Genomic DNA, 54,646 nt, shown 5'->3' with positions numbered 1-54,646 from the left:
TAGAGCAGCAGCAGGCCGGGCACGGTCACCCAGATGCCCATGCCGAGCGAGCCTGCGGCGAAGCCGGCAAGGGGGCCGCGTGGCAGCGTCGCGTCGGTGGCGGCCGCGGGCCGCCGGTCCAGCCCGGTCATCGCCGCATCCTCTCCGCAATCCAACGGTTGCTGGATTCTAGGGGCAGAATGGCGACCATGACCATGCCCCGCCGCCGCCCGGGTCGGCCCCGCCGCGACGAGACCCGGCCGACCCGCGAGGTGGTGCTCACCGCGGCGACCGCGCTCTTCGCCGAGCGGGGGTTCGACGCCGTCGGGCTGCGGGAGGTCGCCGCCGCCGCCGGGGTCGACGTCGCCACTGTCGCGCACCACACGGGTACGAAGGCGGCCCTCTACGACGCGTGCTTCGCCCGGGTGTTCGCCGCCGAGCGGGATGTGCTGACCGAGGCCGCCGAACAGGCCCGCGCCGCGCTCGACGCGGGTCCGGACGCGGCGCGGCGGGCCCTGCACGAGCTGGTCGACGCCTTCGTGGACTTCCTGGAGGACCGCCCGGAGACCACGGCGCTGTGGTTGCGCCGCTGGCTGGAACCGCAGCGGCACGCCGAGCTCGACCAGCGCTACGCCGACCCGTTGTACCGGCTGGTCGCGGAGCTGCTCACCGCCGCGGCGGCGGCCGGCGCGCTGGCCGAGCCGACCCCGCACATCACCGTACGGAGTCTGGTGTGGGCGACGCACGGGCACGTGGTGGCGCTGGCCGCGGGCGCGCCCGGCGCTCGGGAGCGGCGCGAGTTCCGGGCGTTCGTGCATCGCCTGCTCGACGGACTGTACGGATCGTCCACCCCTTGACGGGCCACCGCCGCGCGACGATTATCCATCCGACGTTGGATTAATGGGGGCGGCAATGGGCGTACCACCTCGGGTGGCGGTGATCGGCGCCGGCGCCGCCGGGCTCGCCGCGGTCAAGGCACTACGCGACGCCGACGTGCCGACGGTGGGCTTCGAGGCCGCCGATCAGGTCGGCGGCCTCTGGGTGTACGGCGCCCCCGACTCGCCCGCGTACCGCACGCTGCACCTGAACACCAGCCGTGGCCGCACGCAGTTCGCCGACCACCCGATGCCCACCGACTGGCCCGACTACCCCGACCACCGTCGCGTCGCCGGTTACCTCGCCGACTACGCCACGCGCTTCGGGCTGGACGACACCATCCGGCTGCGCCACACCGTCGAGCGGGTCACCCGGAATCCCACAGGCACGTGGACGGTGGCCGCCAGCGGCCCCACCGGCCCGATCGAGGTCACCGTCGACGGCGTGGTCGTCGCCAACGGGCACAACCGGGTGCCCCGGCTGCCCGACCCCGGGTACCCCGGGGCCGACACCTGCACCGCCGAGCAGATCCACAGTCACGACTACCGAGGCCCGGAGCAGTTGGCCGGCAGACGGGTCCTGGTCGTCGGCGGCGGCAACTCCGCGATGGACATCGCCGTGGACGCGTCGTACGCCGCCACCCGCACCCTGCTGTCGCTACGCCGGGGCGTCTGGGTGGTGCCGAAGTACCTGCTGGGCCGCCCCTCGGACACCCTCAACGGGGCGTTGGCCCGCCGACTGCCGTGGCGCCTGCGCCAACGCGTCAGCCAGACGATGCTCAGCGCCACCGTCGGCAACCCCGCCCGTTACGGGCTACCCGCGCCGAGGCACGGCTTCCTCCAGGACCATCCGACGCTCTCCGATGGGTTGCTGTCGCGGCTGACCCACGGCGACGTCGAGGCCCGACCCGGCGTCGCCGCCCTCGACGGCGACCGGGTGGAGTTCACCGACGGCCGCAGCGACAGCGTCGACCTGATCATCTGGTGCACCGGTTACCGGGTGGACGTCCCGTTCCTCGACCCGGCGCTGCTGGCCGGGGGCGCCGACACCCTGCCGTTGTACCGGCACGTGTTCCACCCCGACGCCCCCGGTCTGAGCTTCGTCGGGTTGATGCAGTCCACCGGCTCCGCGTTCCCCCTGGTCGAGGCGCAAGCCAGGCTGATCGCGGCGCACCTGGCCGGCCGGTACGCGCTGCCGGACCCGGAGCGACAGCGCGCCGTCTGCCGGGCCGAACTGCGGGCCGCGACGGCCCGCTGGGGTCAGCGCCGCCCGGCGATGCGCGTGGACTTCGACGTCTACCTGGCCGAGTTGGCCCGGGAGTTGACCGCCGGGACCCGCCGCGCCCGCTCCGGTGCGGCCCCGTCGGTGGGGGCGCCCCGGTGAGCGGTCGATCCCTGGCCGGTCGACGGGTGCTGGTCACCGGGGCGAGCGGGACGTTCGGCCGCCACCTCGGCGCCGCGCTGAGCGCGGGCGGCGCCCGGGTGGTGGGGCTCGACCTGCACGCCAACCCCGACGACGACGTGCCGGTGCTCGGCTGCGACCTGACCGACCCGGACGCCGTACCGGCGGCGGTGTCGGCTGCCGTCGACCGGCTCGGCGGGCTCGACCTGCTGATCAACAACGCCGGGGTCGGAGGCCCCGCGCCGGCCGAGTTGCCGCCCGACGAGGTGGTCCGCCGGCAACTGGAGGTCAACCTGCTCGCCGCCTGGCGCACCACCGCCGCCGCGCTGCCCCCGCTGCTCACCGCACGCGGACGGGTGATCTTCGTGGCCAGCCGGATGGCGGTGCTGCCCCTCCCGCTCGCCGCCGCGTACGGGGTGAGCAAACGGGCCCTGGTCGCCTACGCCGACGCGCTGCGCCACGAGGTGGGCACCCACGTCGGGGTGAGCGTCGTCTACCCGAGCATGGTCGCCTCCCCGATCCACGACAGCACCGCCGAGGCCGGGCTGTCCCTGCGGGGGGTGTCGCGTCCCGAGCCCGTCGAAGGGGTGGTCGCGGCGATCCTGCGGACCGCCACCGCCCGGCGGGCGCCCCGCGACGTGGCGACCACCGCACGCGGCCGGCTGGAGATGGCCGTCGGCCGACACGCGCCCGCGCTGGCCGACCGGCTGGTACGCCGTACCCTCGCCGCCCGGCTCGCCGCCGGTGACCTGGACGCCGCGCCGCTGGCCGCCGGGATGCTCGGCCGGCACCGGGGGCGGTGACCGCCGGGTCAGGGGGTGGCGACGGCCGCGCGGGATCAGGGGGTGGCGACGGCCGCGCGGGAGCGGTCGGCGGCGATGCGCACGGCCAGCGCCGCGAGCGCGGTGCCGGTGACCCACCGCTGTACCCGTAGCCACAGCGGCCGGCGGGCGAAGAACCCCGCGAGGGCGCCGGCGCTGAGCACGATCAGCGCGTTCACGCTCAGCGCGACGGCGATCTGGGTCAGACCGAGCAGCAGGCTCTGCGTCGCCAGGTGCCCCCGCGTCGGGTCGATGAACTGCGGTAGCAACGACACGTAGAGGATCGCGATCTTCGGGTTCAGCAGGTTGGTGACCAGGCCCATGGTGAACAGCCGCCGGGGCGGGTCCGGTGGCAGCGGCGCGGGCGTGAACGGCGAGTGCCCGCCCGGACGCAGCGTCCGCCAGGCCAGCCAGAGCAGGTAGCCGGCGCCGGCCAGCTTCACCACCGCGTACAGCGTGGGCACCAGGACGAAGACGGTGGCCAGGCCGGCGACCGCCGCCGTCAGGTAGACGCCGAAGCCGGCGGCCACCCCGAGCAGCGAGACCAGCCCGGCCCGGCGGCCCTGCGCCACCGAGCGGGACACCAGGTAGACCATGTTCGGGCCGGGCGTGAGCACCAGCCCCAACGCCACCAGCGCGATACCCAGCAGCGCACCCGCACTCACCATGACGCTTCCCCCGTTCGGTAGACCCCACACCGACCGTAATCGGGACGAACGTCCTGGCCCGAGGGCCACCTGACCGGCCGTGGCCTGCGATCCGGGATGATCCACTCACGTTCGGGACCCGGCGGGAATGCTCACCGTCGGGGGCGCGCTGACCCCTGGCAAGTGCGTGTCGCCGGCCGGAGGCGGCGCGTTACGGTGGCCAGGGAGGTGCCGCACGGTGACCGAGGCGTGGGAAGCGTCAGTGGAGGCGAAGATCCAGGATGCCGTTCAGCGCGGCGAGTTCGACGACCTGCCCGGCATGGGCAAGCCGATCCCCGGTCGGGGGGCGCCGTACGACGAGGCGTGGTGGATCAAGAGCTTCCTGGAGCGCGAGGCGCTCCCCGGTGATCTGCTCCTGCCCACGTCGCTGCAACTGCGCCGACGCATCGAGCAGGTCCCCGACGAGGTCCGTGACCTGCCCACCGAGCAGTCCGTCCGCGACTTCGTCGGGCAGCTGAACGCGCAGATCGTGGCGTGGCTGCGCTTCCCCGACGACGGCCCCCGGGTCGCGGTGCGCCCGGTGAACACCGAGGACGTCGTTCGCCGTTGGCGCGTCGAACGTGCCCGCCCCACGCTGACGACGACCGTCACCGAAGCGGCGTTCGTTCCGCCGCCGGCGCGCCGGCCCCACCGTAGCTGGTGGCGGCGATGGCGCCGTCGGGGCTGACCCCCGGGCCACAGCCACGGCAGACTGTGCCGATGCTGATCGAATCGCGGTCACCCGACACGCCCTCGATGCCGGTTGTCGCCCTGCGTCCCTGGTGCGTCGACGATCTGGATGACCTGGTGCACGCGTACCGGGATCCGGTCCTACGCCGCTGGACCAGAGTTCCGGTGACCAACTCCGCCGAGGCCCGGCGGTGGCTGGACGGCGCACTGCGGGACTGGGCCGACGGCCGGCGGTACTCCTTCGCCGTCCTCGAAGAGCAGGCCGACGGCGCTCGGCTGGCGGGCAACGTGGTGCTCAAGGGAGTGACGCCGGAACGTCCGGCGCCGGAGGTGGGCTACTGGACGGCGTCGTGGGCACGCGGTCGCGGCGTCGCCCCGCGCGCGGTCACCGCGCTGAGCCGCTGGGCGTTCGACCGGTTCCCCGAGGTGACGCGGCTCGACCTGCTGCACCAGGTGGACAACGTGGCGTCCTGCCGGGTGGCGCAGAAGTCCGGCTTCGTGTTCCAGGAGGTGTTGCCGGCCCGGCCGCCCTTCCCGCTCGACGGCCACCGCCACACGCTCGCAGCCGGCTAGCCCTCGACACCTCCCCGCGGCCGTCCGAACCTGTCGCGAACGGATCCGAACAGGTCCGAACGCCTGCTCCCGGCCTCGACGGCGCCAACGCGGATACGGTCTGGGCCGAGCGCCCAGACGACCGCCGGCGCGGGAGGGGACGGGGCGAGGTGACCGAGCGCGCCGCGACGTACGCCGAGGTGTTCGCGGTGCGCGAGTACCGCCACCTGTTCGGTGCGTAGAGGTCAGCTGGCGGGCACGGGGACCGCCATCGAGGGGGAGGAGAAGGACCTGCCCAGCGTTCGCAACCGTGGCATCAGCTGGACCTGACCGCGACGCTCCAACCGGGTGGTCGCCTGCCAGGCGACCACCCCACCCCTCGACGCTGGCGCGAGTCAGTCGACTGCGGCCCGCCAGCTCCAGGAGGTGCGCCGGGCCCGGCCGGGCAGCTCAGCGCGGCCGGTCATCCACAGCAGCACCTCGGGTGCCGACCCGGCCGGGGCGTCCGGGAAGAGCCGCCGCAGCACCAGCGCGCTCAGCCGCTGCGGCGGCTGCCACGGCACACCGAGGCCGAGGGTGATGTCGTGGGTGTGCAGCAGGGTCTCGGCCACCCCCATCGCGGCGAAGCCGGGCGGATCGCAGGGGCCCCAGTGCCAGGCCCGGGTGTCCGGCGGGGCGGTGTCTACGGAGGCGGCGAGCAGGCCGGCGCAGGCCCGTACCACGGTGAGCACCTGTGCCGGGCTCGCATCGGGGGAGACCCGCAGGTCGTACGGCAGGTAGCCGTCGTCGGGGCGGCCGGTGACCTGGCCCGCGTACGCGAGGAGGTCGTGCGCGACGTGCGCCGCGGTGGTCCAGCAGCTCCATGTCAGCGAGCCGGCTGGCACCGACCAGTCGCGTTCTCGGTGTGGCAGCAGCACCCGGGTCATCTCGTCGGTTGCCTCCCGCAGGTCGGCGCCGGTCAACACCGACATTCGCCAACCCGCCGGTCAACACCGGGCATGGGAATCTCGTCATGGGTAAAGAGGATCGAGGCATGCAAGAATCCATCCTCGCATAGGGGGAGGCGAGCAGGGTGTTGCCCAACCTGGTGGTGGACACGACGGCGATGCCTCCGGCGGACAGGTTCGCGTTCTGGTACGCCCTGGTCGCGCAGGAGACGGCCCCAGCGCACATCAGCAGCGGCCATCTGGACAACTTCGTCGCGTACGCCCAAGCCATCGATCTGGGGCGCATTCGGATGACGTCGCTGCGCTACCCGTCGCTGGACTCGATCCGGCCCACGCAACTGGTCCGTCGGGCCGAGGGGGACGTGTACCAACTCGCGCTACCCCTGACGGGTCGCAGCAGCTTGATCCAGGACCGCACCGAGTCCACGTTGGAAGCCGGCAAACACTTCACGCTCCTGGACACCGCACGGCCGCACGTCGCCCGGCACCGCGCGGACGGCCCGGGTCTCGCCACCACGATCACCGTGCAGATACCGCACGCGGCGCTGCCCCTGGCGCCGGACCGGCTCCGCGGCCTGCTGGCCACGCCGATGCCGTCGCACCTCGGCGTCGGCGGGCTGTTGGCCCACCACCTGCGCAGCATCGCGGCGCACCCGGAGCAGTTCGAGCCGGCCCAGGCCGAGATCCTGGGCGGTGTGGCGGTGGACCTGCTCACCGCCGCGCTCGCTCAGTACCTCGACATCGAGGACACCCTGTCACCGGAGGCGCGGCAAACCGCGCTGCGGGCCCGCGTCGTCGACTTCATCGACCGCCACCTCGACACTGACGAGCTCGGCCCTCGCAGCGTCGCCGCCGCCCACCACATCTCGCTGCGGTCGCTGCACCGCCTGTTCGAAGCGGAGGCGACGACGGTTGCCGAACTCATCCGCGTCAGGCGCCTGGAGCAGTGCCGGCGTGATCTCGCCAACCCGCTGCTGCGGCAGCCGATCCGCGCGATAGCCGCCCGTTGGGGTTTCCCGGACAAGGCCCACTTCAGCCGACTCTTCCGTGCCCACTACGGACGTTCGCCGCAGGAATACCGGACAGCCGTCGCTCGCCAGGATCGATGACCCGCCCGACCGACCGCTACCGCCGGCGGTCGGTCGGATCGTCCTCGACGAAGTCACGGACAGCGGCCCGGATGCTCTCGCCGTACGGGTCGTCCGGCAGCCGCACCAGGTGTTCGCGGGCCCGGGCGAGGTGCTCCCGGGCCGGACCGACGTTGCCCAGGCGCCGGTGGCAGTCGGCCAGGTTCAGATACAGCGACGGCAGGAACGCCTGCACCTGGAGACCGGGCAGGTATCGCTTGGCGCGTTCGTCGGTCAGCTCGGACGCGGCGGCCAGGGCACGCTCGTCCCAGCTCAGCTCCGCCTCGGCGGTGTCCTGCAGGTCGGCGAGGTAGTGCGCCAGGGTACAGCGGTGCAGGGCGTCCCCGGTGGGGCCGAGCTCGTCCCACAACGCGGTGAGCAGCGCACGGGCCTGGGCAGCCGCGCCGCCCTGGCCGAGCTGCACGGCCTCGATGATGCGGGTCATGGTCGGGTCGGCGATCGGTTGGTCGGTCATGTCGCCGATGGTCGGACCTCGACCCGATCGAGGGTCAAATCCCGGAGACGTGGGCTGGCGGTCACGACGTGCCCTGCGCGACTGCCGCTCTAGCGCAGCATGGCCTCGAGCACCGAGCGGACGGATGTCGGGCGGTGACCGATGACTGTCTCCAGCGTCGGATCGGTGACGGCGAACTCGCCTTCTCGCGCAGCCCGGTACATGCCGAGGGTGAAGTCGGCCGCCGCCGAGGGCATGCCCCGCTGGATGGCGGACGCACGCCACTGGTCGTCATCGGCGACGACACGTTCGACGGTGCGGCCCGTGATGTCGCTGAGGATGGCGGCCACCGCTTCGAGGTCGAGCATCTCCGCGGCGGTCAGCGGTGCCGTGACCCCATCGAGCAGGCCCTCCTCGGCCAGGGCGATGGCCGCGGCTTCGGCCAGGTCGGCGTGCGCGGTCCAGGACACCGGGCCGTCCGCCGGCGCCACGAGTTGACAGGTCTCCAGCGCAGCCCCGATGGAGAAGCTGAGCGTGCTCGCGTAGAACCCGTTGCGCAGGGCGGTGAAGTCAACCCCCAGCCCGGCCAGGTGCTCCTCGGTGGCGGCGTGCGTGGGCTGGGCGGCGAAGAGCGAGTCCCGGGAGGCGGCCTGGTGGCTGGTGTACAGGATTCGTTTGGCTCCCGCGGCGCGGGCGGCGTCGATGGCGGCCCGGTTGGCGACGAGCGCGCCGGGGCCGCGGATGGCGGCGGAGACGATGAGAACCTTGTCGGCGCCCTCGAAGGCGTGCTCCAGCGTGGCCGGGTCGGTGAAGTCTCCGGCGCGCACCCGCACACCGCGTTCGGCGAGGCCCGCGGCCTTGTCGATGTCGCGCACGCTCACGCCCAGGGCGTCGGGTGGCAGCCGGTCGAGCAGCCGGTCGACGATCTGGGACCCGAGCTGACCAGTGGCACCGGTGACGACGATCATGATGAGCCCTCCTTGTTATCGGCGTTACCCGACCGACGTTAGCACTGATATTTCGCGGTTAACAAGCCGCTGTTAGCATTGGTTCATGGTGACGACGCAGGACACCCGCGACGACGTCCGGGCGGGCATCGTCGCGGCAGCGACCCAACTGCTGCGCGAGAAGGGCGCGAACGCGGTGACCACCCGCGCCGTCGCCCAGGCCGCAGGCGTGCAGGCGCCGACCATCTATCGCCTGTTCGGCGACAAGGACGGCCTCATCGACGCCGTCGCCGAACACGTCATGGCCACCTACGTCAGCGGCAAATCGGCCACAGCGGACCTCGAGACGGGCGACCCGGTCGCGGACCTGCGCTCCGGATGGCGCACGCACGTGGAGTTCGGCCTGACAAACCCCGAGCTGTACGCGCTGATCGCCACGCGGGGGAGTGGCGCACCCTCGCCGGCGACGGTCGCGGGCCTGGACGTACTCCGTCGCCGCGTCCGGCGACTCGCCGCGGCCGGCCTCCTCCGGGTCGACGAGCAGCGCGCACTGCTGATGATCCACTCAGCGGGCAACGGAACCATCCTCACCCTGCTGGGAACGCCCGCCGACCAGCGCGACCTTGGCCTGGGCGAAGCCATGCTCGATGCCGTTCTCTCAAGCATCCTGGCGACAGCTCCGGCGACAGCCGACACGACCACGAACGCGGTCGCGGTGACCTTCGCGACGGTGCTGCCCGACCTCCCCGGGCTCACCGACGCCGAACGCGCGCTGATGGCCGAGTGGCTGCACCGATCACTGACCCACCCGACGCCGTGATCACGTGCCGAGGAAAGAACTCGACGGGATCACGCCGGGGAGGTAGCTTGCAGGTGACCGCGACACCGCACGAGGAGGTGAGACCCATGAACGTTGCAGCGATGTGGGTGCTCCCCCTTGCCGTCACGGTCGGGCGATCGACGTAGGTGTCGCCGGGAGCGCCTTGCCACCACGGCACTCCCGAGAGGCAACACCCATGCACCCTCCGCAATTCACCGCCGAGCCGCCGTCGACCGAGCCGGCCTCCACCGTGGGCGACGTTCGCGGCCTCCCATCATCGTCGGCCGCCAGCACCGACCACGCGCCCCACACGTACGACGTGATCATCGCCGGCTGCGGGCCGACCGGGGCGATGCTCGCCGCCGAACTACGACTACACGACGTACGCGTACTCGTCCTGGAGAAGGAAACCGAGCCGGCGTCGGCCGTCCGCATCGTCGGGCTGCACATCCGCAGTCTCGAACTGATGGCGATGCGCGGACTGTTGGAACGCATCCTCCCGCACGGGCGGAAGCGTCCGGCCAGCGCCTATTTCGCCGCCATCCCCAAGCCCGCGCCCCCGGGCCTGGATTCGCGGTACGCCTATCTGCTGGGTATCCGGCAGCCGGTCATCGAACGTCTGCTGGAAGAACACGCCGTCGAACTCGGTGCGCGGGTGCGGCGCGGGTGCGCGGTCGCCGGTTTCGAGCAGGACGACGAGGGCGTGATCGTCGAGTTGGCCGACGGGGAACGGCTGCGCTCCCGCTATCTCGTCGGCTGTGACGGCGCACGCAGCACCGTGCGTAAGCTGCTCGGCGTCGGCTTTCCCGGCGAGCCCGCGCGGACCGAGAGCCTGATGGGCGAGATGGAAGTGGGCGCACCACCGGAGGAGATCGCCGCCGCGGTGGCCGAGATCCGCGAGACCCACCAGCGGTTCTGGCTCCGGCCGGCGGGCGTGGGGGTCTACAGCGTCCTGGTGCCCGCCGCGGGGGTCAGTGACCGCGCCGAACCGCCCACCCTCGAGGATTTCAAACAACAGTTGCACGCCATCGCCGGGACCGATTTCGGCGTGCACTCCCCGCGCTGGCTGTCCCGCTTCGGGGACGCCACCCGGCTCGCCGACCGCTACCGGGTCGGGCGGGTGCTGCTGGCCGGCGACGCGGCACACATCCATCCACCGATCGGCGGACAGGGCCTCAACCTGGGCGTTCAGGACGCCGTCAACCTCGGCTGGAAACTGGCCGCGCAGATAGACGGCTGGGCGCCGGGCGCGCTGCTGGACACCTACCAGGCCGAACGGCGACCGGTCGCCGAGGAGGTGCTGGACAACACCCGCGCCCAGACCGAGCTGCTGGCCACCGAACCGGGCCCCCAGGCCGTACGGAGGATGCTCACCGAGCTGATGGACTTCGACGAGGTGAATCTCCATCTGCTCAAGAAGATCACCGCCATCGGCATCCGCTACGACTTCGGCGCGGGCCCCGACCTGCTCGGCCGCCGCCTGCGCGACGTCGACGTGAAACAGGGCCACCTCTACGGTCTGCTGCACCGCGGCCGCGGCCTGCTGCTGGACCGCACCGAACGCCTGACCGTCGCCGGTTGGTCCGACCGTGTCGATCACCTCGCGGACTCCACCGCGGCACTGGACGCACCATGCGTCCTGCTGCGCCCCGACGGCCACGTGGCCTGGGTCGGCGACGACCAGCAGGATCTGGACGATCGCCTCCACCGCTGGTTCGGCAAGCCGACCCCCTGACCAGGCGCTCACCGCCGTGATCGGCGCAACCTCGCTGTTCATGCTGCCTCCTCGCGATGCGAGACAGCACCATCCGCGAGGTTGCGCCGATCACGGGCCGCGCGTGGCCGGCCCGGGGCACTCGATCGGGTGTTGCCCTGTTGCTGCTGGCAGACTGATCGCATGACAGGTCTGACCGCCGACCTCGTGGTCGACGGTCGTGAGCCGCGGACCCCGGCGCTCGCCCCGAACGGACGTCGGCTCTGCTACGTCCTCGCTCCCACCAGCCGGACCGGCGACCACCTCGACACCGAACTCTGGCTCGTCGACACCGATGGCGCCGTCGCGGCGCGCCGGGCGACCGCCGACACCGCAACCGAGTCCCAGCCACGCTGGTCGGCCGACTCGGAGACGCTGTTCTTCCTGTCCGACCGCGCCGACCGCGGCGCCCCGCAGCTGCACGGGCTCACCCTCGCCGACGGCACGATGACCACGTTGACCAGCTGGAGCGCCGGCGTCGTCGACCATCTGCCGCTCACCGACCCCAACCTGGTCGCGCTGCTCACCGAGGACGAACCCACCGAGAAGGACGAGCGCCGCGCCCGGGACCGCGACGACGCCATTGTCGTCTGCGAGCGCGAACCGCACGCCCGGTTGCGCCTGCTCGACCTGCGTACCGGCCGGGTCACCACCCCGAATGTGTTCGGTGGCCGGCACGTCGTGGAACTGCGGCAACGTCCCGACGGCGGCCCACTGGCCGTGCTGACCTGGGCCAGCGCCGACAACGACTACGGCCCTCGCACCGGCCAACTGCACCTGTTCGACCCCACCACCGGGGCGGCGACGAACCTCGGACCAGTCGGGGCCGACGCACGATCTCTGGCCTGGTGGCCGGGGGAGGACGGTTGGCACCTCGGTTACCTCGCGCTCACCCCACCGGTTCTCCAGGCCGGCACCGCCGTGTTCGACCTGGGTGTGAGCAGCCGCGTCCTCCGCAACCGAACCGCCGGCCTCTCGATGTGCCCGACTGCACTCTGCCAGACCGATTCCGCCCCGCTTGTGGTGTTCGCCGCCGGCCTGAACACGACCCTGGCCCGGCTCGACCCCACCAACCTCACCACCCTGTCGCAGCACCCCGGACGCCTCGACGACCTCACCACCACCCCTACCGGCGGCACAGTCGCCGTACTCACCGGCACCCGCTACCAAACCTCGAACGTGCACATCGGACCGCCAACCGGGCCGCTGCGAAGAATCACCAACACCCGCCCGGAACTGGACGGCATCTCCCTCGGCACGCAACAACCGCTGGCCTACCGCGCCGCCGACGGCCTCGACCTGGATGGCTTGCTCGTGCTGCCGCCCGGAAGAACCGCATCGGACGGCCCGTTCCCGCTGGTCACGATCGTGCACGGCGGCCCGTACGACCGCTACGCCGACCGTTGCCAGTTGTTCTGGTTCCCCAGCGCGCAGTGGCTGGCCACTGCCGGCTACGCGGTGTTGCTGCCCAACCCGCGCGGCGGCCAGGGCCGTGGCCACCAGTTCGCCGCCAGCGTCGCCGGGCGGGTCGGCCAGCAGGAGTGGACCGACATCCTGACCGGCATCGACCTGCTCATCGCCGAGGGCATCGCCGACCCCGACCGGCTGGGCATCGCCGGCTGGAGCCACGGCGGCTTCATGGCCGCCTGGGCGATCGGCCAGACCGACCGCTTCCGCGCCGCGCTGGTCGGCGCCGGCGTCGTCGACTGGGGCATGCTCGCCGCGACCGGAGAGAACGGCCAGTTCGAAGCCGCTCTCGGTGGCAGCGCCGGCTGGTCCGGCGTCGGCCCACACCGACATGACGCGGTCAGCCCGATCTCCTTCGCCAGCCACATCCGGACTCCCGTGCTCATCCTGCACGGCGCCCAGGACACCAACGTTCCCCTCGGCCAGGCCGTGTACCTCCACCGGGCGCTGCGCCACTTCGACGTCGAACACGAGTTCGTGATCTACCCGAGAGAGGGTCACTCGATCCGGGAACGCAACCACCAACTCGATGTGCTGCGTCGTACCCGTGCCTGGTTTGATCGCTGGCTCTGGCCCTGACCGGAGTGTCTGGACCAGAAGCCGTTGCTGACCGGCAGGGCACTACCGACCTGCGCGTGATCTCATCGATCGTCGGTGCCAGGCTTGCCTGCGGCGAACATGCGTGCGGAAGCGTGCAACGCGCCGACGACGGCTGCCACCGCAGGCATCTCGCCGGCGCCGCGGCGGTACCCGATCCGGGTACGTCGTCGGGTCGGTGCGGCGATCAGCCGTACTCCCGTCGCCGGCGCGACCACTGCCAGCTCGGGCACCAGCGCGACCCCCTGGCCGGCCCTGACCAGGGCAAGCACCGCAGCGAAGTCATCGATGTGGTGCCGCGTACGCGGCGCGAAGCCGGCACCCCGGCACACCCGCACGGCCACCTCATGGCACAGCGTGCCCGGGCTGGCCAGGATCCACGCGGTGTCGTGGGCATCGGCCAAAGTGGTGACCGGCGCGTCCGCCGCGACGGCGAGGTACACGGCCTCGTGCAGCAGCGGGACCGATCCCAGCGACGGGTCCGTGACGGCCGGCACGACGTCGTAGTCATGCAACAGGCCCACGTCGAGCCGTCGGTCGCGCAGGGCGTCGGGCACCGTGACCGGGTCGAGTTCGCTGACCGAGAGGTCCAGCCCGGGATGGTCGCGGCCGAGCGAGACCAACGCCGCCGGCAGCACCGTGCGTACGGCGGTGGGATGGGCGCCGATGCGGATCGGCCCGGAAGGTTCGCAGCGTACGGCGGCGACAGCGGCGGTGGCCTCCTCCAGCGCGACGAGCACCGCCGCGGCATGACGCACGAGCACCCGGCCAGCCGCGGTGAACTCCACCCGGCGGCCGCTGCGCCTCAGCAGCGCGACGCCCGCTTCGCGTTCCAGGGTGGCCAACTGCTGGGAGACCGCCGACGGCGTGTACGCGTGCACGGCGGCGACGGCGGCGATCGTGCCCAGCCGGTCCAGGTCACTGAGCAGCCGCAACCGGCGTCCGTCGAGCATCAGCTCACCTTACGCACCAGCGAAGGAATCGGAACTGGATCTTACGGACACCGTCAGCCAGGCTGCGTTCATGACGTTGAGCGGCGTGCACGTTCCCCTGATCACTCCCTTCGACGAGGCTGGGGCGGTGGCCCTGGGCGTACTGGAAGGACTCGCGCACGAGGTGCTGGCCGCCGGCGCTGCCGGTCTGGTGGCACTGGGTACCACCGCCGAAGCCACCACGTTGACCGCCGCCGAGCGTCACCAGGTGCTGGAGGTGCTGACCGGGGTCTGCGTCAGGCGAGGTGCCCCCCTCCTGGTCGGCGCCAACACCGCCGAGGAGTTGCGCGCGTTGGCCGTACACCGATCGGTGGTCGCCGCGTTGTGTCTGGTACCACCGTTCCTGCGCCCCGGCGAGGACGGCGTGGTGGCGCACTTCGACGCCCTCGCGGCGGCCAGCCCGGTGCCGCTCGTGGTCTACCACGTGCCGCACCGCACCGGACAAGACTTGTCGACAGGTGCCATACGGCGGCTGGCGGCGATCGGCACGGTGATCGGGATCAAGTACGCGCCAAGCGCCATCGACGGCGACGCCGTCGACCTGCTCACCGACCCACCCCGGGGGTTCGCCGTCCTGGCCGGCACGGACGAGTTGCTGGCGCCGATGCTGGCACTCGGCGCGCACGGCGCCATCCTCGCCTCGGCACACCTGGCCACCGCACAATTCCTTGCCCTGGCCGCAGCCTTCCAGGCAGGGCAGCCGGATCAGGCGCGGCCACTAGGACACCAGCTCAGGCGGCTGTCCGCCGCCTTGTTCGCCGAGCCCAACCCCGCCGTGATCAAGGGAGTGCTCCACGCGCAAGGCCACATCCCGACCCCGAGAGTACGGCTGCCGCTGCTGCCAGCGGCCGTGCCCAGCATCGACGCGGCGATCCGACACCTCGCGACGTTTGATCTTCAGCCCTTGCGCCAAGGTGCCACTGTGACGATTCCTGCTTCCGGGAGGTCTGGACCTTGACCGAGCTGTACCCGCCGATCGAGCCGTACGAGACGGGCATGCTCGATGTCGGCGACGGCAACCTCGTGTACTGGGAGGTGTGTGGCAGCCCGGCCGGCAAGCCGGCGCTGGTCGTCCACGGCGGACCGGGGTCAGGGTGTGGGACCGGCTGGCGTCGGCACTTCAATCCGGACCGGTACCGAATCGTCCTGTTCGACCAGCGTGGCTGTGGCCGCAGCACGCCGCACGCGAGCGACCCGACGATCGACATGCGGCACAACACCACCTGGCATCTGATCGCCGACATGGAGCGGCTGCGCGAGCACCTGGGCATCGACAGGTGGTTGCTGTACGGCGGTTCCTGGGGTTCCACGCTCACCCTGGCCTACGCGCAACGGCACCCCCGACGGGTGTCCGAGATCGTCATCGCGGCCGTCACGATGACCCGGCGGTCCGAGATCGACTGGCTCTATCGGGGCGTCGGCCGGTTCTTCCCGGAGCAGTGGGAGCGATTCCTCGATGGAGCCCCCGGCACACCACGCGACGGCGACGTCGTCGCTGCCTACGCCGGCCTCATGGAACATCCCGACCCCGCCGTGCGGGAGAAGGCCACTGCGGATTGGTGCGCCTGGGAGGACGCGGTGCTGTCTGGAGAGACCGGCGGCGCAGCAAATCCGTACGGCGACCGCCCTTCCGCGGCGCGGCTGGCGTTCGTGAGGATCTGCGCGCACTACTTCTCGCACGGGGCGTGGCTGGAGGAAGGCGTACTGCTGCGGGATGCCGGTCGGCTGGCCGGCATCCCGGGTGTCCTTGTCCATGGTCGCCTCGACCTGGGTGGGCCGCTGCAGACGGCGTGGGAACTGCACCGCGCCTGGCCCGGCGCGGAGTTGATCGTTGTCGAGAACGCGGGGCATCTCGGCAGCGCCGAGACGCGTGAGCATGTCCTTCGAGCCCTCGACGGGTTCGCAGTCAACGACTGACGTCCACGGGTGCCAGCCGGGTCGAAGGTGTCCGAGCACTGACCTAGCCTGGTGAGATGCTGTCGCAGGTGAAGGGCTTGTCCCGGCATTTCACGGAGGAGACTCTGCGGGCGTACCTCATCGATCGTTCGGTTCGTCGAGACGACGGCTGCCTGATCGTCCGCGGCTACGGTAGCCAGCGGGGCGTGTACCAGAAGGTCGCCGGAAGGGCTTGGGCCCACATCACGGCCTACGTTGTCTTCGTGGGTGGCTACGACCCGAGTTTGGACGTGCACCACCTCTGTGGCGTGCCTGACTGCATCGAACCCACTCATCTGCAGCAGGTGACCCACGCCGACAACTGCCGCAAACGCACCCAACAGCCGCGCTGCCGCCAGGGGCACGAGCGTGAGATCGATCCCGTGAGTGGCCGCTACCGCAAGGTGTGTCGGGTGTGCAACAGCGAGGCCCAGAGAAGGTGGCGCGTCCGCCAGGCCGCCGAGGTTGCCGCCGCACGGGCGGCCTACGGGCGGCAGGTGGACTGAGCGCGTACAGCGCCGTCGCCGGTCCGTCTCGGGCACCGAGTTCGCTGAGCAGTACGCCTTGCTGGCGAGGGCGACGTCAACGATGGCCGAGACGGCACAGGAGATCCGGACATGGACAGGCCGGCGGCCGCGGGCAGGTCGCCCAGCGTGTAGGGGCGGGGTTGGCGAACTCGCGCCCGTAGGCGATCAGCTTCCTCCCTTCGCGGCGGGCACCGGCCAGCGCGCCGATCCGCGGGTCCTGATCGCCGCCGTCCCACGCGGCCCGCAGGTTCTCGGGAGCACGTTCTTGCTCTTCGGCGGCTTCGTGGCCGATCGAGCGCGAGGTCGCGCATCGCAACCGGATCGGCGGGAACTCGTGAGCGTGCCGAATCGACTACGGTTTGCTGTCATGCCGCCGGAGTCGCGCGGGTTCGCGCAACGCGTCGCCCGGATTTCCCTCGCCGGGCTGTTCGGCGGGCCGGTCGCCGCCCTGCAAGAAGCCGGCGGGATCGCCCTCGACCTGGCGTTCGGTGGGGCGACGCCGGACGCCAGGAAGCGGTTCGCGAAAGTCTCCGACCGGATCGAGGCCGGCCTGGTCGCATTCGCGCGTGGTGAGGGGATCGACGCCGCGGCCACCGCCCGGGCGCTGGAGAACGTGCGGCAGATCCTGACCGAGCATCCACTGACCGTCGCCGACCTCACCGGCGCCGACCTCGACCCGGACCGGGCGGCCGCAGTCATGCGTCGCCGCGCCGAGCCCGCGTTGACCAGGCTCGACGACACCGATCGGCGGCTGACCGGAATGGCCCTTGACGCGGCCGTCGGTGCCCTCGCCGCCGAGGCGGCCGAGCTGCCGGATCTCACCCGCGAGTTCCAGGGTGCGGTGCTGTCTCGGCTCTCCGCGCAGGCCGCCGCCACCGACGAGCTGCGCGAGACCCAGGTGGTTCTCGAGGCGTCGGCGGTCCTGCACGACGCTGCGTGGCCCTGGTGGCGCGAGCAGTACCCGCCGAGCGCGCTGCTGCGGGCGCAGTACCGCATCGTGCCTTTCTTCGGCCGCGAGCGGGCCCTGGACGACCTCGTCGGCGGGCTCTCGGACGGACCGATGACGTCGCTGCGGATCTACACAGGGCCGGGCGGCATGGGCAAGACCCGTCTCCTGCTCGAAGCGTGTGCCCGCGCCCGCGACAACTCCTGGCGGGCCGGGTTCTTGCACCCAACGGTCGAACGTGTCACCGCCAGGCAGCTCGACCTGCTCGCCGCCGGGGCGGCCGGTGTGCTGGTCGCGGTCGACTACGCCGAGATCCGCCGGGGCGCGACCGCCGCCCTCATCGAGGCTGCGCTCGGCTGCCGCAGCCGGGTCCGGATCGTGCTGCTGGCCCGGTCGGCCGGCGACTGGTGGCTGGAGCTGCGGCACGCCCCGGGCCCGGTCGGCGACTTCGTCAACGGGCCCGCCGTGACCCGGCACGAGCTGGCGCCGCTGGCGAGCGATCCGGGCTCCCGTGCCGACATCCACCGTCAGGCGGTCGTCGCGTTCAGTGCCGCCCTCGACGTGCCGGGCACGGTGCTCGGGGAACCGCTCGACTCGCCGCTGTACGACCGCGTGCTGTTCATCCACCTGCACGCGCTCGCCGCCGTCCTCGGCGACCCGACCCACACCCAGGACGGGCTGCTCAGCTTCGCGCTGCGCCGTGAGCAGGGCTTCCTCGACCGCGCGATGCGTGACGCCGGTCTGCCGCAGCTGGCCGGCCGCGCGGTGCGGCAGGCGGCTGCGCTGGTCACGATGGCCGGCGGGGCGGCCGGCCCAGCCGAGACAGTCGAGCTGCTGCGGCAGGCTCCGCTGCTCGGCGGCCAACCCGATGCCGCGCTGGCCGTCGTCGGGGAGGTGCTGCACTGCCTCTACCCCGCGGCGGCCTGGCTCGCGGGCGTCCAACCGGACCTGCTCGGCGAGCACCTGGTCGCCGCGACGCTCGACGACGATCCGCTTCTGCTCGGGGCGTTCAATGCCGTTCACTGAGCAGCAGGCCGTCCACGCCCTGACCGTGCTGACCCGGCTCGCGCAGCGTGAGCAGGACGTGGGGAGGTGGATCGTTGACGCGCTGCTGCGCGACCCAGCCCGGCTCGTCGGCCCGGCGATCAGGGTCGCGGTGGAGACCGGCCAGCCGATGGGGGTCCACCTCGACCGGGTCTTGCGCGAGACCGACCTGCCGACCGAGGTTCTCGTCGCGGCGCGGGCGAGCATCCCGCCACACACGACGGTGCTTGGCTCGACCGATGCCGTCATCACCAGGATCCTGCTCGATCGTGGGGTCGGCGCCGGCACGCCCGAGCATGTCGGACTCGCCGTCCAGCACGCCGAACGGCTCCTGGAGACCGGTGACCTCGCACGTGCGAGCGAGGTAGCGGCCACGGCGGTGGAGGCCGCACGGCTACACCCCGGATTACACCTGCTGGAAGCTCTCCGCGTGCGCTCCGCGTGCCACACCGCGTCGGGCGAGCACCTGGCCGCGATCCGCACCGCCCAGACGGCCGTCCACGCCCTGGCCGAGCTGGGCATCCGCTCCCCGGGCGTGGTCGCGACGACCTGGCACACCCTCGGCATGCGGCTGCTCAACGCCGGCCGCGCGGGGCCGGCCGCCGCCGCGTCCGACCGCGCCGAGATCCACGCCCGGCTCGCCATCGACTCCGCCGCGGCCGAGCGGGGCGACATCGGCGGGGCCTACCACCTTCTCGGCCTGGTCTCTCTCGGCCGCGCCCAGGCCCTGATCGACGCGGACCGGCCGGAGGAGGCGCTGGACCCGGCGATGCGCGCGGTCACCATAATCCGGGAGCACGCGGTGCAGTCCCCGGACGGCCACGGTGTCGAGCACGCCCAGGCCATCCTCACCGCCGCCCGCGCACTGGAGGCCGCCGACGAGCGCGATCCGCTGGTGGCTGCTGCGCGCGGCGCCGTTGGCGAGGCGCTGCCTGCCGCCGTGCTTGAGTTGTGCCGGGACAGGGGGCGCCGGGGGGACCTGAACGGCCTGCGGGTGTACGCGACGTTCGCCGTCAACATCTTTACCAAGATCGGCGGGAAGGCCGCCGCCGTCCTCGTCGACACCTTCGTCGACCTCGGGCTCGCCTGGCTGGACAATGTTGGCGGGGAGCCGGTCGAGCGGGTTGACGCGGCCACCGTCGTCATCGAGGCCGCCGTCGCGGCCGGGCGGACCCTCGACGACAACGAGCGCCTTGTGTTCCAGCGGGCGCTGATGGCCCGCGGGCGCCTCCACGAGCGCCTCGCCGACGGTCCGGACACCGAGGCAGAGGCAGAGGCGGCGGCCCGGGAGGCGGTGCGGGTGGCGCAGGACGGGCCGTTGCTGGCCCGGGCTGTGGCGGCGAACAGCCTGTCGAACCGGCTGGCCAATGCGGGGCGGATCGGGGCGGCCGCCCGGGCCGAGGCCGATGCGGTGCGCGACCTTGCGGCCGTCTACCGGCCGGACCGCGCGGACCAGGTCTTCGTGGCCGCCGCGTGGACTCGGCGGCTGTTCGCCCTCGCCGAGCCCGGCGGTGGCCCGGACGCCGACCTCCTCGGCTTCGCCGTCTCGCTGCTCACGTCCTACCGCCCGCACCGGGCCGCCGACACCGTCCTGGGAAACCTCACGGCGATCGGGTTCGAGGCCGTCATGGTGTACGTCCGGCGCGGTGACGCGGAGGGAGCGGCCCGGGCGCACCGAGCGCTCAGCGCGCTCGCCGACGCGACCGGGGACGAGGGCGTGCGGCGGGCGCGGGTGCTCGTCGCGTTCAGTGCGTTGTGCGGCCACCTGCGAGCCGGACGGGTCGATCTGGCCGTCGAGGCCCACGACGACGTCGCCTGTGTCCGGAGCGGCGACGAACAGGTCGTCCAGTGGGCCAAGTGCGCCAACGCGCTCATCAACGTCTACGTCGACACCAACTTCGCCTGCGCGCAGGAGCTGGCCATGCGGGCCGGGCCGGCGCTGCGCTCGCCGCAGTACCTTGCCGCGCTCCCGTCACTCGGTGAGAACGACCCTTCCGGTTACCTCGCGTGGCTCGACGAGATCGTCGCCGGACACGGCGTGATCCCCGGCGCAGACCGCGCCACGCTGGAGGCGCTCGAGGCCGATTATCGCGCGACCGTCGCCCGGCGCCGCCGCGACTTCGGCGAGGATCACGAGGCCACCCTCGCAACCCGCGTGAAACATGCCCAGATCCTGCACTGGCTCGGCCGTACCGCCGAGGCCCGCATCGAACTCGGTGTCGCACTCGAGGCGTCCCGCAACCAGCGCGGCCCCGACCACGAGCAGACCCGCGCGCTGCAGGAACGCCTTGACGCCCTTCCTGCGGAGAGTGGCGCCGAGAACTTGCGACAGTCGAATAGACGCTCTCACCAGTAGCGCAGGCCGGGGGTGTCAACACAACATCCTGATTCCTTACGCACATTAACTGTCATTATGATGCACGCCCGTTTCGCGCCTTTTGTGGCAGGTAATTAACGGATTATCATTACTGGAAATTCAGTAAAGGCGGCAGAGGGCTCCATACTGTCGCGCGGTCGGTGCTGCGACATCATTCGTTGTCATGTTCTCCGCAGAGGAACGCGACCTGATCCGGCAGCGGCTGCTGCACCTGGCAGAACAAGACCCCGCTGTGGTCGCCGCCGCCATCACCGGCTCGCACGCGACCGACGATGAGGACCGCTGGTCAGACATCGATCTGGCCTTCGCGGTCAGCGGTCCGCTCGACGCCGTGATGCATCGGTGGACGCGACAGATGTATCAGGACTTCGCCGCGGTCCACCACTGGGACCTGAGGGCCGGGTCGGCGATCTACCGGGTATTCCTGCTTCCGCACTGCCTGGAAGTCGACCTCGCGTTCAGCCCGGAAGCCGAGTTCGGGCCGCGCGGCCCGAGTTGGCGACTCATATTCGGGCAATCCATGCCACCCCAGACGGCCCCGCCGAGCGGGCCGGACGAGATGGCCGGGCTGGCATGGCACCATGCCCTGCACGCGCGGATCAGCATCGAGCGAGGCAGATACTGGCAAGCGGAGCACTGGATCGGCGCCATGCGCAGCCAGACGATTGCGCTCGCCTGTCAGCGCCTGGGCCACCCCACCAGCTACGCCAAGGGCGCCCACCTACTACCCGCCGACATCAGCGGACCACTCGAAACGACACTGGTCCGCTCCACCGATGAAACCGAGTTACGTCGCGCGCTCCTGGCCGCCGCAACGGTCCTGGCCGCAGAACTCACTCGCACGGACCCGCACCTGGCCGGTCGACTACGTCCAATTCTCACCGAACTCGCCGCGACCACATGACGTCCTGAAGCAGAAACCTGCACGCCCGGGGTCGCGGCGTCGCGGAGGGTTGAGGCTGCGACGCGCGGGCCGGCGGCCCTGGAGGCGACCCCCGCCTGAATTGATCCCTGGCGATAGAGTGGCTCACGGGAACGGGGGTTCTTATGTCCGAAGTAGGTCCTGTCTCGCCACCACCACCTGCGCTGCTGCCGGGGCCGGTCTGGTGGCAGCGGCCCGCAGCGCTCGTCGCCGGCATCGTCGCGTTGCTGGTGCTCGCCGGAGCCGGTGGGCTCGTCGTCTGGCAGGTGATGAAGGACGACAAGCCGCAGACCACGCGTGAGCAGTTCCGTGCGGCCGCGGCCGCGATGGGTGCCGCCGAGGCCGTCCGCCTGCTGGGCGCACCGATCGGCGGCGCGAGCACCGACCTGACCGTTCTCAAAGGAGGACAGGCGACGGGTACGGTCAGCCTGGGCGGACTGAAGATCGACGTGTTGCGCATCGACGAGCGCACGTACGTCAAGATGCCCGCGATGATGCTGCCCGGCGGCGACGATCAGGGTGATCTGGCCAACCGGTGGATCACCGGCGGCGCCGGTACGACGGCGCTGGTCGCCGGGTCCCTGACCACTCCCGCCGCGCTCGGCAAGCAACTGTCGGACGCGGTCGAGCAGACCAGTTCCTTCCCGGCGGTGACCGACACGGTCGACGACGACGGGACCCGCGCCTGGCGCGCGACCACGCCGGCGGGTGTGCTGACCGTCAGCGCCGACAGCCCGCATCGGGTGCTGCGCCTCGTACCCGCCGTCTCGGCGCCGAACCTCCCGGCGCTCCCCAGCATCCCGCCCCTGCCGAGCCTTCCGTCACGGCCCAGCCTCCGGCCGCCACCCAGCTTCCCGCCGCTGCCAGACCTGCCCGGCAATGTCCTGCACGGCAATGTCCTGCACGGCAAGCTGACACCGCCACGCCGTGCGCCGGCCACCCTCGGCGCGCTGACCTTCCCTACGCCCGATGTGGAGAAGACGTACGGGACGCTGATCGACCGGGCTCGGCAGCTCACCGACGCGATCGACACCAGCTACCAGTTCGACCTCAAGGGCAAGGCGTCGTTCCGCGGCTGCGGGCCCGGCTCCTGCACCGTCGCCCAGACGGTGACCAACACGTTCAGCAGTAAGAGTGTCCAGACACCCAACTCGATCGCCGTCGACGTCACGGTCACGATGACGGGCGACGGCCGTCCGGTCGGCGGGTGCAAGACCGCGCGTACCGTGAAGGTCAACGCGACCGCCGCGCTCAGCTGCACCAACGTCTCTCCCGCCTGGAGCGCGTTCTACGTGCGTGCCCGCGCGACGCGCGGCACCCACGTCTACGCCGCGCAGGTCCGGGTGATGGCGAAAGCCACCACCAAGGCCAAGGTCGAGAAGAGCATCGACCAGCTGCGGAAGCTGCTGGAGCTCTACCGGTCACAGCAGGAGAACCAGCCGAAGTCGTCCGCGCAACCCTCCACCAGCAGCAACACCAACAAGTGCGACCAGGTCAACCGCAACGCCGAGCTTGCCCGGGCGCGCACCAAGGGCGACAACGTCGCGAAGGCCTACAGCAAACCCGAATATCAGGGCCTCGAACAGACCATCGCCATTCTCGTGGTCTGCGTCGTCAAGGACGGCACCGTGTACGACTACGCGGCCTCGGGCGGAGTGGCGATGGAGCGCCCGCAGCAAACGGCGGCCCAGCCGGCGCGCGTCGTGCCCAAGGTGGGCACCGAGCACGCCGAACCCGCGGCCATCGCCCGCGCCAAGGCCGACGCCGCGGCGAACCCGCTGAGCCCGATCGCCATCTACTCGACCAACCCCTTCTGCCGGACGGGAAAAGCCGACTGCCTGGACCTGGTCCAGCAAGAGCCCGGCTCGCAGACCGTCGGGCCGCAGGGGCGCGAAAGACTGTCGCGCTCGGCGACGTTCAACCCGGGTATCGTGTGGCCGTGACCAGCCTGCAGCCCATCCAGGATGAGCTGAACGAGCGGGCGGGGCGGCTGTCGCCGGCGGCGCAACGGGTGCTGTCGGTCGCGGCCGTGCAGCGCTCCCTGCCACTGCTGCGCCAGTCGGCGGAGCGCGACGAGGTGCGGTGGCCAGTGGCTGACCTTGCCCCGGAAGGGCTGGCGGTTGCGTGGGCGGTGTGCGCCGGAGCTCCGGCCGGCAGTGACGTGGCCGACCGGCTGCGGGCCTACAGGCCTTCCGATCCGGGCGATCCGATTCTGTTCGACGACCGATCCGTGCTGGCGTTCGTGCGGGACCTGCCCGATCTGATCGACGAGCCCAGCCTCTATCTGGTCGGCCTCGCGGAGCTTCTGTTCACCCGAAATCAGAGTGACTTTCCCGACCGGCCGTACAGCTCGGACGAGTTGCTCGAGCTTGCGGCTCAGGCGTACGAGATCGAGTTGCTGGAACGGGAGGCGGCGACGCCGGAGCTGATCGAGCGCATCCGCGAACACGCCACCGCCGTCGGCGAGGCCCTGGCCTCCTCGGGGCACTGATCACCTCAGCGGGGGTGTGAGGATCAGCCCGGCGACGGCGTCTGGGCGGTCGAGCGGGACGAGGTGGCCACTTCGTGCGACGAGTGTTCCCGTCAGCTCGTCGCTGACCGGGGCCAACTGGTGGTGCAGGAGGTCGCCGACCGTGTTGCCGCCGACGGCGAGGGTGGGCACGGTCAGTGTCAGCCGTCCCGCCGCGAGGATCGCCGCCGCGTTCTGCTCCGCCGCCCGGTAGTAGCCGAAACCGCGGCGCAGCGCCTCGCGGCCGGTGTACGCCTGGACGAACGCGTCCCGGATCTCCGGCGGCACGCCCCGGCGCTCGTAGGTTCCCGCCGTGAGGAACCAGTCCAGGTAGGCGCCCTCATGACCCTCCAGCACCGTCTCGGCCAGCCCGGGGGCGGAGTGGAAGCCGAACCACCACGGCGGCGCGGCGAATCCGCCGGGCAGGCCGGGCAGCACAGCCTCCATGAGGACCAGTCGGCGGACGCGGGTCGGGTGCCGCACGCCGAGCAGGAAGGCGGCGGGTACGCCGGCGTCGAGGGCCACCACGTCGGCCTGGTCCACTCCGAGTGCGTCGAGCAGCCCGAGCATGTCGTCGGCGCCGGTCGCGGCGTCGAAGCCATCTGCCGCGGGGGCGCTGTCGCCGAGCCCGCGCAGGTCGGGGGCGATGACCCGGCGCTTGCTGGTCAGCAGCGGCAGGACGGGGCCCCACACCTGCCAGGTGTGTGGCCAACCGTGCATCAGCAGCACCGGCGGTCCGGAACCGTCCAGCGCCACGTTCAGCTCGGTGTTGTTCGTCACGATCCGTCGTAGTTCCATCTCATCCTCACCGGTTACCATCAGTTACCTACTGAATCATGGAGAGCCCCGAATGATGGGACAAGACGGCACTTCACCGACACCTGGTGAGGTGGGGGTAACCGGGAATCTCTTCAGCCCGGCCTGCCCGACCCGGGAGCTGCTCGACCGGATCGGCGACAAGTGGACGTCGATGCTGGTCAAGGTGCTCGTCGAGGTCCATCCGGGCGAGCTCGGGTTCGCCGAGTTGCGGCGCCGTACGCCGGGGGTGTCGCACAAGATGCTCTCGCAGACCTTGCAGAGCCTGCGCCGTGACGGCCTGGTCACCCGTCGCGTCGAGCCGACCGTGCCCCCGCGCGTCTACTACGCGCTCACCGATCTGGGCGTCTCGTTGGACGCCCCACTGGCAGCGGTACGCGCCTGGGCTGAGCACCACATGGCGGCCGTTGGTCGGGCCCGCCGCCGTCACGACGATCAGGTGTCCGCCGACCTGGCTAGCTGAGGTGCGCCCATGCCGGTAGCCAGACCTCGGTGCCGGGTGCCCGCACCCGGCGGGAGCCGAGGTGGTCGCGAAGTGCGGCCAGGGCGGGGTGCGGGTTGTCGTCGCGCCAGATGAGGGACATGGGATAGATCGGCGCCGGGTCGCGCACCGGTATGCGCCGCAGGTCGTAGCTGTCCGGCCACAGGTATCGGGTGCGCTCGCCGGCGAGGGTCGCCAGCTCCGCGGAGTCGGCGATCTCGGCCAGCAACGCCTCGTTGCCGAAGACCGGGCCGACCAGGTCGATGGTGAGGCCGAACGCGGCGGCGAGTTCGTCGTAGTAGTCGGCCCATTCGGTGCCGGGGGCCATGCCGGGCATCCAGATGCGGTGGTCGGCGAGTTGTGCGGGCGTGACCGTGCGGGCGTTGGCGAGCGCGTGGCGTGGGCCGACGAGCAGTTCGTGGTGCTCGTCGATCACGCGCGTGGCCCTGATCGCGGCGGGCAGGTGGCGTGCGGCGACGGTGACGGCGTGGAAGGTGGCGTCGACCGTTCCCGCCTCGACGGCGGCCATCGCGGCGTGGACGTCGGCGTCGAGGGTGACGACGTCCAGCTCGACGCGGGGATGCGCGCGGTGGAAGTCCTGCAACAGCACCGCCGGTGCGATCCGTCGGCTGTGGACGTCGACGCGCAGTGCCCGGCGGCCGGGGCGTACGGAGGCGTCGGCGCGCGCCTCGGCCCGAAGCAGCTCACGGGCGTGCGGCAGGAAGGTCTGACCGTCGACGGTGAGGTGGGTGCCGCGCGCCGTGCGGGTGAACAGCCGCACCCCGAGATCCTTCTCCAGGGCGGCGACGCGCTTGGAGACGGCCTGCTGGGTGATCGACAGCGCTGCGGCGGCGTCCTGGAACTGGCCGGCGTCGACGGCGGCGACGAAGGTGCGTACGGCGTCGAGATTCACCCGGCAACCCTACTGACACAACATCTGGTTGTGGCTCGCCCCGGAGTCGGTTGTTTGATCCTTGCTCAGCGGCATTGCTTTGATTCCCACGGTCAACGTCGGGTTGTTGAAGCGGGAGGTATGGGCTTGTCGGCGAGGCGGTCCCTGGGTCGGCGGTTCGGTTGGTTGTGGGCGTCGTACGCGGTCAGCGCCTACGGCTCGGGGCTGGGGTTCGGGGCGTTGCCGTTGATCGCCGTGCTGGTGTTGCGGGCCAGCCCCGCCCAGGTGTCGGTGTTGGCCGCGCTGGGGCCGGCGGTGGGCGCGTTGCTCGCCCTGCCACTCGGGCCATGGGTGGAGTTCCACCGAAAGCGGCAGGTGATGATCGCGATGGACCTGGCCCGGTTCGCGGTCCTGCTGACGGTCCCCGTCGCGTACGCCCTCGGCCGACTGAGCTTCGGTCAGTTGCTGGTCGTCTCGGCCGTGGTCGCCACCGCCAAGATCGCCTTCAACGCGGCGAGCGGCGCCTTTCTCAAGGCCCTCGTCCGGCCGGACGACCTGCTGGTGGCGAACGCGCGGTTCGAGTCGACGACCTGGAGCTCGATCGCGCTCGGGCCGCCGCTGGGCGGCGCGGCGGTCGGTCTGTTCGGCCCGGTCGTCACCATCGTGGCCGACGCGCTCAGCTACCTGCTCTCGGCGCTGGGCATCACGGCCATTCGCGGCCACGAGGACCAGCCCCGCCGCACCGGCGGTAGCCGGATTCGGGCCGGTGAGCTGCTCGACGGCTGGCGGCACCTGCTGACCCACAGCGGTCTGCGGGCGCTCTACCTCAACCAGCTGCTCGTCGGCGGGTTGATCATGGCCACCGAGCCGCTGGTGGCCGTCCTCCTGCTCGGCGAGCTGGGGTTTCCACCGTGGCAGTACGGCCTCGCCTTCGCCGTGCCCTGCGTCGGCGGGCTCATCGGGTCACGCCTGGCCCGTCGGGTGGTGGCGCGCCACGGCCAACACCGGATCATCCGCACCGTGGGCACGCTGCGCGCGGTCTGGCTGATCGGCCTCGCCGTGGTCCAGCCCGGCGTGGTCGGTCTCGCCACGGTGATCGCCGTCGAGTTCGCGATCATCATCAGCATGAGCCTGTACAACCCGGTGCTCGCCACCTACCGCCTGCAACAGACCCCGACGGATCGCGTCGTCCGTACCCTCTCGGCCTGGTCGATCGGCAGCAGCGCGGCCATCGCCATCCTCAGCGCGCTCGGTGGGCTGCTCGCGGAAGTCACCAGCCCTCGCACGGCGATCGCGGTCGCGGGGCTGGTGATCCTCGCGAGTCCGCTCCTGCTGCCCCGCCGCCCGGACGCCGCTCGACCGGCACCGGAGGAGCGCCCCAGGCGGGTCTCTACCATCGTCTGATGATCCAGCCGAGCTACCCGATCCGGACCGCACGGCTCGCGCTGCGCCCGGTCACGATCGACGACCTCGACGAGGTGTACGCGTTTCAGCGCCGACCCGACGTGGTGCGCTGGATGCTCGGCGCCGAGCCGCGTACCCGTGAGCAGTCGCGGGCGTCGGTGCTCGCCATGGCGGGCGAGGACGCGTGGCGCGCGGAGGGTGACTGCCTGACGGTGGCCGCGGTCACCGACGCCGGGGTGATCGGGATCGTGGAGTTGGTGTGGCGCAGCCAGCTCGACCGTACCGCCGAACTGGGGTTTGTCTTCCACCCCGACCACGGTGGCCGCGGGTTGGCGACCGAGGCCGCAGCGGCGGTGCTGGCCTGGGGCTTCGACGAGTTCGGGCTGCACCGGGTCTACGGTCGCTGCCACTGTCGCAACGGCGCGTCGGCCCGGCTGATGCGGCGGCTCGGCATGCGGCAGGAGGCACGCCATGTCGAGAGTTACAGGTTCAAGGGGGAGTGGGCCGACCAGCTCGTCTTCGCGATCCTGGCCCGCGAGTGGCAGGCCCGCACACCACTGTCGTGATCGTGCACGACGGCGACGTGCGGGCCTGTCGAATCCTCAGACCTGGCGGCCGAGCCACTCCCGGTAGGAGCTGGGCGCGATGACGGCGTCGTCGCCGGCGACGAGGACATCGCCGGGCACGGCGGCGAACATGCCAGCGGCGTTGTCGGTGGTCACGGTGCGCTGGTCACCGCGGGCGGCGAGAGTGATCCGCCCCAGCTCGTCGAGGGCGAAGACGTCGGGCCCGGCGACGTTGCGGACGCCCTGCAGCGGCGCGCCCATGGTGACCTCGGCGACAGCCTGCGCCACGTCGGCGGCGGCCATCGGCTGCACCGGCGTGCTGGGCAGGCGGACGGTGGTGTCGTCGGCCGTCCAGGACAGGATCGCCTCGACGAACTCGAAGAACTGGGTGGCGCGGACGATCGAGTACGGAACGGGGCCGGCCTTGAGGATGTCCTCCTGGAGGACCTTGGCGCGGTAGTAGTCCAGGTCGGGCACCTGGTCGACGCCGACGATGGAGAGGATCACCGCGTGACCGACGCCCGCGCGAGCGGCGGCGGCCAGCAGGTTGTCCATCGTGGTCTGGAAGAAGGCGGGCGAGGCTTCGTCGAAGGTCGGCGAGTTCGTCAGGTTGACGACGACCTCGGCGCCGGCGAGCCCGTCGGACAGGCCCTGCCCGGTGAGCAGGTCCACCCCGGTGGACGGCGAGAGTGGCACCGCCTCGTGACCCGCGGCCTGCAAGATCTTGACGACCTGTGACCCGATGAGACCGGTCCCGCCCAGTACGGCGATCTTCATGCCCGTGCACCTTCCCGTGACTGTGTGGTCGTTTGTCCGGCTGCTGAAACGCCCGCCGATACTCGGACCTCTTCTGTCCGAGAACTATACTCGGACACGATGAGTCCGGGTAGCGGGGTGACTAGGGTGACGTCATGAAGATGTCCGGCGGTGTCGAGTGGGCGTTGCACTGCTGCGTGGTGCTCACGGCCAGCAACACGCCCGTTCCGGCGGCGAAGCTCGCGGAACTGCACGACGTCTCCAGCAGCTACCTCGCCAAGCAGCTCCAGTCGCTGGCCCGCGCCGGCCTGATCCACTCCGTGCAGGGCAAGTCGGGCGGCTACGTGCTGACCCGCGCGCCGGAGAGCATCACCCTGCTCGACGTGGTCCGGGCCGTCGACGGTCCCGGCCCGTCCTTCGTCTGCACGGAGATCCGCCAGCGCGGCCCCTTCGCGGCCCCGGCCGACTCCTGCACCACGCCGTGCCCGGTCGCCCGAGCGATGTGGGCGGCCGAGGACGCGTGGCACCAGGCCCTCGCGGCGGTCACGATCGCCGACCTCGCCCGCGACGTCGACGCCAACTCCGGCCCCGAGGCCCTGGTCGGCATCCAGGCCTGGCTGACCGGCGGAGCCGGCTGACCTGCCCTGACCGGCGGAGCCGGTTGGCCTGCCCTGACCGGCGGAGCCGGCTGACCCCTGGGCACGGTCAGCCGGTGTGGCGTACCTCGGTGTCCCAGATCTGCGCCCACGGACGCCGCAGCCCTCGGCACACGTGGATCGGGCCGCCGTTCTCGTCGTTCTCCACTTCGACGCGCTGGTCCACCTGCCCGGCGAGCGTGCACCGCTCGAACCAGGTGTTCAGCTGGTCGGGGCGCTCCCAGCCGACCGCGATGACCACGTCCGCGTCGGCGGGCGGGCGACCGAAGTCGACCATGCTGTTGTGCCCGGAGTATGCCCGCGGCAGACCGCGCGCCGGACCGTACCGGGCCACCGCGCCGGCCTCGCCGTAGTTGCCGGTCAGGACGACCGCCCGCGAACGCTCCTGCGGCGGCAACCCACGATGGACGGCGGCGAGAGAGTCGGCGAACTCCGGCCAACCGATCGTCTCGCCGGCGTCGTAGTTGACGTCGACCACGAAACCGGGCAACCGGTCGGCCGGCAGCACCGGCAGCAGCAGCACGACGTTGGGCAGCAGGAACGGCACCACGCCCAGCGCGAGCAACCCGCGACGCCACCAGACCGACCCGCGCGAGGCCCACCCCACGGTGACCAGCGCCCCGGCGGCGGTGAGGACCAGCAACAGTGGCGCGTCGTAGTAACCCTTACCGCCGGCGGTCAGCACGATGGCGACCACCACCAGCCACGACCAGCCCACCGCCCGGTAGGCCCGCCACGCCGGCCGGCGGAGCAACGCGACGAGGCCGGCGATCCAGATCGGTACGGCGTACGGGCTGATGATGACGAAGTGGAGGATGAGCGCGTCGCGCCGACCACTGTAGGAGCTGTCGCCGCCGGAGATGGACGCGGCCACGCCGAGCTGCGGAAAGCCGTGCGACGCCTGCCAGATCAGGTTCGGTGCGGCCAGCAGCACGGTGATTCCGGCGGCGACGAGCACCCAGCGTTCGCGCAGCAGCCGACGCGGCCCGGCGATGAGCACCCCGGCGACCAGGCCCACGGCCAGCAACGCCGGCAGCAGCTTGCTGAGCATGCCCACACCGAGCGCCAACCCGATGCCCAGCGCCCACCGGCTGTCACCGGTGCGCAGCAACCGCACCATGCACCACGCCGCGACCAACCAGACCAGCAGGTCGACGGTGGTGGTGCTGAGCAGGTGACCGCTGGCGAGCACGATGCCGGACAGCGCGGCGAGCACCGCCGCGAAGATCTGCGCGCCCCGGCCGGCGCCCAGCTCACGGGCGATGGCGGCGACCAGCAGCACCGCGCCGCCGGCCAGCACCGCCGAGGGGGTACGCAGCACCACCAGGTTGCCCGGGGCGATCGTGTCGAGCAGCCGAGCCAGCGCCGGGACCAGCGGCCCCTGATCGACGTAGCCCCAGTCGAGGTGCCGGCCGGCGAGCAGGAAGTACAACTCGTCGCGGTGATAGCCGTAGCGGCCGGCGAGCAGCAGCAGCGTCGCGGTGGTGGCGGCGGCCACCAACCACGGGCCGCGTGTGCGCGCGCCGGGCTCCGGAGGCTGCCCCGGCGGTGGCGACTGGGCCGGCTGGTGCGGTCGGTCGATGTCGATCGCGGGCTCGCTCACCCGCTCATGATGACCGGCGGCGCCGTCGCGTGGGTGCCCCCACGGCGTTCGGCACTGGCCCGAATGCGGGTGGTCGGGGCGGATGCGAAGATCAGCTTTGTCACTCGGACCGAAAGGACGATATGCGCTATCGCACTCTGGGCAGCACCGGCACCGTGGTGTCCACCCTGTGTCTGGGCACGATGACCTTCGGCGCGGAGACCGACGAGGCCGGCAGCTTCGCCCAACTGGACCGGTTCGTCGAGGCCGGTGGGACGTTCATCGACACCGCCGACGTCTACTCCGCCGGTGTCTCGGAGGACATCGTCGGGCGCTGGCTGCGCAGCCGACCCGACCTGCGTGACCGCCTGGTGATCGCCACCAAGGGGCGGTTCCCGATGGGCCCGGGGGCGAACGACGCCGGCCTGTCCCGGGTGCACCTCACCCGCGCCCTGGACGCCAGCCTGCGGCGGCTCGGCGTCGAGGCCATCGACCTGTACCAGGCGCACGCCTGGGATCCGCTGACCCCGCTGCCGGAGACGCTGCGGTTCTTCGACGACGCCGTCAGCGCCGGCAAGATCCGCTACGCGGGGGTCAGCAACTTCACCGGTTGGCAGTTGCAGAAGGCCGCCCTGCTCACCCAGCACCTCAACCTCACCCCGATCGTGACCCTGCAACCGCAGTACAACCTCTTGGCCCGGGAGATCGAGTTCGAGCTGGTGCCGGTCTGCGAGAACGAGGGCATCGGCATCCTGCCCTGGTCACCGCTCGGCGGCGGTTGGCTGACCGGCAAGTACCAGCGCGACAGCACTCCCACCGGCGCGACGCGGCTCGGCGAGAACCCGCAGCGCGGCGTCGAGGCGTACGCGGGTCGCAACGGCGAGGAGCGCACCTGGCGGGTGCTCGACGCGGTCCGCCAGATCGCCGGGGAACAGGGCGCGTCCATGTCGGCGGTGGCGCTGGCCTGGCTGGCGGCCCGACCGGCGGTCACCTCGGTGATCCTCGGCGCGCGTACCACCGAACAGCTCGACGACAACCTGACCGCCGCCGACCTGGTCCTCGACGCCGAGCAGATGCGACTGCTGGACGAGGCGAGCGCCCCGCTGGTGGGCGACTACCCGTACGGCGGCGCGGGTGTGCGCCAGCGCGCCCGCGACCTACCGACCGGGTCATGACGTCGTTCCCCGAGCCCACCAACCCAGCGGGCAGCCGAAGCGAGATCTTCCTGCGTTACCTGGACTACTTCCGCGATTCCGTTATGGACAAGGTGTCGACGTTGGACGAGCCGGAGCTGCGGCGCAGCCGGCTGCCGTCCGGGTGGACCCCACTGGAGCTACTGAAACACCTGCGGTACGTCGAGCTGCGCTGGATCGAGTGGGGTTTCCAGGGCCGGGACGTCGCCGAACCGTGGGGCGACCGCCGCGACGACCGCTGGTACGTCTCCCCGGACGAGACCCGCGCGGATCTGGTGGCGGCGCTGCGCGCGCAGGGCGCGCACACCACAGCCGTGGTGACGGCACACGACCTGGCCGAGATCGGTGCGCCGGGCTCGCGGTGGCGAGGCGCGGACCCGGCGTCGCTGGAGCGGGTGCTGTTCCACCTGGTGCAGGAGTACGCTCGCCACCTGGGCCACCTCGACGTGGTCACCGAACTCGCGGGCGGCCCGACCGGAGAGTAAGAAAAGCGAGAGCTTCAGAAGAGCGGACTCCATGAAGTTCCTTCTCACGTCGTCGGGCATCTGCAACCCGAGCATCTCCGACGCGCTCGTCGACCTACTGGGCAAGCCGATCGCCGAGTCCAAGGCACTGTTCGTCCCCACCGGCGTCTACCCCTTCCCCGGCGGAGGTGAGAGGGCATGGAAGGCGATTCACGGCCAGGCTCCCATCCCGCTGTGCCAGCTGGGCTGGAAATCCCTGGGGCTCTTGGAGCTCACCGCGCTGCCGACCATCCGAGAAGAGAACTGGGTCCCGGCGGTCCGGGAGGCCGATGCCCTCCTCGTCTGGGGCGGCGATGTGCTGTACCTGACCTACTGGCTGCGCCAGTCGGGCCTGGCTGACCTCCTGCCGTCACTGAGTGACACGGTTTATGTGGGGGTCAGCGCCGGGAGTATCGCGGTCACCCCGTACAACTGCGACGCCGAATTCGACCTTGGATTCGTCCCTGTCGGCAGCGACATGGGGCAGGGCGCCGACCGGGCGCTGGGGTTGGTGGATTTCACGCTGTACCCCCACCTCAATCATCCGGACATGGCGGACGCCGAGCTGTCCCACATCCAGAAGTGGGCGTCCGGAATTCCGGTACCGACTTACGCCATCGACGACAACACCGCCCTAAAGGTGGTCGATGGCACCGTTGACGTCGTCTCCGAAGGTGACTGGAGACTGATCAACCCCTGACCGAGGGCGGTCCGCAACTCGCGGGAAAGCAATCGGCCGACGACATGCGCCTGCTCACCCGATCTACTCGATTGTCGGCGCGGATGGTGTCGGTGTCGCACCATCCGCGTCGACGCGGCGCATCGCCCGCGGCAGTCGCAGCGCGACGACGCCGGTGGCCACCAGGCCGCCGACGCCCGCGACGATCAGGGTCACCGGCGCGGACGTGGCGTCCAGCAGGACGCCACCGGCGAGGTAGGACGCCGCGGCGGCGACCCCGATCGCACCGTACAGATTTCCGAAGACCCGGCCGAGCATGCCCGCCGGCACCGTACGTTGCAGCAGCGTGCTGGAGGCGACGTCCATGGCCGCCAACCCGAACCCACGGACGGCCTGCAGGGCGATCGCGGCGGCGACGGCCCAGGCGAGACCGGTCAGCAGGTTGCCGACACTGCTGACAGCGAAGCCCACGATCAGCAGCAGCGGCATCGACGCCCGGGTGCCCCACCTGGACAACATGGCGTAACCGGCCACGAGTCCGACCCCGACCGCGCCCAGCAGAAGCCCGACCGCGGAGTCACCGACGTGAAAGGTCTTCTGGGCCAGCAGCACCAGCGCCACGTCGTCGACCCCGTTGAAGGCGACCACCGCGGTGAAGCCCAGGAAGATCACCCGCACTGTCGGGACACTCAACAGATAACCGATGCCCGCTTTGGCCTGTCGCAGCAGGGATGGCTGGCGCCCGTCGCCGGCTGCCGCCGGAAGTGAGGGGAGCGTGGCGAGCAACGCGGCCGAGACCAGGAACGACACGGCGTCGACGAGCAGCACACCACGCAGCCCGACCAACGGGAACAGGGCCGCGGCGAGGAGGGGGCCGACCGCATCTGCTCCGTTGGAGCCGAACCCGATTGTGGAGTTGGCGGTTTCCAGGTCACCGTCGGCGACCAGAGCGGGCACCGCCGCCCGAGACGCCGGTTGGAAGATCTGCGATGCGGTGGCGCGAATCGCGACGAGGGCCAGCAGCACCGGCAGCGAAGGCATTGTCAGCACGATGACCAGCAGGACCGCCGCCTGGATGAGTTCGCAGACGACCATCAGCCGCCGGAGATTGAGCCGATCGGCGAGGGCGCCGGTGAAGGGACCCAGCAGGGACGGCGCGAAATCTCCGACAAGGAGCAGCAGCGCGACTGCCAGCCCCTTACCCGTCGTCTCGGCGACGTGGAACATCAGCGCGACAAGGCCGAGTGAATCGCCCGCGTACGAGACGAGCCTTGCCGAGAAGAGGGCCCGGAATGGCCTGTTGCGCCGAAGCAGCTGGGTGGGACGCAACGACGCAGCGTCTGCCGTGGCGGACGCTGCGTCGGACATCGCGAATCTCCCCTACGGCACCGTGCACCGACCGGCCTGTGGGTGAAGGTAGTCAGTCAAGCGTCGGTGAGCGCGGTATTTACGGTTGTCGGGCAGCTGGCTCAGGGAGCGACCGAGACGTTGGTGGTGGTCCCGTTGGCGTCGGTGACCCGTACGTCGGTGGCGGTCGCGGGCAGGAGTGCCGCGTCGCGGCCGGCGTCCTGCCACTGGCCGTCGCCGACCCGGTAGCTCAGCGCCGACCCCTCGGCCGCGACGACAACGCCCTGGTTGTCGGGCAGTCGTAGCCGCACGGGCAGGGGTGCCGACCAGTCCGCGGTCGTGCTCGCCACCGCCTCGAACGGAAGGTATTTGCGGGCGAGCAGCGCGATGACGTGGGACGGTTCGTCGTCGTACTGGACGGTTTCCACGAGGAGCCGCCGGCCGTCGGGGGTTGCCCCGTAGACCCACAGTAGGGGAGAGCCGTCGTGCGTGTGCGCTCCGGCAGGGTCGAGGTATTCGGCGAGGGCTTCGGTTGGCGCATTCACTCCCTTGGCAGCCGGGTCGATGCCCCAGACCTGCTCCGCGCCGGGCAATGTGTGACGAATCAACGGCGGCTCCGGCCGGTTCTTGTTGCCGGGGAAGTAGATCTCGCTGGTGCCCTCGATGCGCATCGCGTTCCGCCGTTCAACGGGGGTCCGGGAGAGCGCGATGGTGAGCTTCGTGCGCTGTGGCGGCACCGACAACACCGCTGCGCCGTCTCGGAACGCCACCGGCTCGAAGGTCCGCTGGATCTTGCCATCGGGCGCTCGCCGCAGTTGCGGGGAGAACTCCACCGGTTGCCCGGAGTCGAGCACAAGAAGCACGTCGCGCTGCGGCCCGAGCAGTACCGCCTGCTCGACGCCGTCCGTTCCGGTATCGGTGACCTGCGTCAGGGTGCCGACGCGCGGCCCGTCGGCTGTGGGTTTGACGAACCCCATCGTCATGCCGTGCACGCTACGTTGGGCGACGTAGGCGGCCGGGCCAGCAGGCGTTCGTCCTGCCCACACGATGTTCGGCTCGCCGCGCGGCCGATCATCGGCCTCCTTGGTGCCGCGCTGCCACGCCTCGCGGACCTGCCGCAGGTACCCTTCGTCGGCGGCCAGATCACCGCGAGTGGGCTCGTCCAGCAGCGGCGAGGCGACAGGTGCGTCTCCGGCGTTGCCGGGCAGGTCGAGGACGCCGGCCACGGGCACGGCCACCACGGCCGCGCAGACCGCCGCCAACACGGCCCGGCGGCGGACCACCCGTCGCCGCCCGCCCTGACGCACCTGATCGAGCAGGCCCGGTGGGCTGACCAGGTCATCCGTCGCGCGATGCAGGATGGCGCGCACGTCACTGTCGTTCATGGTCATCGCGAACTCCCGGTTCCAGTGATGGGCATGACGAGACTCGATCCGGCCAGCACCTCGCGCAGCCGAGCCAGCCCACGCGAGGAGTGACTCTTCACCGCTCCCTCGGAGCAGCCCATCGCCGCCGCGACGTCGACGACCGGCAGGTCTTCCAGGTACCGGAGCACGACAGCGGCCCGCTGCCGAGCGGGCAGCGCCCGCAGCGCCCCGACGACCAGCTCGCGAACCGCCACCACCTCGGCGTGGTCCCGGGCCACCCCGTCGTGGTCACCCAGTGACTGCTCCGGACGCCGGGCACGCCAGCGCCACCTGTTGATCGACCGATTGACCAGCGCACGTCGCGCGTACGCCTCCGGGCTGCTCTGCACCCGACGCCAGCGCACATACATCTGCTCCAGCACCTCCTGAAGCAGGTCCTCCGCCGCGTGCCGGTCCCCGGTCAGCAGGAAGGCAACGCGCAACAGCACCCCCGACCGTGTGCGGACGAAGTCGTCGAACTCCGCTCCACGCGAATCCCTCATCTGACCTCCTGGCCTCGTCAACCAGCAAGACACCACCTCGGCTCACGAGGTTTACCGGGGCCAGGATTAATGCCTTCAGTAGGGGCAGTTGCGCTTGTCGCGCAGCATCTGCGCGTACTCCGCTCCGGTGATGCGCAGCCGATCGGTCTTGCTGCCGTCCTTGGCCCGACAGCCATTGAACGGATTGAGGTAGACCCAGGTGTAGGCCGAGTCGTCCGCGCGTCCGGTCACCTCGAACGGCTTGTCGCCGGGTGCCGAAATCACCATGGTCTGGCGTCGTCCGTCGGCGAGGTAGTCCAACTCCAGCCGCCATCGGCAGTGCTGCTTGGCACTGAGCGCTCGTACCTGAATGACGTTCTTCTCACCTCTGGGCAGGGTGATCTTGTGGGTGGCGAAGAACGGGGCCCCGGCATCCTCGCCATCCGGGTCCTCGACGAGCATGCGGGGATTCGGTCGGTCCACGTGTGTCACGAGGACAACCTTCTTGGAGTCGCCCTGCGAGGGGTTGGACTCCTGGGTCCCGGTGAGCGGGGGCCGGCAGGGCTCGACGAGGACGGGCCGGAGTTCGACGGCCTCGACGGCCTCCTCCCGCGTGCCGACGAGCGTGACCTCCCAGGTGCTCCGGTCGATGTCGACCGCGTCGGCCTCGACCGTCGGATCGTCCGGCCGCGCGGCGTCCAGGCGAACCAGGTCCGCGCCGGCGGGGTAGACGTAGGCGGTCGCACCCTCCTGCGGATAGGGAACGTGCTTCAGGTCCAGGACGACGACAGGCCCCCGGCCGGCCAACTCCTCGGCCAGCTCGTTCGCCGGCTTCCACTGGTTGATCATGCCGAGCACCACGGCGCCGAGCCAGGTGGCGACGGCACCGACCACTATCGTCAGCAGCCAGGTGACGGGACGTTTCCACCAGGCGACGGCGGCCGACGCGGGCGGCGACACCGGGGCCGGGGTACGCGCCTTGCGAGGACGCGGGCGCTTGTTACGTGGACTCATGGACCGGGGTCTCCTGCGAATCGATGGACGTGGCGGTGCCGAGGAGCCGACGGGCCAGCAGCACTGCCAGCGCGACGAGCCAACCCCAGGCCGCACCGAAGCGCAGCGAGGAGGTCAACTCCTTGCCCAGGGACTCCCAGGGCGCGCAGCCGGTGGGGGAGCCCGAGACCGCGCAGTCGACGAGGACATCGGACGTCGCGGTCAGCGCGCACGCCGCGATCGTGGCACCCCAAGAGACGACGACGAGCCCGAGGCGCTGCCCGGAGGTCGGCAGGCCGCTGAGCAGCACCCACAGCAGGAACCACAGCACCAGCAGCAGGGCGAGCGCGAGCACCGACCTGTGCACCCACACGTCCCTGGACAGCGGATTCGGCTCGATCTCGTGCGTCAGCCGGTACTCCACGTCATCGCGTACGCGTGGCGGCGGCGACAGGGCGGTGCGGTACAGGAATTCCCTGAGCAGCCCCAGGAACCCTCTCCCCGAATAGCTGTCCCACACCGCCTGCGTGCCGTTGACCAGCGTGAGCACCAGCACCGGAAGGATGCCGGCCAGGGCAAGGTTCGCGCCGCGTCCTCGCACGTCGCCAATCAGCGGAACGCGGGCTGCTGGCTCCGTCTCCTCGGTCTCGTCTTCGCCACCACCGTCGGCGGTGTCCTTGCGCAGACGGCCCAGCAGCAGGATCGCCAGGCTGGTGCCACCGACCAGGAATGCGTTCGTCACCGCCAACAGGCAGCCGAGAAAGAGAGCGTCCGACGTCCAGCCCGTCAGCGTCAGGTGCGCGCTGGCGAGGAGCGTGGAGTGGTCCAGTGCCTCGTTGGCGTACCAGCCGGCGGGGGCGCTGTGCACACGGACCACGAGGGTGGCCCACCAGAGCAGGTCCCCGATTGCCGTGGCGGTGAGGGCGGCGGCCGCGCCGGTCATCGCCGCGATGAACGGGTGCGTCTGTCGGGTGACGAGCCCGCAGGCCAGGTACGTCGACACCGCGATCAGCATGATCACGACCCAGCGGATCAGGGGCGTCACCGCGTCCATCATCGGAGCGGTCGTGGTGTCGAGGGGGGCGAAGAAGACGATCCCCTTCGCGATGAGCGTCGGGAAGTCGACGGCGGTCCGCGTGACGGTCAACGACTCCGTCATCGAGCGCACCTCGACGGTGACCCCCAGGTAGATCAGGATGGCGTGCACCGCGGCGAGCACGGCGACCACAATCCTGAATGGCCGGCTCATTTCGCCGGCCTCATCCCGGGGCGGGTCGTCACGCCGTCAGTCTTCCGCATTGCGCTGATGTGTACAGACCCCTGAAGGTTGCCGACGAAGCCTCAGCGGGTCTCCGCCCAGCCGACGAAACGCGGGGTCAGGTCGGGCAAAGCGATGCCCGGGTTGAGCTGGGCGAGATCGGCGGCGGCTTCCTCTTGGACCTTCGCCAGGTGGATCAACAGGCCCGGCCGATCCTCGCGGTACTGGCCGAGGAGGCGTAGTTTCGCCGCCGAGCACGGCCACAGGATGCCGCAGGCCGGGCAGCGCCACGACGGCCGCAACGGGGAGTGGTTCGGACGCTCGGGCATCAGCCCACCGCCACCGTTGTGCGGTGCGAGACCGCTGTGGACCGGCGGGCCTCGAGCCGCACCCCGCCGCGCATCACGAACAACTCGCGCCGCGCGACCGCTCCGCCTTTCCTGCCAAGCTCGTACGCGTCGAGCCAGAGCCAACCGTCGTAGGTGTGCCGGTCGGGCAACTCGCGGATGACCCGGACGACGATCGGCCTACTGAATTGGACGCTCGCGGCGGTGGTCAGCAGGACCACGTCACCGGCCCTGAGAGCGCCGCACCGTACCTCGTTCGGCATAGCTTCTCCTCCTCGTCGCAGCACCGTCTACACCGCACTTTGCCGGGGGTTGCTGGACAAACACACAGCGTTAACTAATCTCTTCAGAGCAGCGGATTTGTTCCAGGGGAGGGACGGCATGAACCACGCCTTTGTCGCAGCGCTGGCCGCGGCGGGTCACACCGCCGAGAGCCTCGCAGGTCAGCTCGGCGTGCACCCGAAGACCGTCGCCAGGTGGGCAAACCCGGGGCACATTCCCCAGAGCCGACACCGTGCGACGGTGGCCGGGCTGTTGGCGAAGGACGCCGACGCGCTGTGGCCGGACGTGGTCCGTCGCCGTGAGCCGGTGTGGTTCCGGCCGTGGGTCGACCTCGAACGCGAGGCCGTGACGCTGCGGTCGTTCGAGCTGACGTGGGTGCCCGGGCTGTTACAGACCGAGGCGTACGCCCGGGCGACCCTGGCCGGTGGGGTGCTGACACCGGAGGCGGTCGCCGAGTTCGCCGAGGCGCGGATCAACCGGCAGGCAATTCTCGGCCACAGCGGCGGACCCCTGCTGATCGCCGTGCTCGACGAGGGAGTGTTGCGGCGACGCGTCGGCGACGATCGCACGTTGATGGCGGTGCAACTCGCCCGCCTGCTCGGGCACGCCGAGGCGGGCACCGTGCAGCTGCACATCGTCCCGGCGGACGCGCCCAGCTACCCCGGGCTCGACGGCCCGTTCACCATCGCCGACATGCCGGACGGGTCGCGGGTCGCGCACGTCGACAGCGCGGCACGGGCGCAGATCCTCGATCAAACGTCGGATCTTGTTAGCCTGGAGCGACGGTGGGAGCGTATTCGCGGCGAGGCCCTGCCCCGAGGGCGTTCGTTGGAACTTCTCAGAGAAGCGGCAGCATCATGGACATGACCGGTGCGCGGTGGCGGAAGAGCACGAGGAGTGGCGGCAACGGTGGCAACTGTGTCGAGGTTGCCGACAACCTTCCGGGCGTGGTCCTGGTTCGCGACACGAAGGACCGCGACGGCGGCACGCTGACTTTCAGCCCTCAGTCGTGGCGGGGCTTCGTCGCGATGGCACGCGACGCCGGCTGACCGACCACTCGACAAGGGCTCCCTGGAGCCCCTGTCGTGTTCAGCCGGGCCGTCGGCCGCCGCGCACCGGCGATCGATCTGATCAACGGACGGCAGCGGGTTCGGTCGGTTGCGGTTGGGGCGTCGCCGGCCAGGTGAGTCGGCGTACGCCGGGGACGAGCGCGGTGCCCGCGCAGGAGGCGAGGACCAGCAGGCCGGCGGCGGCCAGGGGGACGCCTGCGCCGAACGCGTCGGCGGCCAGCGGGGCCAGCGCGTAGCCCAGCGGCATGGCGCCCAGCGACACCAGCCAGTCGTACGAGGTGACCCGGGCCAGGACCTCCGGCGGGAAGTGGTGCTGCACGACTGTCTCCCACACCGGGTTGAGGTAGCCGAGGGCGGTCAGCGCCACCGCGTAGGCGGCGATCACCGCGGGGGCGGGGGCGGCGACGGCGAGCAGGAACAGCGGCGCGGCGTAGCAGGCCAGGCCGAGGTTGGCCAGCAGCACCGGCCGGTGCAGCCGCACCCGCCCGGCCAGCAGCGATCCGGTGAGCATCCCGATCGCGCCGGCCTGCAACAGCAGCACCCAGGTTGTCTCGCCACCGAGGCGGTCGATGGCGACGGCCGGCCCGAGGGTCATCAGCACGGCGGCGGCGCCGTTCCACACGCCGTGCCCGAGCAGGCTGGTCCAGAACCAGTCGCGGACGCGCACCTCGCCGAAGCCGTGCCGCAGGTCGGCGAGGACGGAACGGCGGGGCACCGGCACGTGGCGGACCCGCACCAGCGCGAGGAGCGCGGCGCTGAGCGCGAACGAGGCACCGTCCAGGATGAACGCCCAGCCAGGCCCGGCGGCCCAGATCAGCGCGCCGGCCAGTGCCGGCCCGGCGAGACGGCTGGTGTTGGCGGTGATCCCCATCAGGGCGTTGGCCCGTTGCCGGTCGGCCGGCTCAACGATGCCGGCGACCAGCGGAGACGCGGTCGGAATGGCGAACGCCGAGGCGGTGCCGCCGAGTGCGGACGCCACGACCACTGTGGTCAACGACGGGTCGCCGCCGAGCAGCTCCACGCCGACCGCGACCTGGGTCACGCAGCGGACCAGGTCGGCCAGCAGGGCGACCCGGCGGGCGTCGAACCGATCGGCCACCACACCGCCCAGTGGCAGCAGGAGCAGCCGGGGGACGACCGCCGCGGCGAGGACGACGGCCAGCGCGCCGGTGGAGCCGGTGGCGCGCAGCACGGCCAGCGCCAGCGCGGCGGGCACCACCGCGTCGCCGACGGCGGAGATGGTGCGACCCAGGAACAGCAGCCGGAAGGAGTGGTTGCGCAGGGGGTGAGCCATAACCGCAATGTACTTCGACATCGAATATTTCGGCAATGAATATTTCGGCGCAGAGGTAAGCTGGCGCGATGACCACCACCCCGGACGCCGTCGACGAGCACATCGAACGCTGGCTCCCCGTGGTGCCCGACCTCGACGCGGACGTCGAGGGGGCCGTGACCAGGATGATCCGGCTGACCCGGCACCTGCGGGCGGTCAAGGAGCGGGTCCTGGTCGACCTCGACCTGCCGGCCCACGAGTACGACACCCTGCACGCCCTGGCCGGCCGCCGGGGCCGGGCGGCACCCTCGGACCTCGCCGCGGACCTCACGATGGCCCCCGCCTCGATCACCGCGCGGGTGGACGCGCTGCTGCGGCGGGGCTTCGTGCGCCGCATTCCGTCGACAGTCGACCGTCGTCGAGTCGACGTGGAGCTCACCGAGGCGGGTCAGGCCGCGTGGCGCGGGGCGATGGAGGTCCAGGGCGCCGAGGAGCACCGTCTGCTCGGCGCGCTCAACGCGACCGAACGGCGACACCTCTCCGACCTGCTGCGCCGGGTGCTGCTCGTCGCCGAACAGCCGCCGAGCACGCCGAAGGTCGAATGAGCATGCCGAAAAACGCCTGGCGGCCCGCGTACCGCTGATGGAAGGGTGACCGGCGTGACTGCGCATGCGCTGGCCGGAGCCCTGGCCGACGACGGACGGCGACGCATCTTCGCGGCGATCGTGCTGGGTGCGACAAGCGCGACCGAGGTCGCCGAGCGGGCCGGCCTGCCGGCGCGGGTGGTGCTCACCGGGGTCCGCCGGCTCACCGACGCGGGCCTCGTCACCGGCGCGGACGGGGCGCTCGCGGCCGACGACGCGTCGCTGCGGGCGACCGCGCGCGACAGCCGCCCGGCCGACGCCGCCGACCCCGCCGCCGACCCGGTGCTGCGGACCTTCTTGCGCGGCGACGTCCTGGTGGGTCTGCCGGCGCAGCGGGGCCGACGGCGGGTCCTGCTGACGCACATCGCCGAGCAGTCGTTCGAGCCGGGCACCCGCTACCCGGAGCGGGCCGTCGACGACGCGCTCAAGCCGTGGTGCGCCGCGGGAGGGTCGGATCACGCGACGCTGCGCCGGTACCTGATCGACGAGCAGTTGCTCACCCGCGAGCAGGGCATCTACCAGCGGCTCTGATCGTCCGCCGCGCGAACCGTCCCGTCGTCGAGGATCTTGCTAGCCTCGGCGCATGACCTCCTGCACGCCCTCCGACGGCCCGCCGGACCTGTTGTTCCTGCTTTCCTGGGCGAGCCACGCCCTGCAGACCGAGCACGCCGCAGGGCTGGCCGAGCTGGGCATCTCGCCGCGGGCGCACTACGTGCTGGCGCAGGCCCGCACCGGTGACCTGACCCAGCGGGAGATCGGCGAGCGGTGCGGTGTGGACAAGACCACGATGGTGGTGACGCTCGACCAGTTGGAGCGGGCCGGGCTGGCCGAGCGGCGTCCGGTGCCGACGGACCGGCGTGCCCGGCTGGTGGCGGTGACTCCGGCGGGGGAGCAGGTGCTGCGGCAAGCGCAACAGGTGGTCCAGCGCATCCAGGACGACCTGCTCGCGACCCTGCCCGAGCAGGATCGGGAGGTGTTCCTGCGGGCGCTCCTGGCCCTGGTGGGCGGACCACTTGCCAACACCTCCCCGTACGCGCCGGGGGCCCGCTCCGGCTGTTAGTTCTGACAAAGATAGTTCCGAACAAGACTATCTGTTACGGTCGTACTCGTTCGTTTCCCCTGAACGAGGAGCCGTCATGAGCGCAGCCACCGTCACGACCCCCGCCCCCTCACCACTGCGCCGCCGCGCCCTCGGTGTCGCCGCCGCCGTCGTGGCACCCCTGGCGATCTGGGCGATCGGCGCGCTGGCCGGAGTCGACTACACCGTCGAGAGCCCGGGTCAGCCCGCCACGGTCATCGGAGCCGGCGCGATCGTCATGATCGCCCTGGGGGCCGCCCTGCTCGGCTGGGCGGCGCTGGCGCTCCTGGAGCGGTTCGCCACCCGGGTCGCCCGACCGGTCTGGACCTCGCTCGCCGTCGTCGTGACGCTGCTGTCCTTCGTTCCGCTGCTCGGCGTGGAGGCCACCGGCGGCGCCAAGCTGGCCCTCGGCGCGACGCACGTGGCCGTGGCGGTCGCGTTGATCGCCCTGCTGCCCCGCCGCCGCCGGTAGGCGGCCCGTTGGTACCCCCGCCCACCTCGTGTCGCGCTGGCCACGGGGTGGGCGAAACCCTCGGGAGTTGAGGCGGCGAGGTTGTTAACATCGCCGTCATGGCACGAGGTATCTGGTCGCAGAAGGTTCGCTCCGCCCGCTGACGGCGGCGCCTTCCTTCTGCTGAATTCGCGCCCGCCGTCCCGGTTCCCGCCGGGCGGACGTTAACTGCTGCCCGGCTCCATCGCGAGCTGCGGAGCACCGTTGAACCTCACCCCGAACCCCACAACCATCTCCCTGCCCATCGAGGCCGGCGGCAGCGCGCACGTGCGCGCCACCACCATCACCGTGACCCGCGGGTCCCGGCGTGTGCTGAACGACGTCTCGGTCACCGTCTCCGCCCGGTCACGGGTGGCGGTCGTTGGCGAGAACGGTCGCGGCAAGACGACACTGCTGCACGTCCTCGCCGGGCTGATCACGCCGGACGACGGCACCGTCCAGCGGGCCGGCACGATCGGACTGGCCCGCCAGGAGCTGTCCGCCCGCGACGGCGAGACGGTCGGCACCCTGACGTCCGAGGCGCTGGCCGCGTCGCTCGCGGCCCTTGAGGCGCTGGACGAGGCGACCCTCGCTCTGACCGACGGCGATCCGAGCGCCGAGGACCGCTACGCCGCCGCGCTCGACGCCGCCACCCGGCTCGACGCGTGGGACGCCGAACGCCGTGTCGACGTGGCACTGGAGGCCCTGCACGCCTGTACCGACCGCGGCCGTCCCCTGTCGACGTTGTCGGTCGGGCAGCGTTACCGGGTACGGCTGGCGTGCCTGCTCGGCGCGCGGCACGACACGCTGCTGCTCGACGAGCCAACCAACCACCTCGACGCCGATGGCCTGGACTTCCTGACCCGCCGGCTACGCGAGCACGACGGCGGTCTCGCGATCGTCAGCCACGACCGCGCGCTGCTGCGCGACGTCGCGGACAGGTTCCTCGACCTCGACCCCACCCACGACGGCAGGGCGCGCCTCTACGCCGGCGGCTACGACGCCTGGCAGGACGCGCGGCGTCGCGAGCGGGAGCACTGGGAGCAGGAGTACGAGGAGCAGCAGGCCGAGCGTCGACGGCTCCAGGACGCGGTGTCGAAGGCCCGCGACCGGCTCTCCACTGGCTGGCGGCCGGACAAGGGGACCGGCAGGCACCAGCGTCAGTCCCGCGCGCCGGGTGTCGTGCAGGCCCTGAACCGGCAGCAGGACGCACTGCAGGCGCACCGGATCGACGTGCCGAAACCACCGCCGGCGCTGCGGTTCCCGGACCTTGGCGTACGACCGGGCGCGCCGCAGGTACGCGCGCAGGGCGTCGCCGTCGACGGGCGGCTTGCTGGTCCGGTCGACCTCACCATCGACGGCGGCGACCGGCTGCTCGTCACCGGGCCCAACGGCGCCGGGAAGTCCACACTGCTCGCGGTGCTGGCCGGAGCGCTCGAACCCACAAATGGTCACGCCTGGACGGCGCGGGAGGCCCGCATCGCCCGGCTCACCCAGGAGACCGCCGGGCAGGCCCCCGACCTCAGCGCCGACGAGGTGTACGCCCGCCAGGTGGGCCGGCTGGTGTCCGGCGGGGTGCTGCCCGCCGCCGAGACCGTGTCGCTCGGCTCGCTCGGGTTGCTGGACTCCGCCGCGACGCGTATGCCGGTCGGGCGGATGTCGCAGGGGCAGCAGCGGCGCCTCGACCTGGCGTTGGTGCTGGCGGGGCGGCCCACGCTGATCCTGCTCGACGAGCCGACCAACCACCTGTCGTCGACCCTGGCCGACGAGCTGACCGCCGCGGTCCGCGACACGAGCGCCGCCGTCGTGATCGCCACCCACGACCGGCAGTTGTTACGGGACCTGGCCGACTGGCCGCTGCTGCGGATCGGCGAGTCGTCGACACCGGGTGCGCGAGCCCGGGCCACCGGATAAAACCGTTGACCGGGCGGTGATGATCAACAGGTGACCACGACCGCCCGGTCCACCTGGGCAACCACAGCTGTCCGGCCCGACCACCCCGACGCGGCGCTCCTGCTGCGCGAGTACATGACCGAGATGGTCGTTCGCTATCACCGTCGCCCGGCCCTGCCCGGCGAGGTCGACGCGGCCCTGGCCGAGCTGCCCAGCGACGACCTGACCGAGCCGAGCGGGTTGCTCCTGCTCGCTCACCTCGGCGACGACCTGGCCGGCTGTGCCGGACTGCGCTGGCAACCGGGCTGGGCCGAGCTGACCCGGGTGTTCATCCGCCCCGGGCAGCGCGGCACGGGTGGGGGCGGCGCGTTGCTGGCCGCCGTCGAGGAACGGGCCCGCGCGGCCGGGGTGGACCGGATCCGGCTCGACACCCGGCACGACCTGGTCGAGGCCCGCGCCCTGTACGCCCGGCACGGCTACGCGGAGATTCCGGCGTATTCGCGGCGCCCCTACGCCGAGCACTGGTTCGAAAAGCGGCTGTTGTGAGCGGTTGACGTCGGCGCGCGGACACGCTAAATAAGAAGAGGAAGTTGAGTCACCCCGGCTCAACTCATCACCTTCGGCCAGGAGATCCGAGGAGGCATGACCATGTTGATGCGTACCGACCCGTTCCGCGAGATCGACCGGCTCGCCGAGCAGTTCTTCGGTACGGCGGCCCGTCCCGCGACGATGCACCTGGACGCCTACCGCGACGGCGACCACTTCTATGCGGCTTTCGACCTGCCCGGCGTCGATCCGGACAGCATCGACTGCACGGTCGAGCGCAACGTGCTCACCGTCCGCGCCGAGCGTCGCCGGCCCGCCGGCGACGGCGTCGAACTGGTCGCCGCCGAACGCCCGATGGGCACCTTCACCCGGCAACTCTTCCTCGGCGACACACTGGACGCCGACAAGCTGGAGGCGGGCTACGAGAACGGGGTGCTGACGCTGCGCATCCCGGTCGCCGAGCGCGCCAAGCCCCGCCGGGTGACCATCAAGGCCAACGGCGACGCCCGCCGAGAGATCAACGCCTGATCCGCCACGCTGTCGGGTGGGACCGGCGCGCCTGCACGCCGATTCCACCCGAGGCTGAGAGCCTTTTTCACATGGTGTTCTCCGACGCTCCGGTGCTCGCCCGTCCGCCCGCGCCACCGGCGCTGCCGAGCGGGCCGGTCGAGGTCACCGAGGCGTGGCTGCGCAACCGGCGGCTGTCCGAGCACACCCGCGACGCCTACCGGCGCGACGTCACCGGCTGGCTGCGCTGGTGCGCCGGCCGCGACCTCGACCCGCTGCGGGCCACGTTCCTGCACGTCAACGAGTACGCCCGCGCCCTGGAGAGCAGCCTCGGCGCCCGCAGCGGCCGCCCACTGACCCCGGCGACCGTCGCGCGCCGACTCTCGGCGCTGTCCAGTTGGTACGACTTCCTCGTCAAACTGGGCGCCGTGCCGGCCAACCCGGTCTCCGGCGCCGACCGCCCACGCGTCGACCGGGACCACTCCGCCACCGTCGGGCTCACCCCCGAGGAGGTGGACGCCCTGCTCGACGCCGCCGACGCGGACACCGGCGTGACCGCCGTACGCAACCGGGCCGCGCTCGCGCTCCTCGCCGACCTGGGTCTGCGGGTCGGGGAGCTGATCTCGCTGGACCTGACCGACCTCGGCACCGAACGCGGCCACCGCAGCGTGCGCTTCGTCGGCAAGGGCGGCAAACAACGTCGCCGCGCACTCACCCCCGGCACCGGGTACGCCCTGGACGCCTACCTGGCCCAACGGGCCGCCAGCACCGGCGTGCCGGTGCCGCAGCTCACCGGCCCACTGCTGGTCACCGCCAGCGGTGCCCGGCTGGACCGACACTCGGTGTTCCGAATGGTCCGACGGCTCGCCCGCGCCGCCGGCATCCCCGCCTGGGCGAAGCTGTCCCCACACTCGCTGCGGCACGCCTTCGCCACCACCGCCCGCTCGGAGGGCGTGCCGTTGGAGGACGTGCAGGACGCCATGGGGCACGCCGACCCGCGCACCACCCGCCGCTACGACCGGGACCGGCACAACCTCGACCGCGACCCGGCCTACGTGGTGTGGGCGGCCCGGTCGCGGCGGCGCGGCTGAGCAACGCCTGTTGCGCTGCTCAGCCGGGCAGCGCCTGCGGCGTCAGCCCTGCGGGCGGGGGCAGATGCAGAACGGCTGGCCGATCGGGTCGAGAAGCACCACCCACCGCTCACCGCCGGGCTGGAAGGCCGGCTTCGACGCGCCCGCGGCGACGAACTTGTCCTCCGCCGCGGCCAGGTCGTCGACGTAAAGATCCAGGTGAAAGCGCTTGTTGCCGGTCTCATCCGGCCAGGAGGGCGGCTGGTAACCCTCGACCAGGCCGAAGCCGATGGAGACACCACCGGACCTGATCATCGCGTACTCCGGTTGGCTGTGGGTCACCTCCCAGCCCAGCGCCTCGTGGTAGAAGGCGGCATGGCCGGCCGGGTCGGAACTGTCGAGGTTGACCATCGCGAGGTCGGCAGAAGCTGTCATCCCGGCAGTATGCCGCCGGGGCCCGACAACTCCGGTCCCGCGACGCTCGCCGTGCCCGAGTGTCAGGCCCCCGCCCTACGGTCGGCGGATGAGACACGGTCTGGAGATTTCCTGCGGCGGGGCCTCGGTCGAGGTGTCCACCCTGGTCAAGCTGGGTGAGTTGGCCGAGCGCGCCGGCTGGGACGGCGTGTTCCTGGAGGACTATCTGATCCACTACTCCGGTGCCGACCCGTTCACCTACGACCCGTGGCTGGTCCTCGCCGCGATCGCCGGGCGCACCGGCCGGGTTCGGCTGGGCACCACGGTCACGGCGGTGCCCCGGCGTCGCCCGGCGAAGTTGGCGCGGGAGGTCCTCACCCTCGACCACCTCAGCGCCGGCCGGGCCACCGTGGCAGTCGGTGTCGGCGACCCCGGCGACCCGGGTCTGGCCGCCTTCGGCGAACAGAGCGAGGTGTCCGTGCGGGCCGAGATGCTCGACGAGGGTCTCGACCTGCTGACCGGGCTGCTCAGCGGTGAGCGGGTCAGCCACCAGGGCGCCCACTACCGCGCCGACGCGGTGGCGCTGCGACCCGCGCCGGTGCAGTCACCACGAGTACCCGTCTGGGTCGGCGGGAGCACCCAGGCCGGGGCGGTGCGCCGCCGTGCGGCCCGCGCCGACGGCATCGTGCCGTACAAGCTCACCGACACCGACGGGTGGTCCGACTTCACCCCCGACGAGGTACGCGACCTGGTCGAATCCCTGCCACCGGCGCGCGCCGACGGTCAGCCGTTCGACGTGGCGATCGGCGGCCGGCGGCGCCGTGCCGACGAACAGGCCGAACGGGCATACCTCGGTGAGCTGGCCGCCGCCGGCGCCACCTGGTGGCTGGAGTTCGTCCCGGCCGGCGATCCGGCGACGATGCGCGCCGCCGTCGCCCGGGGCCCCCTGCGCTGATCGCCGAATCAGGGGACGTCGAGGGGCCAGAACGTCATGCGGGCTGTGCCGTCGCGGCAGATCAGGCCGGTGCCGACCCGTCGGCAGTCGGTCAGACCCGCCGGAAGCACCATGGACACCCGATGACCGTCGCGTCCCAACGTGGCGACCAGGGGGCGCCTGCCGTCCGCCGCCATCCCCAGCACCACCAGGGGCTCCGCTGGCACCCGGGGGCCCGCCACCGTGCGCCAGCGCGCCCCGGCCGGCCACGTCCACACCCGCGCACCGGTGCCCGCGTCGATCGCCCAGCGCCCCTGCTCGTCCTGCCCGCAGATCAGACCCTGGCAGGGCCGCAGGGTCAACTCACCGGGCTCCGCCGGCAGCTGCCAGCGCGGGGCCAGCCCCGGTAGGTCGTACCCGGTCAGCGCCACCGCGGCGCCGCTCGGATGACGCAGCACCAGGTGATCGCCGACGACCTGCGGATTGTCCGGGCCATAGTTCGCCGGCGGAAGCCGTCCCCGCCCGCGCTCGGTGCCGTCACGGGCGTCGAGCAGCCGGGCCAGTCCGTTGTCCTGCACCAGCAGCAACTGCCCCGGCAGCGCCCACAGCACCGCCGTGGAGGGCACCGGGACCGACCATCGGGTCGCGCCGGTCGCCGGCTCGACAAAGTGCACAGTGCCCTCGACCCGCCGTGCCGGTTCGGAGACGCTGCGCACCTCGCTCACCGCGACCACCGCGTCCCCGGCCGCGTACACCCGCTCGGGTCGCCGCCACACCGGCTGACCGGTACGCATCGACCGCGCGGTGGTCACCCGTGCCCCGTGCGCCTGGTCGCGTTCGACAAGCAGCAACAGGTCACCGGCGACCTCGGCGAACCATCCGGCGGCGGGTGGCACGGTGACCCGCCACCGCGGCGGGCCGTGCGGCGCGGCCGAGTCGTAGGCGCTCAACGTCGGCGGGTTCGAATCCGGGTCGACGACCAGCAGCAGCGGCCCCGCGCCGAGCACTGTCGCCCGGGCGGGCACCGCCAGCGCGACCTGGGGCGTCAGCCGCGCGGCCGGGGCGGCGCCGCCGAGCAGCGCACAGACCGCCACCAGCACCGCCACCCGCCAGCGGCGGGACAGCCGCAGCGGTGGCCGATGCTCCTCCAGGGGCGCGCCCCGGTCGTCACCCAGCTCGATCAGCACGGACATCGCGCCCGCCCGTTCGCCCGCGCCGGCCGTCTCAGCAGAGCAGTTCCAGGTGGTGGTGGGCATCCTCGGCGATCTCCTCGTGCCGCAGCCAGCGGCGCGCCCACAACCGGGCGGCCAACTCCGCCTGCTCGTCACCCCACGCGGCGTGCTCGACGAGCAACGCGGTGGTCAGCGCGTACGCCAGGCGCAACGCCAGACCACGGGCACCCGCGAGCACCGCCGACGCACCCGGGTCGACGGTCACCGCCGTGATGGTCTCCTCCAACTGCGCGGCGGCGGTGGCCAGGGTGTCGGCCAGCACCGGCGACAGCGGCCGAGCCAGGTCGACGGCGGCGGCGAGCCGGCTCAGCAGCGGCGCGCCGGCGTCCTCCCGGGTCAGCGCGCGCAGCACGTCCAGGGCCAGCACGTTCGTGGTGCCCTCCCAGATCGGCAGCACCTGGGCGTCGCGCAGCAGGCGGGGCACGCCGGTGTCCTCCACGTAGCCGGCGCCGCCGAAGCTCTCCACGTACTCGCTTGCGGAACTGACGGCGAGCCGACCGGTGGCCAGCTTCGCCAGCGGCGCCACGATGCGCAGCTCCGCCGCCGCCTCCGGGTCGGCGCCGACCTCGACCCGACCGAGCAGGGCGAAGGCGTGACCGGCGAGGGCGAACGCGCCCGCCGCGTCGACCGCGAGGGTGCCCAGAGTGGCCCGGTGCAGGGGCGAGGACGCCAGCGGACCGCCGGCGACGTGCCGCACGTCGGCGTACGCGCGGGCGTAGGCGAGACCCCGTCGCATCCCGCCGGCCGCCGCCGCCGCGTTGTGCACCCGGGTCACCACGACCAGGGTCATCGCCCGGACCAGACCGGGCACCGCCGGGTCACCCAGCGGCAGGGCGTACGCGTCCCGCAGGCCGATCTCGGCGGTGGGCAGCGCCCGGGTGCCGAGCTTGTCCTTGAGCCGGTGCACCGTGACGCCCGGTGCGGGTGCGCCCGGCGCCGCGCCGTCGGCCAACGGTGAGTCGACCGCGTACCGGGGGACGAGGAACGGGGCCAGCACCCGGCTGCCCCGCCCGGCGCCCTCCGGTCGGGCCAACGCCACCGCCATCGCCGCGTCGGCGGCCGAGCAGAACCACTTCTCCCCGGTCAGCCGCCACGAGCCGTCCGCCGCGGGTCGCCCGATCGTGCTGGATCGGCCCAGGTCGGAGCCGCCCTGCGACTCGGTCATCCACTGCCCGCTGGTGATTGCCGTGGCCGGGTCCGTGGAGATCAGCCGGGGCAGCCACGCGTCGCGGACCGTGGCGTCGACGTCGGGCATGCTGAGCAGCGCCGCCGCCCCGTCGGCCATCGCCACCGGGCAGGAGAACGTGGCCGACTCCGGCCCGTACAGGTGCAGCAGGGCGTGTTGCACGACCCGCGCGGCGGCGCCCCAGGTGCCTCGGGCGTCCGGCAGGTAGGGCAGCGCGACCACGGCGTGTCGGGCGGCGGCGGCGCGCTGCGCCTGCCAACCGGCGGAGGTGTCGACGCGGTCGATCCGGGCGCCCCACGGGTCGTAGCGGACCAGCGTCGGTGGGTGCGCCTCCGCGTCGGCGTGCGCCGCGCGCAGTGGCCCGGTGACGTCGGCGGCCAGGTCGGCGAGACGCCCCTTCGCGGCGGCGTGCCCGCCCGGGCCGAGGTGACGCTCCAGCCAGGACCGCAGCAGGCCATCGCCGGCGTACGGGTCGACGGGGGGTGGTGTCGGCTGCACGAAGCGGCTCATCGATCGGCTCCTGGCACTGCTCGGGGGTGTGCGCCGACGGTAGACGATGCGGAGCCGCCGCGAACAGGGCACACCCACCCATCGGGCGCACCCAGTTTCCGGCTTGTCGCCCGTCAGCGTGACCGTCTTCTCTACGGTCGGTAGTCGTGGGTGCGGGCCAGTCGTGGAGCCGACCGGCCCGGCGTCACCGCCCGATGCGCACCGGGTTGGCGTTCGCCGGGTTCGGCGTGGCGCTGTGCTGCGTCGGGGTGGCCGGGTTGGGCGCCTGGAACCTGCAGACCGTCCGGCAGGCCGCCGGCCCGATCCGGGAGACCGCCGACGGTTTCCTCAGCGAGGTGGCCCTCGGCGACAGCGACCGGGCGTACGAACGACTCTGCGAGGACGCCCGCAGCCGGTGGAGCGCGATCGGCTTCACCAGTTGGGTGCGGACGCCGCCGATGGTCACCGACTACGAGATCACCGACGTGTCGGTCGCCACCCGCAGCGGACGACCGCACGGCACGGTGACCGTGAAGGTGACCCGCGACGGCGGGATCAGCGAGGAACGTCGCCTGCCGGTGGTCCGCGAGGACGGGAAATGGCGGGTGTGCGGTGACCCCTTCTGAGCCCCCGCTCGCCGCCCCGGTACGCCCGCAGTTGCTGCGACCACGGGAGGGGGTGCAGCCGACCACCTCGACGGAGCTCTTCTTCGACCTGGTCTTCATCTTCACCATCACCCAGGTGTCGCACTACCTGATCGCGCACACGGACTGGCGGGGCGTCGGGCGTACCGGTCTGTTGCTGGCGCTGGTGTGGCTCGTCTGGGTCTACACCACCTGGCTGACCAACTGGCTGCAACCGGACCAGGGACCGGTACGGACGATGCTGATCGGGGTGGGGCTGGGCAGCGTGCTGTTGTCGGCGGCGATCCCGGAGGCGTTCGGCTCGACCGGCCTACTCTTCGGGCTGGTCTACGTGACCGTGCAGGTGGGCCGAACCCTGTTCGCGTTGTGGGCGGTGCAGGGCAGCCCGTGGCTGGTGGCCGGATTTCAGCAGTCACTGCCGTGGATCGCCGGGACGTCGGTGCTCGTGGTCCTCGGTGGCCTGGTCGGCGGGGCCGCCCGGGACGCGGTGTGGGCGGCCGTGATCGTGATCGAGGTGGTGGGCCTCTCGATCGGCTATCCGCTGCCGGGGCGGGGACGCAGCCGGCCCGAGCGGTGGATGGTGGAGGGCGGGCACCTGGCCGAACGGTGCGCGGCGTTCGTCCTGATCGCGCTGGGGGAGTCGATCCTGGTCACCGGCAGCACCCTCACGTCGCACGTGGACCTGGTGACGTCCGGGGCGTTCCTGCTGGCGTTCGGCGGTTCGGTGGCGCTGTGGTGGGTGTACTTCGCCCGCTCGGCCCCGGCCGCCACGGACGTCATCGCCCACGCCGGAGAGCGCACCGGCGCGTTGAGCAGGGTTGCGTTCAACTTCCTGCACCCGGTGATCGTCGCCGGTGTCGTCGTCACGTCGGCGGCCGACGAGCGGTTGCTGCGGGAGCCCGGCGCACCGGCCACCACGGTCGACGTGCTGCTCGTTCTCGGTGGTCCGGCGCTGTTCCTGACCGGCCACGCCGCCTACAAGGCGCTGCTGTGGCGGACCCTGCCGACCAGCCGACTCACGGCGGTGGTGGTCCTGCTGGCGCTGATGCCGGTCGGTGTGGTGCTGGGGGCACCCGTGGCGGTGTGCGCCGCGGTGGCGTTGGCGGTGACGGTCGCGGTGATCCTGACCGACCGGTTCCGGTCACTGGCGGCTGCGCGGTGACC

At 71.8% G+C, this 54,646-nt stretch carries 58 protein-coding genes (1 of these 58 running past the window's edge); 37 read left to right on the top strand and 21 right to left on the bottom strand.

Going from position 1 to position 54,646, the window contains the following annotated elements; all coding sequences use genetic code 11:
* A protein-coding gene (locus tag ACLQ3B_RS28230; RefSeq protein ID WP_425783719.1) for an MFS transporter crosses the window boundary here: on the bottom strand, positions 1-131 show its beginning. 1,240 nt of this gene lie to the left of the window's left edge; 131 of the gene's 1,371 nt are visible here — the first part of the coding sequence; the start codon lies at positions 129-131; its stop codon lies beyond the left edge, outside the window.
* Between the two features lie 57 nt (positions 132-188).
* On the opposite strand from ACLQ3B_RS28230, the gene ACLQ3B_RS28225 reads away from it, so the two are divergent.
* From ACLQ3B_RS28225 to ACLQ3B_RS28215, 3 genes are read left to right on the top strand one after another with little or no spacing between them, the layout of a single operon-like run.
* Positions 189-836 (top strand): TetR/AcrR family transcriptional regulator, encoded by a 648-nt coding sequence (locus ACLQ3B_RS28225; RefSeq protein WP_425783718.1) that lies wholly within the window; start codon positions 189-191, stop codon positions 834-836.
* Positions 837-891: 55 nt separating this feature from the next.
* Entirely contained in the window at positions 892-2,238 is a 1,347-nt protein-coding gene (locus ACLQ3B_RS28220; RefSeq protein ID WP_425783717.1) for a flavin-containing monooxygenase, read from the top strand.
* Positions 2,235-3,059, top strand: a complete 825-nt coding sequence (locus ACLQ3B_RS28215; protein ID WP_425783716.1) for an SDR family NAD(P)-dependent oxidoreductase — start codon at positions 2,235-2,237, stop codon at positions 3,057-3,059. Before ACLQ3B_RS28220 ends, ACLQ3B_RS28215 begins: the two co-directional genes overlap by 4 nt.
* A 35-nt stretch (positions 3,060-3,094) precedes the next feature.
* On the opposite strand, the gene ACLQ3B_RS28210 is transcribed toward ACLQ3B_RS28215, so the two are convergent.
* Positions 3,095-3,745 (bottom strand): LysE family translocator, encoded by a 651-nt coding sequence (locus tag ACLQ3B_RS28210; protein ID WP_425783715.1) that lies wholly within the window; start codon positions 3,743-3,745, stop codon positions 3,095-3,097.
* A gap of 217 nt (positions 3,746-3,962) precedes the next feature.
* On the opposite strand from ACLQ3B_RS28210, the gene ACLQ3B_RS28205 reads away from it, so the two are divergent.
* Entirely contained in the window at positions 3,963-4,451 is a 489-nt protein-coding gene (locus ACLQ3B_RS28205) for a DUF1992 domain-containing protein (protein ID WP_425783714.1), read from the top strand.
* A 32-nt stretch (positions 4,452-4,483) separates the two neighbouring features.
* Positions 4,484-5,026, top strand: coding sequence for a GNAT family N-acetyltransferase (locus ACLQ3B_RS28200; RefSeq protein WP_425783713.1), 543 nt, complete (start codon positions 4,484-4,486; stop codon positions 5,024-5,026).
* A gap of 374 nt (positions 5,027-5,400) precedes the next feature.
* Here the strand turns inward: ACLQ3B_RS28200 and ACLQ3B_RS28195 are convergent, their stop codons facing one another.
* Positions 5,401-5,976, bottom strand: coding sequence for a maleylpyruvate isomerase N-terminal domain-containing protein (locus ACLQ3B_RS28195; RefSeq protein WP_425783712.1), 576 nt, complete (start codon positions 5,974-5,976; stop codon positions 5,401-5,403).
* A gap of 101 nt (positions 5,977-6,077) precedes the next feature.
* Here ACLQ3B_RS28195 and ACLQ3B_RS28190 point away from each other — a divergent pair, with 101 nt between their 5' ends.
* Positions 6,078-7,061 (top strand): helix-turn-helix domain-containing protein, encoded by a 984-nt coding sequence (locus ACLQ3B_RS28190; protein WP_425783711.1) that lies wholly within the window; start codon positions 6,078-6,080, stop codon positions 7,059-7,061.
* 16 nt (positions 7,062-7,077) lie between these two features.
* On the opposite strand, the gene ACLQ3B_RS28185 is transcribed toward ACLQ3B_RS28190, so the two are convergent.
* Together ACLQ3B_RS28185 and ACLQ3B_RS28180 are read right to left on the bottom strand one after the other, a co-directional pair.
* A complete protein-coding gene (locus tag ACLQ3B_RS28185) occupies positions 7,078-7,554 on the bottom strand; it encodes a hypothetical protein (RefSeq protein WP_425783710.1) in 477 nt (158 codons plus the stop codon).
* 89 nt (positions 7,555-7,643) lie between these two features.
* Entirely contained in the window at positions 7,644-8,501 is an 858-nt protein-coding gene (locus ACLQ3B_RS28180; protein ID WP_425783709.1) for an NAD(P)H-binding protein, read from the bottom strand.
* A gap of 85 nt (positions 8,502-8,586) precedes the next feature.
* On the opposite strand from ACLQ3B_RS28180, the gene ACLQ3B_RS28175 reads away from it, so the two are divergent.
* The 3 genes from ACLQ3B_RS28175 to ACLQ3B_RS28165 all read left to right on the top strand — a co-directional run bounded on the left by ACLQ3B_RS28175 (position 8,587) and on the right by ACLQ3B_RS28165 (position 13,099).
* Positions 8,587-9,300 carry a TetR/AcrR family transcriptional regulator gene (locus tag ACLQ3B_RS28175; protein WP_425783708.1) on the top strand — a complete coding sequence of 238 codons (714 nt, stop codon included), beginning with the start codon at positions 8,587-8,589 and terminating at the stop codon, positions 9,298-9,300.
* Positions 9,301-9,652: 352 nt separating this feature from the next.
* Positions 9,653-11,035, top strand: coding sequence for an FAD-dependent monooxygenase (locus ACLQ3B_RS28170; RefSeq protein WP_425783780.1), 1,383 nt, complete (start codon positions 9,653-9,655; stop codon positions 11,033-11,035).
* Between the two features lie 162 nt (positions 11,036-11,197).
* Complete coding sequence (locus tag ACLQ3B_RS28165; RefSeq protein ID WP_425783707.1) at positions 11,198-13,099, top strand: prolyl oligopeptidase family serine peptidase; 1,902 nt, start codon at positions 11,198-11,200, stop codon at positions 13,097-13,099.
* A gap of 62 nt (positions 13,100-13,161) precedes the next feature.
* Here ACLQ3B_RS28165 and ACLQ3B_RS28160 read toward each other — a convergent pair whose 3' ends face one another.
* Positions 13,162-14,070 carry a LysR family transcriptional regulator gene (locus ACLQ3B_RS28160; RefSeq protein ID WP_425783706.1) on the bottom strand — a complete coding sequence of 303 codons (909 nt, stop codon included), beginning with the start codon at positions 14,068-14,070 and terminating at the stop codon, positions 13,162-13,164.
* A gap of 70 nt (positions 14,071-14,140) precedes the next feature.
* On the opposite strand from ACLQ3B_RS28160, the gene ACLQ3B_RS28155 reads away from it, so the two are divergent.
* From ACLQ3B_RS28155 to ACLQ3B_RS28120, 8 genes are all read left to right on the top strand, one after another.
* The gene (locus tag ACLQ3B_RS28155; RefSeq protein ID WP_425783705.1) at positions 14,141-15,067 is read left to right on the top strand and encodes a dihydrodipicolinate synthase family protein; all 927 of its coding nucleotides are present in this window, start codon (positions 14,141-14,143) and stop codon (positions 15,065-15,067) included.
* Positions 15,064-16,026, top strand: a complete 963-nt coding sequence (gene pip / locus ACLQ3B_RS28150; protein ID WP_425783704.1) for a prolyl aminopeptidase — start codon at positions 15,064-15,066, stop codon at positions 16,024-16,026. The genes ACLQ3B_RS28155 and pip overlap by 4 nt, the downstream gene beginning before the upstream one ends.
* A gap of 56 nt (positions 16,027-16,082) precedes the next feature.
* Positions 16,083-16,550, top strand: coding sequence for an HNH endonuclease (locus ACLQ3B_RS28145; protein WP_425783703.1), 468 nt, complete (start codon positions 16,083-16,085; stop codon positions 16,548-16,550).
* A gap of 388 nt (positions 16,551-16,938) precedes the next feature.
* A complete protein-coding gene (locus ACLQ3B_RS28140; RefSeq protein WP_425783702.1) occupies positions 16,939-18,543 on the top strand; it encodes a hypothetical protein in 1,605 nt (534 codons plus the stop codon).
* Entirely contained in the window at positions 18,530-20,917 is a 2,388-nt protein-coding gene (locus tag ACLQ3B_RS28135) for a hypothetical protein (protein ID WP_425783701.1), read from the top strand. Before ACLQ3B_RS28140 ends, ACLQ3B_RS28135 begins: the two co-directional genes overlap by 14 nt.
* Positions 20,918-21,101: 184 nt before the next feature.
* A complete protein-coding gene (locus ACLQ3B_RS28130; protein WP_425783700.1) occupies positions 21,102-21,842 on the top strand; it encodes a hypothetical protein in 741 nt (246 codons plus the stop codon).
* Between the two features lie 143 nt (positions 21,843-21,985).
* Positions 21,986-23,803, top strand: a complete 1,818-nt coding sequence (locus ACLQ3B_RS28125; protein WP_425783699.1) for a hypothetical protein — start codon at positions 21,986-21,988, stop codon at positions 23,801-23,803.
* Entirely contained in the window at positions 23,800-24,351 is a 552-nt protein-coding gene (locus ACLQ3B_RS28120) for a hypothetical protein (protein WP_425783698.1), read from the top strand. Before ACLQ3B_RS28125 ends, ACLQ3B_RS28120 begins: the two co-directional genes overlap by 4 nt.
* Here the strand turns inward: ACLQ3B_RS28120 and ACLQ3B_RS28115 are convergent, their stop codons facing one another.
* Positions 24,352-25,167, bottom strand: coding sequence for an alpha/beta fold hydrolase (locus ACLQ3B_RS28115; protein ID WP_425783697.1), 816 nt, complete (start codon positions 25,165-25,167; stop codon positions 24,352-24,354).
* 91 nt (positions 25,168-25,258) lie between these two features.
* Here ACLQ3B_RS28115 and ACLQ3B_RS28110 point away from each other — a divergent pair, with 91 nt between their 5' ends.
* Positions 25,259-25,648 carry a winged helix-turn-helix transcriptional regulator gene (locus tag ACLQ3B_RS28110; RefSeq protein ID WP_425783696.1) on the top strand — a complete coding sequence of 130 codons (390 nt, stop codon included), beginning with the start codon at positions 25,259-25,261 and terminating at the stop codon, positions 25,646-25,648.
* On the opposite strand, the gene ACLQ3B_RS28105 is transcribed toward ACLQ3B_RS28110, so the two are convergent.
* Positions 25,641-26,579 carry a LysR family transcriptional regulator gene (locus tag ACLQ3B_RS28105; RefSeq protein WP_425783695.1) on the bottom strand — a complete coding sequence of 313 codons (939 nt, stop codon included), beginning with the start codon at positions 26,577-26,579 and terminating at the stop codon, positions 25,641-25,643. The genes ACLQ3B_RS28110 and ACLQ3B_RS28105 overlap by 8 nt on opposite strands.
* Positions 26,580-26,705: 126 nt before the next feature.
* Here ACLQ3B_RS28105 and ACLQ3B_RS28100 point away from each other — a divergent pair, with 126 nt between their 5' ends.
* Positions 26,706-27,962, top strand: a complete 1,257-nt coding sequence (locus ACLQ3B_RS28100; RefSeq protein ID WP_425783694.1) for an MFS transporter — start codon at positions 26,706-26,708, stop codon at positions 27,960-27,962.
* The gene (locus tag ACLQ3B_RS28095; RefSeq protein WP_425783693.1) at positions 27,962-28,528 is read left to right on the top strand and encodes a GNAT family N-acetyltransferase; all 567 of its coding nucleotides are present in this window, start codon (positions 27,962-27,964) and stop codon (positions 28,526-28,528) included. The genes ACLQ3B_RS28100 and ACLQ3B_RS28095 overlap by 1 nt, the downstream gene beginning before the upstream one ends.
* Positions 28,529-28,564: 36 nt before the next feature.
* On the opposite strand, the gene ACLQ3B_RS28090 is transcribed toward ACLQ3B_RS28095, so the two are convergent.
* The gene (locus ACLQ3B_RS28090) at positions 28,565-29,305 is read right to left on the bottom strand and encodes an SDR family oxidoreductase (protein WP_425783692.1); all 741 of its coding nucleotides are present in this window, start codon (positions 29,303-29,305) and stop codon (positions 28,565-28,567) included.
* A gap of 134 nt (positions 29,306-29,439) precedes the next feature.
* Here ACLQ3B_RS28090 and ACLQ3B_RS28085 point away from each other — a divergent pair, with 134 nt between their 5' ends.
* Positions 29,440-29,922 carry an RrF2 family transcriptional regulator gene (locus ACLQ3B_RS28085; RefSeq protein ID WP_425783691.1) on the top strand — a complete coding sequence of 161 codons (483 nt, stop codon included), beginning with the start codon at positions 29,440-29,442 and terminating at the stop codon, positions 29,920-29,922.
* A 67-nt stretch (positions 29,923-29,989) separates the two neighbouring features.
* Here ACLQ3B_RS28085 and ACLQ3B_RS28080 read toward each other — a convergent pair whose 3' ends face one another.
* On the bottom strand, positions 29,990-31,543 hold the full coding sequence (locus ACLQ3B_RS28080; protein WP_425783690.1) for a glycosyltransferase family 39 protein: 1,554 nt from the start codon (positions 31,541-31,543) through the stop codon (positions 29,990-29,992).
* Positions 31,544-31,665: 122 nt separating this feature from the next.
* On the opposite strand from ACLQ3B_RS28080, the gene ACLQ3B_RS28075 reads away from it, so the two are divergent.
* Genes ACLQ3B_RS28075 through ACLQ3B_RS28065 form a run of 3 tightly spaced genes read left to right on the top strand, consistent with a single transcriptional unit; the run spans position 31,666 to position 33,918 of the window.
* Positions 31,666-32,697, top strand: coding sequence for an aldo/keto reductase (locus ACLQ3B_RS28075; protein ID WP_425783689.1), 1,032 nt, complete (start codon positions 31,666-31,668; stop codon positions 32,695-32,697).
* Positions 32,694-33,200, top strand: a complete 507-nt coding sequence (locus ACLQ3B_RS28070) for a DinB family protein (protein ID WP_425783688.1) — start codon at positions 32,694-32,696, stop codon at positions 33,198-33,200. The genes ACLQ3B_RS28075 and ACLQ3B_RS28070 overlap by 4 nt, the downstream gene beginning before the upstream one ends.
* Positions 33,201-33,231: 31 nt before the next feature.
* Positions 33,232-33,918, top strand: coding sequence for a Type 1 glutamine amidotransferase-like domain-containing protein (locus tag ACLQ3B_RS28065; protein WP_425783687.1), 687 nt, complete (start codon positions 33,232-33,234; stop codon positions 33,916-33,918).
* A gap of 63 nt (positions 33,919-33,981) precedes the next feature.
* Here the strand turns inward: ACLQ3B_RS28065 and ACLQ3B_RS28060 are convergent, their stop codons facing one another.
* The 7 genes from ACLQ3B_RS28060 to ACLQ3B_RS28030 form a co-directional block, all read right to left on the bottom strand.
* Positions 33,982-35,265 carry an MFS transporter gene (locus tag ACLQ3B_RS28060; protein ID WP_425783686.1) on the bottom strand — a complete coding sequence of 428 codons (1,284 nt, stop codon included), beginning with the start codon at positions 35,263-35,265 and terminating at the stop codon, positions 33,982-33,984.
* Positions 35,266-35,366: 101 nt separating this feature from the next.
* Positions 35,367-36,635, bottom strand: a complete 1,269-nt coding sequence (locus ACLQ3B_RS28055) for a hypothetical protein (protein ID WP_425783685.1) — start codon at positions 36,633-36,635, stop codon at positions 35,367-35,369.
* A complete protein-coding gene (locus ACLQ3B_RS28050) occupies positions 36,632-37,153 on the bottom strand; it encodes a SigE family RNA polymerase sigma factor (protein ID WP_425783684.1) in 522 nt (173 codons plus the stop codon). Before ACLQ3B_RS28050 ends, ACLQ3B_RS28055 begins: the two co-directional genes overlap by 4 nt.
* A 75-nt stretch (positions 37,154-37,228) precedes the next feature.
* Entirely contained in the window at positions 37,229-38,146 is a 918-nt protein-coding gene (locus tag ACLQ3B_RS28045) for a hypothetical protein (protein WP_425783683.1), read from the bottom strand.
* Positions 38,133-39,374: a hypothetical protein gene (locus ACLQ3B_RS28040; protein ID WP_425783682.1), complete on the bottom strand. Its 1,242-nt coding sequence runs from the start codon at positions 39,372-39,374 to the stop codon at positions 38,133-38,135. The genes ACLQ3B_RS28045 and ACLQ3B_RS28040 overlap by 14 nt, the downstream gene beginning before the upstream one ends.
* A 92-nt stretch (positions 39,375-39,466) precedes the next feature.
* Positions 39,467-39,712: a flavin reductase gene (locus tag ACLQ3B_RS28035; RefSeq protein ID WP_425783681.1), complete on the bottom strand. Its 246-nt coding sequence runs from the start codon at positions 39,710-39,712 to the stop codon at positions 39,467-39,469.
* Complete coding sequence (locus ACLQ3B_RS28030; RefSeq protein ID WP_425783680.1) at positions 39,712-39,993, bottom strand: hypothetical protein; 282 nt, start codon at positions 39,991-39,993, stop codon at positions 39,712-39,714. The genes ACLQ3B_RS28035 and ACLQ3B_RS28030 overlap by 1 nt, the downstream gene beginning before the upstream one ends.
* 118 nt (positions 39,994-40,111) lie before the next feature.
* On the opposite strand from ACLQ3B_RS28030, the gene ACLQ3B_RS28025 reads away from it, so the two are divergent.
* Positions 40,112-40,879 carry a DUF5753 domain-containing protein gene (locus tag ACLQ3B_RS28025; RefSeq protein WP_425783679.1) on the top strand — a complete coding sequence of 256 codons (768 nt, stop codon included), beginning with the start codon at positions 40,112-40,114 and terminating at the stop codon, positions 40,877-40,879.
* The gene (locus ACLQ3B_RS28020; RefSeq protein ID WP_091398120.1) at positions 40,870-41,061 is read left to right on the top strand and encodes a DUF397 domain-containing protein; all 192 of its coding nucleotides are present in this window, start codon (positions 40,870-40,872) and stop codon (positions 41,059-41,061) included. The genes ACLQ3B_RS28025 and ACLQ3B_RS28020 overlap by 10 nt, the downstream gene beginning before the upstream one ends.
* Before the next feature lie 82 nt (positions 41,062-41,143).
* On the opposite strand, the gene ACLQ3B_RS28015 is transcribed toward ACLQ3B_RS28020, so the two are convergent.
* Positions 41,144-42,376, bottom strand: a complete 1,233-nt coding sequence (locus ACLQ3B_RS28015) for an MFS transporter (protein ID WP_425783678.1) — start codon at positions 42,374-42,376, stop codon at positions 41,144-41,146.
* 68 nt (positions 42,377-42,444) lie between these two features.
* On the opposite strand from ACLQ3B_RS28015, the gene ACLQ3B_RS28010 reads away from it, so the two are divergent.
* The 8 genes from ACLQ3B_RS28010 to ACLQ3B_RS27975 all read left to right on the top strand — a co-directional run bounded on the left by ACLQ3B_RS28010 (position 42,445) and on the right by ACLQ3B_RS27975 (position 48,604).
* Complete coding sequence (locus tag ACLQ3B_RS28010; RefSeq protein ID WP_425783677.1) at positions 42,445-42,960, top strand: MarR family winged helix-turn-helix transcriptional regulator; 516 nt, start codon at positions 42,445-42,447, stop codon at positions 42,958-42,960.
* 54 nt (positions 42,961-43,014) lie between these two features.
* Positions 43,015-43,530 (top strand): DUF2087 domain-containing protein, encoded by a 516-nt coding sequence (locus ACLQ3B_RS28005; RefSeq protein WP_425783676.1) that lies wholly within the window; start codon positions 43,015-43,017, stop codon positions 43,528-43,530.
* Positions 43,531-43,582: 52 nt separating this feature from the next.
* Entirely contained in the window at positions 43,583-44,059 is a 477-nt protein-coding gene (locus ACLQ3B_RS28000; protein ID WP_425783675.1) for a MarR family winged helix-turn-helix transcriptional regulator, read from the top strand.
* Positions 44,060-44,135: 76 nt separating this feature from the next.
* The gene (locus ACLQ3B_RS27995; protein WP_425783674.1) at positions 44,136-44,549 is read left to right on the top strand and encodes a DUF6069 family protein; all 414 of its coding nucleotides are present in this window, start codon (positions 44,136-44,138) and stop codon (positions 44,547-44,549) included.
* A gap of 243 nt (positions 44,550-44,792) precedes the next feature.
* Positions 44,793-46,481 (top strand): ABC-F family ATP-binding cassette domain-containing protein, encoded by a 1,689-nt coding sequence (locus ACLQ3B_RS27990; RefSeq protein WP_425783673.1) that lies wholly within the window; start codon positions 44,793-44,795, stop codon positions 46,479-46,481.
* Between the two features lie 30 nt (positions 46,482-46,511).
* Entirely contained in the window at positions 46,512-47,006 is a 495-nt protein-coding gene (locus tag ACLQ3B_RS27985) for a GNAT family N-acetyltransferase (protein WP_425783672.1), read from the top strand.
* 102 nt (positions 47,007-47,108) lie between these two features.
* Positions 47,109-47,534 carry an Hsp20/alpha crystallin family protein gene (locus ACLQ3B_RS27980; protein ID WP_425783779.1) on the top strand — a complete coding sequence of 142 codons (426 nt, stop codon included), beginning with the start codon at positions 47,109-47,111 and terminating at the stop codon, positions 47,532-47,534.
* Positions 47,535-47,605: 71 nt separating this feature from the next.
* Positions 47,606-48,604, top strand: coding sequence for a tyrosine-type recombinase/integrase (locus tag ACLQ3B_RS27975; RefSeq protein WP_425783671.1), 999 nt, complete (start codon positions 47,606-47,608; stop codon positions 48,602-48,604).
* Between the two features lie 42 nt (positions 48,605-48,646).
* Here ACLQ3B_RS27975 and ACLQ3B_RS27970 read toward each other — a convergent pair whose 3' ends face one another.
* On the bottom strand, positions 48,647-49,018 hold the full coding sequence (locus ACLQ3B_RS27970) for a VOC family protein (protein ID WP_425783670.1): 372 nt from the start codon (positions 49,016-49,018) through the stop codon (positions 48,647-48,649).
* 88 nt (positions 49,019-49,106) lie between these two features.
* Between ACLQ3B_RS27970 and ACLQ3B_RS27965 the strand changes: the two genes are divergently transcribed.
* Positions 49,107-49,952 carry an LLM class flavin-dependent oxidoreductase gene (locus ACLQ3B_RS27965; RefSeq protein ID WP_425783669.1) on the top strand — a complete coding sequence of 282 codons (846 nt, stop codon included), beginning with the start codon at positions 49,107-49,109 and terminating at the stop codon, positions 49,950-49,952.
* A gap of 8 nt (positions 49,953-49,960) precedes the next feature.
* On the opposite strand, the gene ACLQ3B_RS27960 is transcribed toward ACLQ3B_RS27965, so the two are convergent.
* The gene (locus tag ACLQ3B_RS27960; protein WP_425783668.1) at positions 49,961-51,187 is read right to left on the bottom strand and encodes a PQQ-binding-like beta-propeller repeat protein; all 1,227 of its coding nucleotides are present in this window, start codon (positions 51,185-51,187) and stop codon (positions 49,961-49,963) included.
* The gene (locus tag ACLQ3B_RS27955; RefSeq protein WP_425783667.1) at positions 51,156-52,859 is read right to left on the bottom strand and encodes an acyl-CoA dehydrogenase family protein; all 1,704 of its coding nucleotides are present in this window, start codon (positions 52,857-52,859) and stop codon (positions 51,156-51,158) included. The genes ACLQ3B_RS27960 and ACLQ3B_RS27955 overlap by 32 nt, the downstream gene beginning before the upstream one ends.
* Before the next feature lie 146 nt (positions 52,860-53,005).
* Between ACLQ3B_RS27955 and ACLQ3B_RS27950 the strand changes: the two genes are divergently transcribed.
* Together ACLQ3B_RS27950 and ACLQ3B_RS27945 are read left to right on the top strand one after the other, a co-directional pair.
* Positions 53,006-53,464, top strand: a complete 459-nt coding sequence (locus ACLQ3B_RS27950; RefSeq protein WP_425783666.1) for a hypothetical protein — start codon at positions 53,006-53,008, stop codon at positions 53,462-53,464.
* Positions 53,451-54,644, top strand: coding sequence for a low temperature requirement protein A (locus ACLQ3B_RS27945; protein ID WP_425783665.1), 1,194 nt, complete (start codon positions 53,451-53,453; stop codon positions 54,642-54,644). The genes ACLQ3B_RS27950 and ACLQ3B_RS27945 overlap by 14 nt, the downstream gene beginning before the upstream one ends.
* The last annotated feature ends 2 nt before the right edge of the window (positions 54,645-54,646 follow it).

The organism is Micromonospora sp. DT53 (assembly GCF_049841535.1).
Classification (GTDB): domain Bacteria; phylum Actinomycetota; class Actinomycetes; order Mycobacteriales; family Micromonosporaceae; genus Micromonospora.
This window is presented reverse-complemented; position numbering and strand designations above follow the sequence as displayed.

Bases quoted from the DNA above. Each gene is read 5' to 3' on its own strand.
- ACLQ3B_RS28220 (WP_425783717.1), top strand. From the start codon at position 892: ATGGGCGTACCACCTCGGGTGGCGGTGATCGGCGCCGGCGCCGCCGGG.
- ACLQ3B_RS28085 (WP_425783691.1), top strand. From the start codon at position 29,440: ATGAAGATGTCCGGCGGTGTCGAGTGGGCGTTGCACTGCTGCGTGGTG.
- ACLQ3B_RS28115 (WP_425783697.1), bottom strand. From the start codon at position 25,167: ATGGAACTACGACGGATCGTGACGAACAACACCGAGCTGAACGTGGCG.
- ACLQ3B_RS28050 (WP_425783684.1), bottom strand. From the start codon at position 37,153: ATGAGGGATTCGCGTGGAGCGGAGTTCGACGACTTCGTCCGCACACGG.
- ACLQ3B_RS28010 (WP_425783677.1), top strand. From the start codon at position 42,445: ATGACCACCACCCCGGACGCCGTCGACGAGCACATCGAACGCTGGCTC.
- ACLQ3B_RS28025 (WP_425783679.1), top strand. From the start codon at position 40,112: ATGAACCACGCCTTTGTCGCAGCGCTGGCCGCGGCGGGTCACACCGCC.
- ACLQ3B_RS28175 (WP_425783708.1), top strand. From the start codon at position 8,587: ATGGTGACGACGCAGGACACCCGCGACGACGTCCGGGCGGGCATCGTC.
- ACLQ3B_RS27970 (WP_425783670.1), bottom strand. From the start codon at position 49,018: ATGACAGCTTCTGCCGACCTCGCGATGGTCAACCTCGACAGTTCCGAC.
- ACLQ3B_RS28130 (WP_425783700.1), top strand. From the start codon at position 21,102: ATGTTCTCCGCAGAGGAACGCGACCTGATCCGGCAGCGGCTGCTGCAC.
- ACLQ3B_RS28000 (WP_425783675.1), top strand. From the start codon at position 43,583: ATGACCTCCTGCACGCCCTCCGACGGCCCGCCGGACCTGTTGTTCCTG.
- ACLQ3B_RS28195 (WP_425783712.1), bottom strand. From the start codon at position 5,976: ATGTCGGTGTTGACCGGCGCCGACCTGCGGGAGGCAACCGACGAGATG.
- ACLQ3B_RS28090 (WP_425783692.1), bottom strand. From the start codon at position 29,305: ATGAAGATCGCCGTACTGGGCGGGACCGGTCTCATCGGGTCACAGGTC.
- ACLQ3B_RS27975 (WP_425783671.1), top strand. From the start codon at position 47,606: ATGGTGTTCTCCGACGCTCCGGTGCTCGCCCGTCCGCCCGCGCCACCG.
- ACLQ3B_RS27980 (WP_425783779.1), top strand. From the start codon at position 47,109: ATGTTGATGCGTACCGACCCGTTCCGCGAGATCGACCGGCTCGCCGAG.
- ACLQ3B_RS27960 (WP_425783668.1), bottom strand. From the start codon at position 51,187: ATGCCCACCACCACCTGGAACTGCTCTGCTGAGACGGCCGGCGCGGGC.
- ACLQ3B_RS28180 (WP_425783709.1), bottom strand. From the start codon at position 8,501: ATGATCGTCGTCACCGGTGCCACTGGTCAGCTCGGGTCCCAGATCGTC.
- ACLQ3B_RS28060 (WP_425783686.1), bottom strand. From the start codon at position 35,265: ATGTCCGACGCAGCGTCCGCCACGGCAGACGCTGCGTCGTTGCGTCCC.
- ACLQ3B_RS28160 (WP_425783706.1), bottom strand. From the start codon at position 14,070: ATGCTCGACGGACGCCGGTTGCGGCTGCTCAGTGACCTGGACCGGCTG.
- ACLQ3B_RS28030 (WP_425783680.1), bottom strand. From the start codon at position 39,993: ATGCCGAACGAGGTACGGTGCGGCGCTCTCAGGGCCGGTGACGTGGTC.
- ACLQ3B_RS28185 (WP_425783710.1), bottom strand. From the start codon at position 7,554: ATGACCGACCAACCGATCGCCGACCCGACCATGACCCGCATCATCGAG.
- ACLQ3B_RS28165 (WP_425783707.1), top strand. From the start codon at position 11,198: ATGACAGGTCTGACCGCCGACCTCGTGGTCGACGGTCGTGAGCCGCGG.
- ACLQ3B_RS28125 (WP_425783699.1), top strand. From the start codon at position 21,986: ATGTCCGAAGTAGGTCCTGTCTCGCCACCACCACCTGCGCTGCTGCCG.
- ACLQ3B_RS27965 (WP_425783669.1), top strand. From the start codon at position 49,107: ATGAGACACGGTCTGGAGATTTCCTGCGGCGGGGCCTCGGTCGAGGTG.
- ACLQ3B_RS28040 (WP_425783682.1), bottom strand. From the start codon at position 39,374: ATGAGCCGGCCATTCAGGATTGTGGTCGCCGTGCTCGCCGCGGTGCAC.
- ACLQ3B_RS28015 (WP_425783678.1), bottom strand. From the start codon at position 42,376: ATGGCTCACCCCCTGCGCAACCACTCCTTCCGGCTGCTGTTCCTGGGT.
- ACLQ3B_RS28135 (WP_425783701.1), top strand. From the start codon at position 18,530: ATGCCGTTCACTGAGCAGCAGGCCGTCCACGCCCTGACCGTGCTGACC.
- ACLQ3B_RS27995 (WP_425783674.1), top strand. From the start codon at position 44,136: ATGAGCGCAGCCACCGTCACGACCCCCGCCCCCTCACCACTGCGCCGC.
- ACLQ3B_RS28065 (WP_425783687.1), top strand. From the start codon at position 33,232: ATGAAGTTCCTTCTCACGTCGTCGGGCATCTGCAACCCGAGCATCTCC.
- ACLQ3B_RS28045 (WP_425783683.1), bottom strand. From the start codon at position 38,146: ATGAGTCCACGTAACAAGCGCCCGCGTCCTCGCAAGGCGCGTACCCCG.
- ACLQ3B_RS28145 (WP_425783703.1), top strand. From the start codon at position 16,083: ATGCTGTCGCAGGTGAAGGGCTTGTCCCGGCATTTCACGGAGGAGACT.
- ACLQ3B_RS27955 (WP_425783667.1), bottom strand. From the start codon at position 52,859: ATGAGCCGCTTCGTGCAGCCGACACCACCCCCCGTCGACCCGTACGCC.
- ACLQ3B_RS28170 (WP_425783780.1), top strand. From the start codon at position 9,653: ATGCTCGCCGCCGAACTACGACTACACGACGTACGCGTACTCGTCCTG.
- ACLQ3B_RS28155 (WP_425783705.1), top strand. From the start codon at position 14,141: ATGACGTTGAGCGGCGTGCACGTTCCCCTGATCACTCCCTTCGACGAG.
- ACLQ3B_RS28075 (WP_425783689.1), top strand. From the start codon at position 31,666: ATGCGCTATCGCACTCTGGGCAGCACCGGCACCGTGGTGTCCACCCTG.
- ACLQ3B_RS28035 (WP_425783681.1), bottom strand. From the start codon at position 39,712: ATGCCCGAGCGTCCGAACCACTCCCCGTTGCGGCCGTCGTGGCGCTGC.
- ACLQ3B_RS28200 (WP_425783713.1), top strand. From the start codon at position 4,484: ATGCTGATCGAATCGCGGTCACCCGACACGCCCTCGATGCCGGTTGTC.
- ACLQ3B_RS28055 (WP_425783685.1), bottom strand. From the start codon at position 36,635: ATGACCATGAACGACAGTGACGTGCGCGCCATCCTGCATCGCGCGACG.
- ACLQ3B_RS28020 (WP_091398120.1), top strand. From the start codon at position 40,870: ATGGACATGACCGGTGCGCGGTGGCGGAAGAGCACGAGGAGTGGCGGC.
- ACLQ3B_RS28095 (WP_425783693.1), top strand. From the start codon at position 27,962: ATGATCCAGCCGAGCTACCCGATCCGGACCGCACGGCTCGCGCTGCGC.
- ACLQ3B_RS28225 (WP_425783718.1), top strand. From the start codon at position 189: ATGACCATGCCCCGCCGCCGCCCGGGTCGGCCCCGCCGCGACGAGACC.
- ACLQ3B_RS28140 (WP_425783702.1), top strand. From the start codon at position 16,939: ATGCCGCCGGAGTCGCGCGGGTTCGCGCAACGCGTCGCCCGGATTTCC.
- ACLQ3B_RS28210 (WP_425783715.1), bottom strand. From the start codon at position 3,745: ATGGTGAGTGCGGGTGCGCTGCTGGGTATCGCGCTGGTGGCGTTGGGG.
- ACLQ3B_RS28070 (WP_425783688.1), top strand. From the start codon at position 32,694: ATGACGTCGTTCCCCGAGCCCACCAACCCAGCGGGCAGCCGAAGCGAG.